Source organism: Pseudomonas sp. CCC3.1 (assembly GCF_034347405.1).
In the GTDB taxonomy this organism is placed as follows: domain Bacteria; phylum Pseudomonadota; class Gammaproteobacteria; order Pseudomonadales; family Pseudomonadaceae; genus Aquipseudomonas.
In genome coordinates this window covers 4532501-4589505 of sequence record NZ_CP133778.1, presented here as the reverse complement: position 1 = coordinate 4589505, position 57005 = coordinate 4532501, and the positions used below count along the sequence as shown (strand labels likewise).

Here is a 57005-nt window from a genome sequence, read left to right as displayed (position 1 = left end):
ACGTGAGCCGCCTCGAAACCCGTGATCTGCAACCCACTGTCGGCTTTGCCAGCCGTGGCAGTGTGCTGCCCAGCCGTTTGGCCGAAGGCTTGCCGGTGATCGCGCTGAATGTCGATAAAGTCGACGTCGAATTCTTTCGGGTCAAACCCGAGTCGCTGCCAGCGTTTCTCAGTCAATGGGGCCGCAACAGCAGCCTGCAAAGTTACGAAGCCAAGGACCTGCTGAGCATGGCGGATCTGGTGTACGGCGGGCGCTTTGACCTGAAGCCTGCGCGCAATACCCGCGAAACCCTGATTCTGCCAACGTCGGGGATCAAGCCCTTGCAGCAGCCGGGCGTGTACCTGGCAGTGATGACCGCGTCGGGCAGTTACAACTATTCAACCCCGGCCACGCTGTTCACCCTCAGTGACATTGGTCTTTCCGTACACCGTTATCAGAAGCGTCTGGACGTGTTCACCCAAGCGCTGGAAGGCGGAAGTGCGCTGGCCAATGTGGACCTGGAGTTGCTTGACGGCAAAGGCAAAATGCTGGCCCAGGGCAAAACCGATAAACAAGGGCATGCCGAACTGGCCTTGCCGCCCAAGGCTGAAGTGCTGGTGGCACGACAGGGCGATCAGACCAGCGTGTTGCGCTTGAATACGGCGGCGCTGGACTTGGCCGAATTCGACATTGGTGGCCCGCAAGCGCACCCGCTGCAATTTTTTGTGTTTGGCCCGCGCGACCTGTATCGACCTGGTGAGGCGGTGCTGCTCAATGCCTTGCTGCGTGATCGTGATGGCAAACCGGTCAAGCCGCAGCCGGTCAGCGTTGAAGTGCGCCGCCCGGACGCGCAAGTCAGCCGCAAGTTTGTCTGGGAGCCGGACGCGTCGGGTTTCTATCAATATTCGCTGCCCTTGGCCGGTGAAGCGCCGACCGGGCGCTGGCAGTTGGTGTTCGATCTGGGCGACGGCAAGCCGCAGTTGTACGAGTTTTTGGTCGAAGACTTCCTGCCGGAGCGTCTGGCGCTGGAGCTTAAAGGCAGCGATAAACCGTTGAGCCCCGAGCAGACCGCTGACATTCACGTCAATGGCCGCTACCTGTACGGCGCCCCGGCTGCCGGCAATCGCTTGAGCGGGCAAGTGTATGTGCGTCCGTTGCGTGAGGCGGTCGGTGCGTTGCCGGGTTACCAGTTTGGCTCGGTGACCGAGCCTGATCTGACGCAAGACCTGGAGCTGGACGAAAGCGTGCTGAACGCTGAAGGCCAAGAAACCCTCAGCATTGAAAGCCAGTGGAGCGAGGTCAAGTCGCCGTTGCAACTGATTGTGCAGGCCAGCTTGCAAGAGTCGGGCGGGCGCCCGATTACTCGGCGTCTGGTGCAGCCTGTGTGGCCTGCGGACCGGTTGCCGGGGCTGCGCGGGTTGTTTGAAGGGACTGAAACCAATGGCGATGGCCCGGCAGAATTTGAGCTGCTGGTGGCCGACAGTCAGGGCAACAAGCTGGCGGCTGAAAACCTTAAGGTACGGCTGGTGCGCGAGCGCCGCGATTACTACTGGAACTACTCGGACAGCGACGGCTGGAGCTATCACTACAACGAGAAATTTCTGAACCTCAACGAAGAAACCGTCAACCTCAACGCCGGAGAAACCGCCAAGGTCAGCTTCCCGGTGGAGTGGGGACCGTACCGGGTTGAGGTTGAAGACCCGAAAACCGGCTTGGTGAGCAGCCTGCGCTTCTGGGCTGGTTATCACACTCAAGACAACGCCGAAGGCGGCGCCGTGCGGCCGGATCAGGTCAAGCTGGCACTCGACAAAGCCGCGTACGGCGATGGCGACACGGCCAACGTCACCGTCACCCCGCCTGCTGCTGGCAAAGGCTATTTGCTGATTGAAGGCAGCGATGGGCCGTTGTGGTGGGAAGAGATCGAAGTCCCGGCTGAAGGCAAAACCTTCGCCATCAAGCTCGACCCAAGCTGGGTGCGGCACGATCTGTATGTCAGCGCGCTGGTGATTCGTCCCGGCGAGCGCAAAACCAACATCACCCCAAAACGTGCGGTCGGCGTGCTGCATCTGCCACTGGATCGCACGCAGCGCAAGTTGGCGCTCACCCTCGACGCGCCGGAAAAAATGCGCCCCAAGCAACCACTGACGGTGAAAATCCAGGCTAAAAACGCTGACGGCAGCATTCCCAAACAAGCCCACGTACTGCTGGCGGCAGTGGACGTCGGGGTGCTGAACATCACCGATTACCCAACCCCTGACCCGTACGCCAGCCTGTTTGGGCGCAAGGCGTATGGCGCCGATCAACTGGATATTTACGGGCAACTGATCGAAGCCGGGCAGGGCCGTTTGGCCAGCCTGGCATTCGGCGGTGATGCGGCGCTGGCCAAGGGCGGTAAACGGCCTGCGACCAGCGTCACTATCGTCGCGCTGCAAAGTGCGCCGGTGACCTTGAATGCGCAGGGCGAAGGTGAAGTCAGCGTCGATATTCCGGACTTTAACGGCGAGCTGCGTGTGATGGCCCAAGCCTGGACCGATGACCGCTACGGCATGGCGCAGGCCAAAACCGTGGTCGCCGCGCCGTTGGTGGCCGAGTTGGCTGCGCCGCGCTTTTTAGCGGGGGGTGACGAGACCCGGCTGGCGCTGGACCTGTCCAACCTCACCGATAAATCGCAAAAGTTGGAGGTGAAACTGAACGCGGACGGCCAGCTCAATCTGCTGGGCGAGGCCACGCAGAACGTCACGCTAAGCCCCGGCCAGCGCAGCACCTTGCAGATTCCGGTCAAGGCGCTGGGCGGTTTTGGCTCGGGCGTGGTCAAGGTGACGGTGAACGGCCTGGACCTGCCGGGCGAAACCTTGGCGCCCTTTAGCCGCGAATGGACCTTGGGCGTGCGCCCGGCGTACCCGGCGATGCTCAAGCACTATCGCACCGTGCTCAAAGATCAGCCGTGGAGCTTGCCCGAAGGCGAGTTGCAGGCGTTTGAGCCATCCGGGCGCGAAGCCTTGTTGAGCTTATCGAGCCGTCCGCCGCTTAACCTGGGCGAGCAGATTCGTGCACTTAAGGCGTATCCGTATGGCTGTTCCGAGCAAACCACCAGCGGCCTGTACCCGGCGTTGTATGCCGATGCGGCATTACTCAAACGCTTGGGCCTTGAGGGGGATTCGGACGCCGAGCGCACACGTAAAATCGAACTCGGTATCGAGCGCCTGCTGGGTATGCAGCGCTACAACGGCAGTTTTGGCCTGTGGGGAGCAGACGGTGAGGAAGAGTATTGGCTGACCGCCTATATCACCGACTTCCTGCTGCGCGCCCGTGATCAAGGCTACGCCGTGCCCGCTGAGGCGCTGAAAAAGGCCAATGAACGGCTGCTGCGTTATGTACAAGAGCGCAACTTGATCGAAGCCGATTACAGCAACAATCTCGATCACACCCGTTTTGCCGTGCAGGCCTATGCAGCCTTGGTGTTGGCCCGCAGTCAGCAAGCGCCGCTGGGTGCGTTGCGCAGTATTTTCGAGCGCCGCAGCGATGCGCGCTCAGGCTTGCCGCTGGTGCAACTGTCGATTGCCTTACAGAAGATGGGCGACCAGCCGCGTGCCGATCAGGCCTTGATCGCGGGGCTGGCGGCCAAGCGCAAAAACGATCAATGGCTGGGCGACTACGGCAGCCCGCTGCGTGATCAGGCGCTGATTCTGGCACTGCTGGAAGAGAACAACCTGATGAACGATCAGCGTGAGCAGCGTCTGTTTGAACTGTCAGATGTGTTGGCAGAGAGCCGTTGGTTGTCGACTCAGGAGCGTAATTCTTTGTTTCTGGCGGGTCGCGATCTGTTGAGCAAACCTGAGCCCAACTGGTCGGCGCAGCTCACCAGCGGCGATCAAACCCGCGAGCTGAATAACAACCAGTCGGGCCTCAAACTCGACGGCCCGATGCTGGCGCCGTCGTTGACCTTGCGCAATGAAGGCAGCGACGCGGTGTATCAACAGCTGACGATTTCGGGTTATCCACAGCAGGCCCCGGTTGCGGGCGGCGAGAACATGAGCATTCGCCGTGATTACCTGGGCATGAATGGCGAACCGCTGAATATCAAAAACCTGAAAAGCGGTGATCTGGTGTTGGTGCATGTGGCGGTGACGGCCAAGCAGCCAGTGCCGGATGCGTTGGTGGTCGATTTACTGCCAGCGGGTCTGGAGCTGGAAAACCAGAACCTTGGGCAAAGTGCCGCCAGCCTTGAAAACGCCAGCACCGAGGTCAAGCAATGGCGCGAGTCGATGCAAAATTCCAGCGTGCAGCATCAGGAGTATCGCGATGACCGTTACGTGGCGGCGCTGAAACTGGAGGGTTATGGCACTGCGCACTTGCTTTACTTGGCCCGCGCCGTAACGCCGGGGACCTACCGCGTCCCGCCGCCGCAAGTGGAATCCATGTACCGCCCGAACTGGCAGGCGGTCGGTGAAACACTGGGAGACATGGTGATCAAGGGAAGGTAGTCGTGTTTTTGTAGCCGCTGCCGCAGGCTGCGATAAGGGCCGCAGGACCTTCGTTTTTAGAGGGCCGCTGCGCAACCCATCGCAGCCAGCGGCAGCGGCTACAACACGCGTGTTTTTAGCTGATAATCCAGCTCAACACCCACAAGCCGAGCAGCAGCCAGATCACGCCGCCGATGATCGAAGCACGCATGAAGGCGCGCACGGCGTTGTAGAGAAACAGCAGGCCGATCACCAGAAGGGCGATGCTGATGATTGAGGTGTCCATGCCCAGCGCGCGACCAAGGCCCTCTATAAAGTTGCCGCCCGCGTGGCTGAGGCCGCTGAAAATGCCACTCAACCCTTCAACGATAAAGCGAATGATGGCCCCGAACATTTGCCCCAGGCTCTCGAAAAATCCTTCAACGTGCATGTGTGTGTCCCGATGAATAAGGCAGCCACTGTGCCAGAGATAAGCCTTGGGCTGCTATGCATGACGCGTAGTTCCGTTAAGGATTGGGCGGTTTGAGGCTTAATTTGAAAAAAACTCTGTGCTGGGCGGCGGGCAGCCTGTTGCTGGTGGTTGCGTTGCTCTGGCTGGCCGACCGCATCTGGCCGCTGCCTTTGCCCAAGGATGATTTGGCCCGCGTGGTGCTGGCCGAAGACGGCACGCCGCTGTGGCGTTTTGCTGATGCCAATGGCGTGTGGCGCTACCCGGTGCAGACGGGGGAGGTGTCGCCGTATTACCTCGACGCGTTACTGACCTACGAAGACCGCTGGTTTTATCAGCATCCTGGGGTCAACCCGCTGGCGCTGGGCCGCGCCGTCTGGCAAAACCTCAGTGGCGGGCGGGTGTTGTCGGGGGGCAGCACGTTGTCGATGCAAGTTGCCCGTTTGCTGGATCCCCATGAGCGTACGTTGCCCGGCAAGTTGCGCCAGTTGTGGCGCACGGCGCAGTTGGAATGGCATTTGTCGAAGGATCAAATCCTCACGCTGTACCTCAATCGCGCCCCGTTTGGCGGCACCTTGCAAGGTGTGGCGGCGGCCAGTTGGGCGTATCTGGGCAAGTCGCCGCAGCAACTCACACGTTCCGAAGCCGCGTTATTGGCGGTATTGCCGCAAGCGCCGAGCCGTCTGCGCCCCGATCGTCACCCCGAACGTGCGCAAGCGGCGCGCGATAAAGTGCTGCGCCGTCTGGCCGAGTATCAGGTGTGGCCGCAGGCCGCGGTCGATGAAGCGCTTGAAGAACCCTTGCTGCTGGCACCGCGGCTGGAGCCGAGTCTGGCCCCCTTGCTGGCGCGGCGTTTGAATCGCCCGCACAGCCCGCCGCTGATTCGCACCACGCTGGATGCCAGCTTGCAGCGTCGCCTTGAAGACCTGCTGCTGGGCTGGCGTGCCCGTCTACCCGAGCACACCTCGGCGGCGATCATTGTGGTCGAGACTGAAACCATGGCCGTGCGCGCCTACCTGGGCTCGGTCGACATCAATGACGCGCGGCGCTTTGGCCATGTCGACATGATCAACGCCTTGCGCTCGCCGGGTTCGACGCTCAAACCGTTCTTGTACGGGATGGCGATGGATGCTGGGCTGATCTACTCCGAATCGCTGCTGCAAGATGTGCCGCGTCGTTATGGCGACTACCGGCCGGGCAACTTCTCGATGGGCTTTAGTGGGCCAGTGTCGGCCAGCTCGGCACTGGCTATGTCACTTAACTTGCCGGCGGTGCAACTGCTTGAAGCCTACGGGCCTAAACGTTTTGCGGCGGACCTGCGCAACGGCGGATTGCCGCTGAGTTTGCCTGCCTTGGCCGAACCCAATCTGGCGCTGATTCTGGGGGGCGCGGGGAGCCGCCTGGAAGACGTGGTCAGCGGCTACAGCGCGCTGGCCCGTGGCGGCAACAGCGCTAACCTGCGTCTGCAGCCGCAAGACGAGTTGGTCGAGCGGCGCATGCTGTCACCGGGTTCGGCGTGGATCATTCGACGCATTCTGAGTGGGCAGGCGCGCCCTGATCGCGACCCGAGTGCCGAGTTGGTACAGCGCCCGTCATTGGCGTGGAAGACCGGCACCAGTTATGGGTTTCGCGATGCATTGGCGATTGGTGTGGGGCCGCGTTACCTGATTGGCGTATGGATTGGCCGCCCGGATGGCACGCCGGTGCCGGGGCAATTTGGCCTGGCCTCGGCTGCGCCGCTGATGCTGCAAGTGCACGATGTACTGAGCAATCGCGACAGCCAGCGGGGCATTGTCGCCCCGATACAGCCGGTGCCGAGCACGGTTGGGGTGGCCGCGATTTGCTGGCCGCTGGGCCAGCCGCTGAGCAAAAGTGACCCAAACTGCCGCCGTCAGCGCTTCGCCTGGACGCTGGACCACACCACGCCGCCGACCTTGTTGGCGGCCGACCAACCGCTGGGTGTGGGTTTGCGCGAAACCCTCTGGGTCGACCCGCAAGGCCTGCGAGTCGGCCCGCAATGCCCCGGCGCGCAACAGCGCGAAATCGCGTTGTGGCCTGCACCGCTTGAACCCTGGCTGCCACGGGTTGAACGACGCGAAGCTCGCTTGCCGCCTGCCTCGACAGACTGCCCGCCACCGGCCTTGAACGCCGTTACCACGTTGACGATCGTCGGCGTGCGAGAAGGCGACCGCCTGCGGCGCCCTGCGGCGAGCCAAGCCTTACTGCGCTTGGCGTTGTCGGCGTTGGGCGGTGACGGTCGCCGCTGGTGGTTCCTCAACGGCGCGCCGCTGGGCGACAGCGGGCACCAGGAAACACTCAACACCACCCTCGATCACCCGGGTCGATACCAACTCAGCGTACTCGACGAAAGCGGGCAAACAGCCCGGGTCGAATTCAGCGTGGTGGAATAGGAACTGGCCCGATCCGCCAAAAAACCAAATCAATTAGCGTTATATCGTTAGTGATTAATCGGTGCGCGTGCACAAATAACAAAAAATCAGCCATTGATTTATAAGTTCTTTTAACGCGTAACCCTCCCAAAGTATTAATCATTAAATGCACTAAGACCCTTGGATATATAAGGGGTTAATACCAAGTTGTGAATTGTTCTGGTCCCCACGCAGCGTAGATATGGTCACACGGACGAACGTATCTCTGACGTTAGAGCAGAGAGCTTTCGAACTCAGGCGAATCAGGTGCAAGGGAACACATCATGAACACTCAACTGTGGTTAAAAACAAGTACAGCCCTACTGTTGGTGATGACTGTCAGCCTCGCGGGCTGCCATAGCGGCGGTGGCGGGTCCAAAAGTCATGTTGAATCGAGCACGCCAGATGGCGGCACGGGTGGCACAGGCGGTGGTGACGGCGGTACCGGTGGGGGTGATGGCGGCACAGGCGGTGGAAATAACGGTGGCGGTAACAACGGTGGCGGTAATAACGGCGGTGGCAACAATGGTGGTGGAAATAACGGCGGCGGTAACAATGGCGGCGGCAACGGCGCCAGCAACACGCCTCTGGTCACCGGCCAGGTGGTTGCTCAGGTCGGCACCGCTGTCGGTGGCGTAGGCACGACGGTCAGTGGTTTGGGCTCCACGTTGACGACGGTGCCTGTCGTGGGTGCGGCCGGTGGTCTGGTCACCAATACCGGCAATGCGGTGACGTCCATCAGCGATGGTTTGAAAGGCCTGGGCACGCTGGGCACAGATAAAGACTCGCTGGGCCTCACTGTCGCTGGCGCAACCAATGCGGTGGCTGATGTCGGTAAAGGTGTGTCCTCGCTGGGCCAAGGTGTCAGCGGCTTGCTCGACAACACGCCGATCAGCCAAATCCCGTTGGCGGGCGACTTGACAGGCAAGGTCACAGGCGTGGCGGGTGGTCTGGTGGACAAAGTTGGCACAACCGTCACCATGCTCGGCAACACGCTGACTACTGATGTCACCAGTGGCCAATTGGGCAAAGTCACCGGAACGGTCAATGACAAAGTACTGGTGCCCGTGATTTCGCTGGTCGAGAAAACCACGGGTCAAGTGGGCACTGCAACAGGGTTGGGAGCCCCCGTGGACGGTGTCTTGAACAAGGTGGGCGGTGTGGTGACCGGCCTCGGCAATAAGGTGACCACTGTCGGCGATCAAAACCCGGTAACCACGTTGGTTGGGGGGGCATTGGTCGGTGTCGGCGGTGTGGCTGACAAGGCCGGTGGTTATGTGAACCCGGCGCCTGGAACAGGCACGGGGACTGGCACCGGACTGGGTGGATTGCTGGGCGGTGTGACAGGTGGCTCGGGTACCGGCACTGGCGCTGGTGGCGTGGGCGGCTTGTTGGGTGGTGTTGCAAGTACAGTCGGTGGTGTTGTGGGTACTGTCACCGGTTCAGGTGCTGGCGCAGGAGGTGTTGGCGGCTTGCTGGGCGGTGTGGGTATTGGAGCAGGTGTGGGTGTAGGGGCGGGTGTCGGTGCAGCAACAACCACCTCGGGCGCAGGTGTTGGCGCTGGAGCGGGGGCTGTTGCAGGCGCGGGTGCCGGTGCTGGTGCAAGTTCGGGTACAGGTTTGGTCGGTGGCTTGGTTGGGGGAGTGATTGGCGGGTTAGGCAACTTGGGCAAGAAGAACTAACGAAATTGCACCTGGCCGGTTCGACGGCCATTCCTACAACGCCTACGCTTGGTTGGGACGAGAGATTCATTTGGATCTCTCGTCTTTTTTCATGTTCAGGTTGTAGGACTCCTATTTGGACAGCGTCACCGCCAGATGACTGACGCCCCAGATCGTTAAGCCGCTGAAGTTGACCATGGAGTGTCATATGCGAACGTACGTCCCTTTTTTACTCTTGGCATTGACCCCTTATGTGAGTGCCGACCCCCTTCCGCGTTACCTCAACAGCAACGACACCCTGCAATCTCTGCCAACGCCCAACTTGCCGGTGGATGCCTATCGCCCGCAAACGCCTGCGCTGGAATTGCCCAAGCCGGGTTCAGCCGAATCTCAACCTTTATTGATGGGCACCCAACTGACCATCCGCAAATTGCAGATTGAGGGCGGCACGGTGTACCCGCTGCAAGAGCTGGGTGCGGCTTATAAACCGTTGCTGGGCCATGAAATCACGCTGGGCGAATTGATTGAAGCCACGCGCAGCATCACCCAGCGTTACCAAACCGATGGCTACTTGTTGTCGTACGCGTTTTTACCCCCGCAGAACTTTGATCAAGGCCTGGTGCGTGTGGTGCTGGTCGAAGGGTATATCCGTGATTACAAGGTCGATGGCGATGTAGGGCGGGTCAAAGGGTTTATTGATGAACTGGTCGACAAGCTCAAGGGCGAGCGCCCGTTGACCCGCAAAACCTTTGATCGATATGCCACGCTGATGAGCCGGATTCCGGGGGTGACCTTGCAGGCGCAAGTGCCGCCGCCGGGTACCACTGATGGTGCGGCAACGCTGCAGGTCACTGCCAGTCGCAAACCGTTCACCACCAGCATGAGCCTCACTGAAGGCAGTCGTGACAGTACCCAGGCCCTGTTTGGCGTGAGCAGCAACTCGCAAACCGCCATGGCCGAGCAACTGACCTTGAGCGGATTGTTCCCGCCCGGCAACGACAAAGAGCACTACTACCGTCTCGATTACAGCCAATACCTCAACGCCGAAGGCACGCAGTTGAGCCTGTATGGCGCGCGCTATCGCAGTGATCCGGGCACCAACATTGCGACCAGTGATGGCTTTGAACTCAAGCCCCATCGCGAGAATGACCGTTTTTCGATTGGCGTCAGCCACCCGCTGATTGTCGCGCCGGATCAATGGCTAAGCGTCGCGGGCCGCTTGTACGGGGTCAATGACAAAACCGACTACGACGTGGTCGGGTATTCGCAGACCATCAGCGAGAAAACCAACGTACGGGCGCTGGCCTTTGAAGGTGACTGGCGCACGTCCACGGCCAGTCAGTTGCGTATTGTCAGTGCCGGTCTGTACCAAGGCATCAATGGAATGGGGGCCAAGACCGAGAGCAACTTGACCGGCAATCACTACGACCTGGACTTCTTTCGTTTGCGATTATCCGGCGTGCAGAGTGATACGTTCTTCGATAATTGGCAGGGTGTGATGTCGGGTGCGTTGTATTGGACAGACGACAGTTTGCCGGACAGCGAGCGGGCTGTTTTTGGTGGGCAAAACTTTGGTCGAGGTTATCCCGATGATCAGGCTTCAGGTGATAAAGGCTGGGGTGTGGCGTATGAACTCAACTACAGCTTTAATCGCGAGGGTGAGTGGGTAAAACTGTTACAGCCTTATGCCGCTCTGGACAGGGCTAAAACTTGGTTCAATGAACTTCCGCTTAAAGGCGCTGATATGTCATCCGCGGCTGTTGGGCTACGATTTGGCGATAAGCGTTATTACAACATTGCATTTGAAGTTGCCAAGCCACTGTCAGATATGGCATTGGACAGTTTTAACCGTCGACCACGCTATACCTTGAGTTTTAGTTATCAGCTGTAAACCGGTTTGAGCGCTATTGGGGTGTGACGGGTATTAAAGGGTGATGCCCGTCAGTTAGCAAACACTGTTGTACCTGTGGGAGCCTGGCTTGCCAGCGATACAGGCGATGCGGTTTTTCTGTCAAACCGCGTCGATACCTTCGCGAGCAAGCCCGCTCCCACAGGGGATTAGATCGTCGAGGGATATTAAACAGCGGGTGTCGGGAAGAGAGTGTCGAGGGTGTTAATCAGACGCACGTGATAGATGGGCTTGCGAAACAGGTCCAGGACCTGCAAACGCAACAGATCACTGACATCGTTCATGTCGGCGTGCCCCGATATGACGATGACCGGCAAATGCTGGCGCGAGGTGTGATTGCGCAGCAGCTGAATCAGCTTAATGCCGCTTTCTTCGGGCATGCGAAGGTCGGTGATGACCAGTGCAATGTCCGGGTGTTGGGTCAACTGCTGAAGGGCGAGTGTGACGGATGTTGCCGTGAAGCAACAAAAGTTCTCGCCCTCCAACAGTTCAGCCAACTCCAGCAGTGCATCTTCTTCGTCATCCACCAAGAGCAACTGTTGGCGTGTTGAGAAAGGAGGCATGCTAATGACTCGTAGGGATGAATTAATTAAGCTGTTTTCAATCCCGCCGTGATCTTGGTAAAAATACTGGTGACCTCTGTTTGCACGGCGGGTGATAGCCCTGCAATAACCACTGCTACCATCGCTGCAATAATGGCGTATTCAATACCCGAAGCACCTTCTGTTCGTTGAACAAACAGTTTGGCCTGGCGCGTCAGGAATACTTTGGTCGGAACATATACGCTAAGAACAGTATTTAAAAACATCTGACATCTCCTTGGTGCACCGGGGAGGGCACTGCGTCACTGTGATACTGCGTGGTTTCCATTTGCCATTACAGAATTGGCAATATTTAATGATTCAGCAACTGTAATAAGTAACTAATCAGAAAGTATTAATCCTAAAGAGTGCCGGGAAAAATGTGTGCTGAATCAAAGTAATCAGAATGTATTAAAGATTTTTAGTTCCACTAATGGCATTTTGATTTACCTGCGCTACTTTCAAATAGCAAAACGGTTGTAACAGCGTTGCCTGTTCATAACTGCCTGGGTGCGAGTGGGTCATTTATCTGCAGTACGCAGTGAAAAAGGGGAGTGTGTTTATGAACAATCGACGTAGTTTAATTCTTGCAGCCATCCTGTTTGTGGGCGCCATCGCCGCCGGCTACTGGGGGCTGGTGTTAAGCCGGCAACAACCGGTTGCCGCTGTGCCGATGACAGAGGTGGTTGAGCAAGGCGTGGCTGCCGTTGAGGACAAAACCCTCAAGCCCGTGGTTGTGCTCACCCGCGATGTGCCGCCCCATGTGGCGCTGACCGCCGATGACCTGACCGTTGAAAAATTGCACACCGCACCGATTGGCAGCTTCGCCTCGCTTGATCAGGCAGTGGGTCGCACGCCATGGCGCAGCCTGAGTGCAGGGACTTGGGTCAATGAGCAAAGTTTTGAAGTGGGTGGCCCATTGGCGCGGATGATTCGTCCTGACGAGCGCGCGCTGGCAGTCGCGATTGATGAAGTGATCGGCGCCGCCGGGCAATTAACGCCAGGCGATTACGTCGATGTTCTGTTGTTTTTGCGCCAGGACACGGCCAACCCGCAACAGTCCGCGCAGGTGGTGCTGCCAGCCGTGCGAGTGCTGAGTGTGGGTGATGAGATGGGCTTGACCAGCGACGGCCAACCGGCCAATCCCCCGCTGAATGCCGAAGAAGCTCTAAAGCAAACACAACGGCGCGTCGTTGCACGCACCGCAGTCCTGGCCGTTCCCGAACCGCTGCTTGATCAACTGATGCTTGCTACTCAGGCCGGTACTTTGCGCCTGGCCGTGCGCAGCGCCGAAGAGCAGCGCCTGAGCAAATACTGGGCAGGCGAAAAGGCGACATCGAACACTATCGATAACGCCAAGCGCAGCCTGTATCAGTTCAACCAGTTGTCCATGGTCAACCCGGTAAAAGCCCCGGTGCCCGGTAATTACGGCGCTCCTCGGCCACGCGGTATTGAAATTATTCGCGGCAATCAAGCGGCTAAGCAGCCTGGTCAATAAACTCCTGATCTACAAGGAAGTCCGCCATGAGCGAACGTCGCGTTGCACTGTACAAACGAGTTGCCTGGACATTGGTCTTGAGCAGTTTGCCCTTTGAAATGGCCTTGGCCGCCTCAAACAATTGCACCGCGCTCGGGCCGTTGCCTGCGGTATTGGAAGTGACCCAAGGCGCCCAGCAAGCACTGAATTCCCCCGTCAGTATTTCGCGCATCGCAGTGGGCGACCCCACCGTTGCCGATGTGCATGCCAACGGCAGCAATGACTTTTTGCTGACCGGTGTGGCGCCGGGCACCACCAGCCTGATGGTCTGGACGGCCTGCTCGAAGTCGCCGCGCCAGAGCATGGTGTTCGTCAAGGGTCGTGCGACTGATGGCTTTACCAGCACCTCATTGCCACCGTCTGCCGATGCGACATTGCCTAGCCAGGTGCAAACCGATATTCGTTTTGTTGAAGTCAGCCGTACCAAGTTGCAAGAAGCCAGCACCTCGATTTTCGGCATGGGCAAAGACTTTCTGTTCGGCTCGCCGGGCTCATTTATCAGCAATGCCGAGAGCGTGATTACCGGCGGCCCGGTGGCTAACGGCAAGTACTTCAACATTGGTTTTGGCGGAGGTCGGGTCAAGGCCATGATCAATGCGCTAGAAGGCAGTGGTTTTGCTTACACCCTGGCGCGTCCAAGTCTGGTTGCCCTGAGCGGGCAGAGTGCAACGTTTCTCGCGGGTGGCGAAGTGCCTATCCCGGTGCCCAGCAGTGGCAGCGATAACGTTTCCATCGAATACAAAGAGTTTGGTATTCGCCTCACGCTGACGCCGACGGTGATAGGGCGTGATCGGATCCTGCTCAAAGTGGCGCCCGAAGTCAGCGAACTGGATTACACCAACGCGGTGACGATTGCCGGTACTGCGGTGCCGGGGCTGAACATTCGACGTACCGATACCAGCATTTCTTTGGGCGATGGTGAGAGCTTCGTCATCAGTGGTTTGATCAGCTCGCGCAACAGTTCGCAGGTGAATAAATTTCCGGGGCTGGGCGACATTCCGGTACTCGGTGCGTTCTTTCGCGATTCGAACATCAGCCGCGAAGACAAAGAGCTGCTGATGATCGTGACCCCGCATCTGGTTCAGCCGCTGGCGGCCAATGCACAGTTGCCTAGTCTACCCGGCGAAAACCTGCGCAATTACGACCCTAACTGGTATCGCCTGTACTTCCTGGAAAACGGCAATTTCAACCGCCGTAGTGGGTTATCCCAATGAGCCAGAGCCTGAGCCAGACGTTTCTCGCGCTAACGCGCAACAACACGGACCTTGAGTGGTTACAAGGTGCGCTGGCGCCGCTGGGGCAAGTCGTGGGCGCCGGAAGCAGTAGCCTGGATGAGCTGCTGGCGTTGATTGACGTGACCTTCGCCGGGCTGGTGTTTGTGGGGCTGGACCGCGAAAAAGTGGTGTCGCAGTGCGCGCTGATTGAAGGTGCGCTGGAAGCCAAGCCGATGCTGGCCATTGTCGCGTTGGGCGACGGCATGGATAACCAGTTGGTATTAAATGCAATGCGTGCCGGGGCGCGAGACTTTGTCGCCTACGGCTCGCGTTCCAGTGAGGTGGCCGGGCTGGTTCGGCGCTTGAGCAAACGCTTGCCGCCTACGGTGCCGAATACCGAGCTGGGAGGCCTGACGGTGCTGTTCAGCGCGCAATGCAACGCCGATGGTGCATTGGTCGCCAGCCACTTGGGCCTGGAAGTGCAAAAGAGCGGGCAGAAAACCCTGTTTCTGGATTTGGGCATTCCGCGGGGTGACGGCCTGGCGTTGCTGGGCCTGGAAAGTTCGTTCTTTTTTGGCGATGCCCTGCGTCATTTGCGGCGTCTGGACAGCACCTTGATCGACAGTGCGTTTACCAGCGCACCTGGCGGCATGCGCGTGTTGGCCAACAGTGCCAACGATGAGCCGGTGGAACAGACCAGCGCCGCCGAGTTGTACATGTTGCTCAGCGCCTTGCGTCAGCACTTTCAACACATTGTGGTGAACCTCACGGGGCAACCGGACGGTGAGGCGTTACGTACCTTTGTCAGCCACTGCGACAAGTTGCTCTGGTACACCGATCAAAGTGTGCTCGATTGCCGACGCAATCTGGACGTGCTCAGCGTGTGGCGTGCCAAGGGCATGAAGCTCGATCACGCTGCTCTGGTGGTCGACCGTTACTTGCGCGGCGTTGCCCCTGATGCGGATGCGCTGGCCAAGAGTTTTGGTTTTCCGGTGGTGGCCACGTTACCGCTGAGCCCCGAGTTGCGGATCAATGCCAAGAATCAGGCAGTGACGCTGTATGAGTTGGCCCCGCGCGAGGCCCTGAGCCAAGGGTTGAAAAAAATCGGTGATCAGTTGGCGAAGCGATCGCAGTTGCCGGGTCAGTCTTCTGACGCATCCGGTAATTGGTTGAACCGCCTGTGGGGGTCGAAATGACCAATGAACAGTTATTCGGTTCTGGCTTGTACAAAGACGGGCACGCCGACCACGACGGCCTGAAACTGGTGCTGCACCGTTACATCATTGATGCCCTTGAGGAGAGCGGAAAAAATCTGCTGGAAGATTCGCGTCACGCTTTGTCGCAATTTGTGACGGATCGTGTGGCTGAATATGTATCGCGCCTGCACCTGGCCATATCGCGTTATGAGATGGAGCGGCTGGCTGAAGAGATCGTCGATGAACTGACCGGTTTCGGACCGCTTGAAGTGCTGCTGCGCGACCCGGCCGTGACCGAGATTCTGGTCAACGGCCCGCACCGGGTGTTTGTGGAACGTGCGGGGATTTTGAGCCAGAGCGATCTGCGTTTTATCGACGATCACCACGTTGAGCGGGTGATGCAACGCATTCTGGCGCCGCTCGGTCGGCGCCTGGATGAGTCGTCACCGATGGTCGATGCGCGCCTGCCGGATGGTAGCCGGGTCAATGCGATCATCCCGCCGATTGCGCTGGACGGCCCCTGTCTGTCGATTCGGAAATTTCGCAAGGATATGCTCAAAAGCAGCGACCTGGTGGCGATGCAAACCATCGATCAGGCGATCTACGAATTTTTCCAGGACGCGGTGGGCAAGCGTTGCAACATCTTGATCAGCGGCGGTACCGGTACCGGTAAAACCACGTTGCTGAACATCCTGAGTCAACTGATCAACCCGCATGAACGTCTGGTCACCATCGAAGACGTGGCTGAATTGCAATTGGCCCACCCGCACGTGGTGCGCCTCGAAACCCGCCCGCCGAATGCCGAAGGGCACGGTGAAGTCAAATCCAGCGACCTGATTCGAAACGCCCTGCGGATGCGTCCGGACCGCATCATCCTCGGCGAGATTCGGGGCGTTGAAGTGCTCGACGTGATGACCGCGATGAACACCGGTCACGATGGTTCGATGAGCACGGTGCACGCCAACACTGCACAAGATGCCTTGCTGCGTCTGGAAACCCTGGTCGGTTTGACCGGGCGGACGGTGGCAGAGAAAACCCTGCGCCAAATGATTTGCGCTGCGTTGGACGTGATCATCCAGCTGACGCGCATGCCGGATGGTCGGCGGTGTGTCAGTGAAGTGCTGGAGGTGGTCGGTGTGCGTGACGATGTGTACGTCACCAACACGCTGTTCCGCCTCGACAAGCGCACCGGCTTTGGCTTTATGCGCGAAGCGCAGAACCCGGCAGGCGACAAGTTACGTCGTGATCCGATTTTGAATGCCAACGGCTGAGGGGCTGAACATGACTCCCTCCTTAGTGCTTTTTACGATCAGTGTGTTGATGTTCGGGATGTCGATGAACCTGGCCTATCGCACGCTGCGTGACCCGGCGACCAATCGGGTGCTGGACCGCTTGAGCGAAGGCTTGCCGCAAACGGTAGAAAAAGCGCCAGGTATCGCATGGCTGGACCGGGCGTTTTTACAGGCCGGGCTGGCCCGTCCTTCGGAGCGCCTGGGGTTGTGGTTGAGCATTTGGCTGGGGGTTGCGCTGCTGGCGGGACTGCTCGGTGGCTGGGTGTTCTTGCTTGCGTTTGTGGTATTGCCGCCCGTGGTACTGAAATTGTTTGTCAGCTGGCGCTACCACCGCCGGGTGCGGCGCATGGTGTCGCAACTGCCACAATTGCTTGATCACTGCGTGCGCAGTTTGAAGGCTGGCCGCACCTTGTCCGATGCCGTGTTGACTGCCATCGACGCGGCCAATGAACCGCTCAAAAGCAGTATCAGCCGCGTGTCGCGCAACGTGCAGCTAGGGGTGAGCTTGCCTGAGGCGGTACAAGATTTTGCTGAGCTGTATGAGCGCGACGAATTTCGCATGTTCGCCCTGGGACTTAAGGTTAACCATCGTTATGGCGGCAATGCCAGTGAGCTGCTGACCAATCTGATGGTCCTGATTCGTGAGCGCGAACAAGGTGCCCGCAAGCTGAAAGCCATGACGGGTGAAACCCGTGTAACGGCGTGGGTGTTGGGCCTGTTGCCGGTGTTGGTGGTGGGCTATTTCATGCTCACCAACCCGGGCTACATGCTCAAAATGTGGCATGACCCGGGCGGTCAGCACATGTTGCTGATAGCACTTGGCATGCAACTATTGGGTAGTTTTGCGCTGTGGCGCATGGTGCGGAGCGTATGACATGGCCTATGTAATTTGCGCAGCGCTGCTGCTCGGCGTGCTGGGATTGCTGATCAACAACATGGTCCAGGACCGTATGCGCCAGCAGCGGGTGATACAACGCCTGGACGGTGACAAAACCGGGCCGAGCAAACTGCGTCTCTGGATGCGAGCGCTGGGTGACAGCAAATTTGGACAGCGCTCCGTTTCGCTGGACACCGAAACCCAGACACTGCTTAACCGTGTGGGTTGGCGTAACGCGAGCCAACGCTCGTTGTTTGCCGCGTTTCAGGTCGGCACGCCGGTCGCGTTCGCCGGGCTGGTGTTTTTAGGGCACGAGTTGTTCTTTCCGCGCTCGGGCAACCTGCTGGTTGTGCTGCTGTGCGCTTTGGCTGTGGGCTATCTGATACCCAAGCGAATGCTGGCTTACGTCGCAAAAAAGCGGCAGGAAGAAGTGGCGATAGAAGTGTCGACCTTCATCCCTTTGCTACGCATTTTGTTTGAGTCAGGCATGGCCGTTGAGCAGGCACTGCGGGTGCTGAGCACGGAGGGGCGGCAGTTGCTGCCGGTGCTCACTGGCGAGTTACGGCTGATTCTGTCCCGGGTCGACTCAGGGTTGGAGTTGAGCCAGGAACTGAGCAAAACCGCGAGCATGCTGGAAGTGGATGAGTTCAATGACACCTGCGTGATTCTTCAGCAATTGATTCAACAGGGGGGTGGCGCGATGAAGTCGTTGCAGACCCTTAAAGAGCTTCTCGATGACCGGCGCATGACCCGTATGGAGGAATACATCTCCAAAATGTCCGCGAAGATGTCGGTAGTGATGATGGCGTTTCTGTTCCCGGCGCTCATGATCGTTTTGGCCGGGCCGAGCTTTGTCGCTATCTCACGCGCGTTTACTTCTTGATCTGGAGTCTGTCTATGAAAGCCATCATCGCCGTCTGTGTGTTGTTGCTGTTGGGCGGGTGCGCGACCGGAGGCCAGAGCAATCCGCCGTGGCTGTCCATGACCGAAGGCAGTTGCGCCAAGTTGAGTGGCGATCAGGAGCTGTCGATGAACCTGGCAGACGACATGGCCAAGGAAGGCAAGTTGCACGCCAGCCTGGCCAACCTGCAAAGCCTGCCGGAGCGTTATGCCCAAGTGCAGTTGCGCAAGGCGCGGATTTATCGCCAGTTAGGGCGCCCGGAAGCCGGACCGTTGTATCGCGGACTGTTGGGGACCTGTTTGAGCGCAGAAGGTGATCATGGTCTGGGCCAACTGGCTGCAGGGCGAGGGGATAACACGTTGGCCGTGACCTACCTTGAGCGGGCGGCGCAGGCCGCACCCACCGATGACAAGATCCGCAATGACCTGGGGGTGGTGTACCTCAATCAACTGCGCCTCGACGAAGCACGTTTTGAGTTCTTGACCGCTTTGGAGCTCAAGCAGACAGACTCGTTGGCAGCGCTGAATCTGGTGACGTTGCTGATTTATCAGGACCAGTGGAAACAGGCCTCAGAACTGGTGACGCGTGCCGGGTTGACGCCTGAGCAGGTAGGTGATGCACAGGCAAGAGCACAAGCCCTTAAAACCCAGGCCCGGCCTGCCAGCAACCAGGTTGCTGCGATCAAATAATGCAGTGGAGGTGTGTCATGAAAGTGTCTATTCACGTGGGCGTGCTGCTGGCGGTATTGCCATTGAGTGCCCTGGCCATTCAGCCGGGGCCGGCGGCTCAGTCGCAGCAGGAAACCGAACGCTGGTTGCAGCTTCAGATCAATGGGCAGGCGAAGTCTGCGGTGACCCAGACGGCGACCCCGGCAGAACGCGAGCGCAGCCTGCAACGCTGGCTGGACAGCTACACGCATCCGATACCTGAGTACTACAAGCAGAGTGAAGGCGGTAAGGCCAAGCAGGAGTAAGGTCGCAGGAGTGGCTTAAGCACATTCGTAGCAGTTGCCGCAGGCTACGTCCGGCGACGTAGTCGTCGTAAAAACGGCTATCGCGATCTTTCAGGAGGATCAGGTATTCAGCATTTACGATCGTTTCGCAATCGCACGCAACCTCGCGAAGCTCGGCAGCTGCTACAGAGGTTTTTGGGCTGCGGCTAGCCACGCTCCAACAGGCTCTCGGAGCGTGGCTCAAGCGCTAGTGCGCGGTTTGCCGATGCTGCTGGCTAGCGGCGCTAGGAGACAACGCCAGGGCCAGTTGGGTGCGGTTATTCATGTGGGTCAGACGCAGCACTTGCGACACGTAGAGCTTGACCGTGTTCTCGGTAATGCCCAGGTCACAGGCGATCTGGTAGTTGGTCTGGCCTTTGCCCACGAGCTTGGCGACATCCAGTTGGCGCGGTGACAGCTGTTTGAATATGGGAGGGACCTGACCTTCGACTTGAGCCTGTTCAGGGGGTGGGGAAGGCACGGTTTGCGCGGGGCGCATCACGGACTCCATGTCGTGATAAAGGCCGTCGATCGATGCGGCTAAAAACTGCATTTTCTGATTCAGGTGGCCCAGATGTTCAGTTTTTTTACGCTCCTGCAAAACCGCGTCCTGACGTTTGATGCCCTCAAGCAACTCGTCCAGGTCGACCGGCTTTTGATAGTAGTCGGCAATACCGATGCGCAAGGCTTTGATCACGTCCTGTTTATCGGCTCGGCCGGTCAGCAGGATGCTTTCAAACAATCGGCGTTTACCGGCAATTTTCTGCAGGTGCTGAGTCAACTCGATACCGTTCATGTCGGGCATGTGCAGGTCACACAACACCAGACTGATCTCGGGATCGGCGACGAAAGCCGCAATTGCTTCACGGCTGGAAACGCAAGGCACACAGCGGTAACCGCTGCTTTCCAGAAATTCGCTGAGTTCTTCGACGATCAAAGGTTGGTCGTCGACCACTAGTACTTTTATTAGAGAGGTGAGCTTGTTCACGCGTTACTCCATGCCTGGCAAGCCAAATATTGGGCGTCCTTGACCATTCTTTTGAATGGGGGGGGGTTTTAAAACATAGACGTAGTTTCCCACGCTGTACATCAAATAAGTCCTACGTTCTGACTAGGGTATACACAAAGTCGTCACAGTGAAGCCAAAGAGTAGAAAAGGTGCAAAAGGCAATTTTTTTGACGTTTGCAGGGTAGGTTCCATGCCGTGAGGGTTAAGCCGTTGATTCAGCAAAGACCGAAATTTTGGCGCCAGCCAGTACCACAGTCCGGCACCAAGACCCGCGCCGATAAAGGTGCCCAGCAGCATCTGACGATCGGTTGCAAGCGCCAGGGCAATCAACAGTTTTACATCGCCCGCGCCCAGTTTGTTCAAGGCATAGCCGGGCAGGGTCAGGACTAATGCGATCAACAGCGCCCAGCCCCCTTCGCCTGCACTGGCGCCGAGCCAGGTGTGGCCGGTCCAGAGCATGTACAGCAGCGCCAGTGCCGCTGCGCCAAAGGTCAGGCTGTTGGCGATCTGGCGCTGGATGAGGTCTTGGGTGGCGCAGGCGATGAACCAAATGAACACAACAAGAAAGTGAATCACGTATTAAGCATCCCTTTTTTACGAATGATTCTATGATGATATTACGGTCGATTGGCAGGGTAGACGCAGTCATGAAAACAGGCCTTCCTCAGAAGCAAAAAGGTGCCGTCGCGATTGAGTTCGCGTTGGTATTTGTGATCTTTTTCGCAGTTCTCTACGGCGTTGTCAGCTACAGCTTGCCGTTGCTGCTGATGCAGTCATTCAACAACTCGACGGCTGAGGCCGTGCGGCGCAGCGTGGCTGTTGATCCGACGTCGCTAACGGACAAGGCTTACAAAGAGGCGGTGGAAAAGGTGGCGACTGACGTGTTGACGGACAAGCTGACCTGGGTGCCGTCTGCGGTGCGAGACTCGATCCAGAAAAAAGCGGAGTATGACCTCAACAACAAAATTCTGAAGGTGACGGTCAAGCTTCCGTCTACGGCATTGAGCAATATCATGCCGGTGCTCAAGCTGCCGGGTATCACGGTGCCCAGTTTGCCGGATGATTTACAGGCCCAGTCGAGTCTGCAACTTTGAATCGCGATGACGGGGTATTTGAGCGGTTACTGGGGCGGTCCAACGAACGCGTGCCTGCGTTTTCTGAGCCGCTGGCCCGTTCCGAAGCGGGTATTCAGTTGGTCCTTGATCATCAAGGGCGCGTATTGGAAACCCACGGCCTGCAACGTTATGGCCTGGCGCGGGGCCAGGGTCATGGAGCGCCACGCCTGTTGCTCGATTACATGGTGCCGGGCAGCACAATGGCGCTTGAAGGGGTACCGGCAGATTGGGTCGGGCAAAGCCTTGATCTCGATTTTCAATGCGTGGGCCTGCGGGTGGTACACACCCGTGGCTGGGTCCAGCCGCAGGCAGACGGCTGGCTCTTGCAACTGCTGGACATCAGCGATTTAAGGCTCGGCAGCCAGCAGGCCCGCAGCCGAGAGCAATGCACGCAATTAACCCTGCGGGTGGGCGAGCAACTGCGCCAATGCGGTTTCACGCGGTTGTCTGAAGTGGCAGATGAAGCGCTGCAAAACGTGGCCCAGCATGGACGCGTGCCTTGCATGGCGCTGGCCCTGCGCGATGAGTCTCAGCCCGGCTGGTACCTGTACAGCGCGTATCACGCGTTTGATGCTCCAAAGCTTTGGACGGCAGGGCAAATGCTGGGCGGTTTGTTCGACCCGCTTACCGGCTCGTCTCCCCAGCGGGTTGAGCGTGACGGCAACCCGCGGCTCAACGACCTGTTTGGCAATGCCGACGGTGTGCTGGTGCCGTATTACGATCAACAAGGGTTGTCGGCCTGGCTGCTGCTGGGGTTTTACCCGGCGTCGTTGCATGGCCCGCAGATGAGTGCGAGCGACTGGCTGCAAGTGTGCGCGGGTTTGGCCGGGCCGCTGCTGGACCGCTTGCGTGAGCAGCAACACCAGCAGCAACAAGTGCGCACGCACGCCCTGCAAGAACTACTGGGGACCGGCTGGTGGGAATGGTCCACGAGCCTTCAGCAGGTGCAGTTGGCTCCGCAGCTGGGTGCGAGCTTGCTGTCGACACAGGAGCCGCTGACACGTGATGCCTGGCTGGCGCTGTTTCATCCTGTTGATCGTGACGAACTGAACTACCGTTTCAATGAGTTGCTGGAACACGGCACCACGTTATTGTTCTGTGCGCGACTGCATCAGCCGCAGAGTGCCCAGACAGCGCCGTGGTACCGGGTTCAGGGCCAAGTGCTGGGTACCGGCCCGGAGCGGCGCATTGTGGGTTTCATGCTGGATGTCAGCGACATCAAACATCAGCAGCTACAGGCCGACGCCGCACACGCCCGGCTGAACAATTTAATCGCCAGCTCACCAGCGGTGATCTATGTGCAGCGGTATGAAGAAGGCGCGTTGCTGCCTGAGTTCTTCAGCGACAGCTTGCAGCCATTGCTCGGCTGGACGTTGGCCGAGAGCACGGGGGCCGAGCTGATCGAGTGGATTCACCCCGACGACCGCGAACAGTATTTTGAGCGCACCCGCCAACTGCTGCGAAATGGCAGCGCCCGCAGTCGCTATCGCCTGCGTGATCGAGGCGGCAATTATCACTGGCTGCTGGATGAAGCCAAATTATTGCGCGATGACGTGGGATTGCCGGTTGAAGCCGTCGGGCTGTGGCTGGACGTCACCGAAGCCACCGAGACGGCTGAACGGGTCAAGCGCAGTGAAGAGCGCTACCGGATTCTGGTCGAAGATTCCCCGGCAATGATTTGTCGTTACCAGCCGGATTTGACCCTGACCTTCGGTAACCAGCCGCTGGCCCACTACCTGGAATGCACCACCGAACAACTGGCGGGGATCAACCTGGGCAGTTGGCTCTCGGCCGAGCAGCGCGAAGCGTTTGTGCAGCGCATCTCAAAGTTAAGCCCGGAAAACCCGGTCAGTACGGCCGAAATCAGCTTGCAACTGCCGGGGCGTGAATACGCCTGGTGGGTGTGGTCGGATCGCGGCGTATTTGACGCCGAGGGCACGCTGTTGGAAATCCAGGCCGTGGGCCGAGACAACACCGAGGTGCGTCGCTCGCAACAGCAACTGACCCACAGCGCCAAAATGGCCACCCTGGGTGAAATGGCCACCGGCCTTGCCCATGAGATCAATCAGCCGCTGAACGTGATGCGCATGGCCATCGTCAATGTGCTCAAGCGCCTGAGCAACGGCGATGTACAGGTTGATTACCTGCAAGACAAACTCGCCCGCATAGACGCGCAAATCCAGCGTGCGGCGCGGGTGGTCGACCATATGCGGGTGTTCGGCCGCCGTTCTGAGGTCGAGCAGCAAGTGTTCAACCCGGTGCAAGCGCTGGAAGGGACGCTGGCCTTGCTCGGCGAAGGCTTGCGGGGCAAAGGTGTGGAGTTGCGCAGTGAAAGTCTGGAGAGCACCTTGCTGGTTCGCGGCCACGCCGACCAGTTGGAACAAGTGCTGATCAACTTGCTGGTCAACGCCCGTGATGCCCTGATGAGCAAGCGTGAAACCGACCGTGAGTTCCAGCCCTGGATTACCTTGAGCGCGCAAGCGTGCGGCAACTGCGTGCGCCTGTGGGTCGAAGACAACGCGGGGGGTATTGATCCGCGATTGCTGGAGCGGATCTTTGAACCATTCTTTACCACCAAGCCGATTGGGTTGGGCACCGGGCTGGGGTTGTCCGTGAGCTACGGCATTATCGACAACATGGGCGGGCGGTTAAGCGTCAGCAATACCGGGCACGGGGCCCGGTTTTGCGTGGAGTTGCCAGTGGTTGATCAGTCGGAGTTGTCAAAGGATTAGTTGAGGGCGTCCGCCTTGGTTGCAGGAGAGGTTGGCGCCCACATCTGCTACGGCAATGTTGACACCGAGCGCGGTCAGTAATGTGTTGAGGATTGGATTGACCAGCGAACCCAGAATGCCGTTCAAGACCGTTATGAGGCTCGACGTGAGCGTGTTGATCAATCCTGAGACGGCTTCAAGGAGGGAGCCTGTGACCGTTTTACCCGCGGGCGGGGTGTAAGACGTTGTGATGACGCTGCCAGACGCATTGGAGATTTGCAGCACATTGGCATTGGAGCCAAAGCTTTGATAAGTAGTGGCTTGTTTGACGCCAAGAAGATCAGGTGATGCGTAAAGTAAAGTCTTTTTGGAAGGTGCCACATCAGTATGAACTTTGAGGTTAAAACTGCCACCATCGCCATTGCCTGTTGAACAAAGAATTGCCAGTGCGCAGGTTTTCATGTTGATGTTGATGAGGTTGACAGGGGCAATGATGAGGCTGTTGGTAGTCACGTCTATCGGCGGAAAAGTACCTGTTTTCGGAGGTGCACCAATGCTGACTTTGGCTAATGCGGTATTGGCTTGGGCGGTCAGGGTTTTCGAGGTGTCACTGATGCAGCTGTAATCCGTGACGTAGCTATTGGCACTGGCGGCCTCAATATAAATGTCGATCTCGGATAAGAGGCTGAGTGAGGCGACTGACTTGCAATTGAGTAAGCACTCAACAGCGGCTATCAGATTAAGTTGTAAAACCTTGCCTACAATTTCTGCAACGGTGGATACCAAGCTGGTTAATAAATTGGTCAGCGGCTGCAGTGCATTGAGCAAGGGCAAACCGATTTGTATTCTGGTCTGTACTTGCGCGGTGCGAACCGATATTTGATTAGGGCCTGTGTAGTCCTTTTTGATTAATGCCGGGTTGCCGATCGCCGACAGTTGAGGGGGTTGAATGACCTTGGTGTAAACATCAATGTTAACGAGGTTAAGGGGGTTGATCGTCAGATGAGCCGATACGGCGCTCTTGCCGTTAGAGAGCTGAACAAGACCTTGTAAGAGATCAAATACTTTCAGATTTGCATCCAAGCCTGCACTTGGGGTTCCGTTTTTGATGTTGATTAAGTCGCCCAGTTTTAACACTTGTGTGCCATTGGTGAGTGCCACTAGATCTATGACGGCACCCAGTGCATTCACTGCGATATCAGCACCTGGTCCGTTTTTCTTTAATACGGTAACAGCCGCTTCCAGAAGTTGAGTGAGTTTGATATTGGTTTTGAGTAACTCGTCGTAGCTGCCAATACTGGGATTCAAGGAGATGAGTTGGTTGAGGTAACCGAGCAAATTAATATCGGTTGTTGCCAGCCCTTGCCATGACACGGCGCTGAGGTTTAATGAACCGCCCAAAAGCCCTCCGATCAAAGCATTAAGAATCGGAGATTTAGTGCTGTCGATATTGGCCAGTGTGCTGCGAATAGTCAGCATGGCCAATGGCGCCCCGCCAATAGTCCCCACTGCACTCGCTGTCAGATTGGTAGTGAGATCAATCCCTTTTTTTGTCAGCAAGTTCCACAGGCCCCCGGCCACGCTGGTGGGAACGGTGGTGGTCGCGATGACCCGGATGGCGCTGGATTGTGTGGCGTCGAGCTTGAAGGTGCGCAGGTTGTCACTGCCGGTCACCAGGGTGCCGCAGGTGGGGCTTATTTTTTGAGCACCGCCTGGCGCGAAGTTGTTGCGAGTGGCGCTGGCGTTGACGTAGGTCGTGGCGGTGCCATTGGCGCAACTGCCCCCTCGCGTGACCGCTTCGAGCGCAGCCATATCCGCCACCCGTTGCAGCTTGCGCTGCTCAAAGTACAGGCGACCGCTGTCGACCACCAATAACATAAAGAGCAGCACCATCCCGAGGGTGAGTGCCGCCATTAAACCAATTGCGCCGCGTTGTTGTTGCGGGGCCTTGAAATGCATGCCACGTAGTTGGGGAGACATCGAGCACTCCTGATGCTGGAACATTGCCCAGCGCTAACGCTCCAAAGTTTCAGCGAGTGTAGCCAAGAAGTGATCAGTGCGCTGGCAAGTTGCCAGTTTTAGAGGGGTTGTGTGAGCAACTAATCAAAAGTAGTCGATAAATGGTAGAGGGCGCTGTCTAAAAGACAACTGACTCACGAAAGTATTAATACATCCTGTTTATATACTTCGTGAGTAAGTTGCTACTCTAAAGTTGTATGGCTTACTTGGGTGGATAGTTGTTCAAGATTTTAGTCACCGCTTCGCGGATGGCCGCGCTGCGTTCTTGCGGTGTCGGGCTGTCGTTGAGGACTTTTTCAGCGCTGCCACGCCACACCAGCCTGCCGTCTTTGGCATCGGTCAGGTCGATCTGCAGGGTGCCGACCTGATAGATCACATTGCGGGTTTCGTTGTATGCCGCAGGGCCCCAATAACCTCCCCATGGGCCGCCCCCGTAAACGCCCCAAGGCCCGCCCCATGGACCGCCATAGCCGTAGTTAGTCACAACTTGTTCCTGGCGGTTGGCAACGATCAGGTAGGTTTGCACCAACAGGTCAGGCTTGCCGCCAGCAGCCACCGGGCGCAGGCCGCGTTGGTCCAGTTGGCTGCTCACAGCCTGAATAATCCGTTGCTCGGTCAGGTCACTTTTGAGCATCGGGTTATTCGGCTGGTATTGCACGGCAGGGTCTTTCCAGGCCCAGGTTCGGAACTGGGCGAAATCCACAGCAGGGTTGAAGTCGTGGCTAACCTGCATGCTTTCACAAGCACTGAGCAGCAGGGCCAATCCCAATAATGCAATGCGCCGTAACATGATGATTTCTCCGCTTGAACAATCAGTCTTAATGGGGAGGATAAGCCTGCACTGCCTTGTTCAGTGATTCGCGCAGGGCGTCACCGCGTTCGCTCAGGCTGCCTTTACTGCTGGTCTCTGCACTTGAACTCCAGACCGGTTGACCGGTTTTTCCGTCATACAAGTTGATGCGCACCACCATCACTTCAACTTCGTAGGTGCGCACCACCGGTACGTTGTTGTACATGCCGTACTGGTTGCCATAGCGGCCATAACGGTCGCCGTACATACCGCCATAACCATAGTCGTCCTGAACCTGGCGCAGACGTTTTTCTGTGTGCAAATCTGCGCTCACCAACAGGTCTGCCGGGCGGTTGGGCTGTACAGGCCGCAACCCGCGCTGGTCCAGGGCGTTGCTCACGGCTTCTGCGATTTGTGCCGAGTCAGCCCATGCCGAGCCTGCGGGCAGGCGGCCATTGAGCCAGGCCCAGCTTTGATAGCGGCCGTAGTCCCGTGGCGCTGCCGGGTAGGCGCTCAAGTCCAGGGTGTTGGCCGCCTGCGCCGGGGCGGGCTGCATCGGCAAGGAACTGGCGGTGTAAGGGTTGGGGCTTTGGCAGGCCCCCAATCCGAGGCTTAAAACGAGCAAGGCAACGCGGCGATACATCATGTACTCCTCGAACGGGTTGTTTAAACCGGGCGGCAAACCCAATGCAGATAACGTCCCAGCCCGGCAAACGCAGGATGGCGGCGATGGGCCAGTTCCATTTCAACCAGTGCTTGCAACTCGGCACGGGCTTGAAACTCCACCGGCATGTAGTCGTGAAACACCCGTACGCCGCTTTGCGTTTCAACGTGCCAGAGGCCTTCAAGCGCGGTCGCCAGCTCTCGCGGGTCGAGCGGTTGTTGCGGGGTGAGGCTCTGTTTTTCGCCCGCCATGTCGTTCTTGCGCATTTTGCGGAAGTGACCTTTGAGCAGGTTGCGATAGATCAGCGCGTCGCGGTTATAAAACGCCAGCGACAGCCAGCCGTCTTTGGCTGTCAGTTGGTGCAGCACGGGCAGAATCGCGTGAGGCTCGGCCAACCACTCCAGCACGGCATGGCACAGCACCAGGTCGTAGGGTTCGGTCAGTTGCCCCAGCAGTTCTTGCCACGGTGCCTGAATAAAAGTGCCGGTCTGGCCTGCCTCGGCAAAACGCTGACGCGCGCCTTCGAGCATCGGCGCCGCAGGTTCTGCCAGGGTGACGTCGTGACCTTGCTGAGCCAGCCACAGCGACATATGGCCAAGACCTGCGCCGATGTCCAGCACGCGCAACGGGCGCTGCGGCAATGACTCTTGAAGGTCGGCCTGAAGCACGGCCAGGCGAATGGCACCCTTGGCGCCGCCATAGATTTTCTCGGCGAAGCGGGTGGCCAGTTGATCGAAGTGACGGTCACTCATTGGTTGAAACGCCTTTCACTGTCGGCCAATTTGCTGCGCACCACTTCATTCATGTCCAGCCCCAATTCACTGCATAACAGCAGCAGATACAGCACGATGTCACCGACTTCTTGTCCGGCGTGGGCCAGTTTATCGGCGGGCAGTTGGCGTGATTGGTCTTCGCTGAGCCACTGAAAAATTTCCACCAGCTCGGCCATTTCGACACTGGCCGCCATGGCCAGGTTTTTCGGGCTGTGAAATTGTTTCCAGTCGTTGTTATCGCGAATGCGGTGCAGGCGTTGAGTGAGTTCGTCGAGGTTCATCGGGGGTGGGTTCTCCAGAAGGAGCAAAGCTTGCGGCTGAATAAGAATTGGTGCAAGTGAAAGGCATTGGGTACAGGCACATATCCCCTATGGGAGATTCTGGGGTGCGCTGCAAGCCGATTTCGTAGCAGTTGCCGAGCTTGCGAGGCTACGTCCGATTGCGAAGCGATCGTAAACCCTAAGTGCAGGATTTAACTGATACATCGCAGTGCTTGATTTTACGACTGCTGCGCAGCCGGACGCAGCCTCGCAAGCTCGGCAGCTGCTACGAATTTTCGCGCTCCCACAGATGATCCATTAACCAACGGGTCCCCACTGCCCGACCACATGCACCAAGTCCCCATGCCCGTTGAGCTGGAAGTCGCCACTGGAGCCCGCATCACTGCTCAGCAAAATGACTTCACTGGGCAGGCGTACCGGCTTTTTAAACGTCACATTGATCTCGATATTGGCCGCCGGTAAATGCGCGGTCAGCGCTGCCAACGCACGCGCCTTGAGCCAAAGCCCGTGGGCGATGGCGCTGGGCAGGCCAAAGAGCTTGGCGCTGGCGGCGCTTAGGTGGATGGGGTTGTAGTCGCCCGATACCTTGGCGTACTGGCGGCCAATATCGGCGGGGGCGTACCAGCGAGTCAGTTCGGTCAACGCCATCGGGGCTGGCGTCGCGCTCTGCGGCACGTCACCCGGCAGCTCGACGCCTTTGCACAGTAACGTACTGTCGGCTTCCCACAGTGGCCCAAGCAGGTCATCGACCTGAGTCACGACCTCGAACGTCGCGCCCTTGGGGTGTTTTTGCAAGTTGTGCACAAACACCCCGATGCGCAGTTGCGTCACGCCGCCCATGGGGCGCAAGACCCGAATCCGGTTGCTCAGATGAATCAGCCCGAGTAGCGGGAAGGGAAAGTCCTTGTCGGTCAGTAGCTGCATTTGCAGGCCAAAGGCTAAAACATGGGGATATGTCGGCGGCAACAGCGGGCTTGGCGCTAACCCGCAGACATCCCGAAAAGCCGCCAGCGACTCGGCTTGAACCTCGATCTGGCAGCGTAAACCCTGGTCCGGGAGGGTGTTGCCGGTGATTTTGCGCTTGGCCGCTGCGTGGGCGTACAGCGCAGGCAGAGACGGTGGGCTGTCGAGGTCGAGCCAATACACGGTCATGGCTTAGGCCCCCAGTACACTTTGGCCGCACACCCGCAGTGCTTGCCCGCTGATGGCGCCCGAACCCGGCTGGCTTAGCCAGGCCACGGCTTCGGCCACGTCTTGTGGCAAACCGCCCTGGCCCAGCGAACTCATGCGCCGCCCGGCTTCGCGCAGGGCAAACGGGATATGCGCGGTCATCTGGGTTTCGATAAATCCAGGTGCCACGGCGTTGATGCTGATGCCACGCTCGCCCAGCAGCGGCGCCCAGGCTTGAGCCAGACCGATCAGCCCGGCTTTGCTGGCCGCGTAGTTGGTTTGGCCACGATTGCCAGCGATACCGCTGATGGAGGCGAGCACAATCACCCGGCCGTTATCGCGCAGCGTGCCGTTGTCCAGCAGGGCTTTGGTCAGCACTTGGGGCGCGTTCAGATTGACCGCGAGCACCGCATCCCAGAACTCGGGTGTCATGTTGGCCAAGGTTTTGTCGCGGGTGATGCCCGCGTTGTGCACCACAATGTCGACGCCATCGGGCAGGTGTTCGATCAACTGAGCAGGCGCATCGGCGGCGCAAATATCCAGTGCAATGCTGCGCCCGCCCAAGCGTGCGGCGAGTGCATCGAGATCACTTTTGGCGGGTGGCACGTCGAGCAGGATGACCTCGGCGCCGTCGCGGGCCAGGGTCTCGGCAATCGAGGCGCCGATGCCGCGCGCCGCGCCCGTGACCAAGGCTTTGCGCCCGGCCAGTGGGCGTGTCCAGTCCGCCACCTGCGTCGCGCAAGGGCTCAGGCGCAACACTTGGCCACTGATGAGCGCGCTTTTCGGTGAGAGGAAAAACCGCAGCGCACCTTCGAGCTGATCGTCGGCACCTTCACCGACATACAACAGCTGCAACGTGCTGCCGCTGCGCAACTCTTTGGCCAGTGAGCGGCTAAACCCTTCAAGGGCGCGTTGGGCGCTGGCGGCAAAGGGATCGCGCTGGGTTTCGGGCGCTCGGCCCAAGATCACGATGTGCGCGCTGGGCCCAAGGCTGCGCAGCAGCGGCTGGAAGAACTCGCGCAATTGTTTGAGTTGATCGGTGTGCAGCAACTCGCTGGCATCAAACACCACGGCTTTGAGCTTGGGCCCCTGGCCAGGAATCCACGGGTTGGCCTCCCAGGGACCTGGGCCGTAGCCGAAAACGGCGTCGGTGAGTTTGCTGGCAAATCCGCCGACCTTGGCCGCCAGTGCGCCGCCGCCCAGCAACAGTGCGCCTTCTACCGGGCGCAGTCGGCCTGCTTGCCAGCGCTCCAGTCGTACCGGTGACGGCAGACCCAATGCACCCACCAGTCGATGGCCGATGGATGAGTTGGCAAAGTCGATATAACGGTCTGACATGGAACACTCTCCGACAGATGGGGTTCAAAGGGTTGACCACAAATACCTCATGGTCGTTCGTTATCAGCGATAAGGCCTACGCTTGTAACGATCAAAGACCTTGAAAGAATAGGGAACATCTTATGAGTTTGCGTCGTGTAGCCATTATTGGCGGTAACCGGATTCCCTTTGCCCGCTCCAACGGGCCGTACGCGACCGCCAGTAATCAGGCGATGTTGACGGCGGCGCTGGAAGGCCTGATCGAGCGTTACAACCTGCACGGGCTGCGCATGGGCGAAGTGGTGGCCGGTGCGGTGCTCAAGGACTCCAGAGACTTTAGCCTCACCCGCGAGTGCGTGCTGGGGTCGCGTTTGTCGCCGCAAACCCCAGCTTATGACCTGCAACAAGCCTGTGGCACCGGGCTTGAAGCGGCACTGCTGGTGGCCAATAAAATTGCCTTGGGGCAGATCGAATGCGCGATTGCCGGAGGCGTCGACAGCGCTTCGGACGTGCCGATTGGCCTGAATGACGGGCTGCGCCGGTGGTTGTTGCAGTTGAATCGGACCAAGGCGCCGCTGGACAAGATCAAAACCTTGCTTCAGTTGCGTCCCGGCTTTTTAAAGCCTGAGTTTCCACGCAATGGCGAGCCCCGTACCGGGCTGTCGATGGGCCAGCACTGCGAGTTGATGGCGCAGACCTGGAACATCCCTCGCACCGAGCAAGATGCCTTGGCCCTGCACAGCCACCAAGCATTGAGCGCGGCGTATCACGCTGGCTGGGAAGATGACTTGATCACCCCGTTTCTGGGGTTGAGCCGCGACAACAACCTGCGCCCAGACCTGACACTGGAAAAACTCGCCGCCCTTAAGCCCGTGTTCGAACGCAGTGCCAAAGGCACGTTGACGGCAGGTAACTCCACCCCACTGACCGATGGCGCGTCAGTGGTATTGCTCGGCAGTGAGGAATGGGCCAACGCGCGCGGGTTGCCGATTTTGGCTTACTGGCGAGATGGCGAAACGGCTGCGGTGGATTTCGTACATGGCGCTGAAGGTTTACTGATGGCCCCGGTGTATGCGGTCCCACGGCTTTTGGCACGCAATGGCCTGACCTTGCAAGACTTTGACTACTACGAGATTCACGAGGCGTTTGCTGCGCAGGTGTTGTGCACCTTGAAGGCCTGGGAAGACGCCGATTACTGCCAGAAAAGACTGGGGCTGGATGCGCCGCTGGGTGCCATCGATCGCAGCAAACTGAACGTCAAAGGCAGCTCATTGGCGATTGGGCATCCCTTTGCCGCGACGGGTGGGCGGATCGTGACCAACCTGTCCAAATTGCTCGCCACGGCCGGGCAGGGACGAGGGTTGATCTCGATCTGCGCGGCGGGCGGTCAGGGCGTTACAGCGATTATTGAGCGTTAATTGGCCGCCACAACGGCTTGGCTTTGGGCGGCTTTCTCTTGGCGGTTGCGGCTGGCGTAGCTTTCCGCCATCACCGAACACACGATGAGCTGCAACGGGTGGTAGATCATGATCGGCAGCAGAATCAGCCCTATCCCAGGGTTGGCGCCGAAGATCAGTGCGGCCATCGGTGCACCCGCGGCGAGTGACTTTTTGCTGGCGCAGAACACGGCTGCGATCTCGTCTGCGGTGCTGAACTTGAGGGCGCGGGCGGTGCGGGTGGTCAGGTACAAAATGATAGCGAGCAATATCGCGCTACCGGCCAAGGCACTGAAAATGACCGATGTGCCTTGCTGTTGCCACATGCCCGAGACCATCGAGTTGCAGAACGCGGCGTACACCAGCAGCAAGATCACCACTTTGTCGCAGATGTTGGTGTATTTCTTGTGGCGGGCGAAAAAGCGTCCGAACAACGGGCGCATCAATTGCCCGAGCACCAGCGGCAACAACAGCATGGCGCACAGGTCGAGCAGGGTTGAGCCCAGATCGATACCTCCCGAGCCGCTGCCCACCACAAAACTCACCAGCAAGGGCGTCAAAAATATCCCCAGGACGCTGGACAGGCTGGCGTTGAGAATCGCCGCTGGCACGTTGCCGCCTGCGCTGCCAGTGAGGGCCACCGATGAGGAAATGGTTGAGGGCAGGGCGCACAGGTAGAAAAAGCCGAGCATCAGCAGGGGCGGAATGTGCGCACCCAGTAGCGTGTTGGCGAGCACCCAAGTCAGCGGAAACACGATAAAGGTGAAGCCTTGAACCATCAGGTGCAGGCGTATGTTTTTCAGGCCGTGGCGGATTTGCTCGCTGGACAGGTTGACCCCGTGCAGGAAAAACACCAGAAACACGCCGACATTGATCACCACTTCTGCGTGCATCGCGCCGCCCGTGCTGCCGAAGGTCGGAAACACATAAGAGAGAAATGTCGCCACCAACATGCCGCACAGAAACCAGTCTGTGAACAATCGTTTGAGGTGTTTGAACATAGGCATCGCAGGCACCAGAACATTGTAAGAATTGATGACTTAGCCTAACGTCGGACCTATCTCACGTCTTGCGACATAAGGTCAATCAATGCCGCCAAACGGACAACGTGGTACACAACGCGCGATTCCTGCGCTCAATACCTTGCCTCGGCCGCTGTATGCCCGCGCCGAAAGCTTGGGAGCCGGATCGTGGACGCCGCGTCATCGACATGATTGGGTGCAGTTTTCTTACGCCATCAGCGGTGTGCTCGGTGTGCACACCGACGAAGGCAGTTTTTTCGCGCCGCCGCAGTGGGGCATCTGGATCCCGGCTGGGCTGGAGCATGAAGTCGTGACCTCGATGCGCGCCGAAATGCGCAGCTTGTACGTGCGCCGTGAAGACTGTCTGTGGGCGCCCGGGCACTGCCGTGTGCTGGAAGTCACACCGCTGGCACGTGAGTTGATTAAATCTTTTTGTGCCTTGCCGGTGGATTACCCGGAGGGCGGGAGCCCGGAGCAGCGTTTGGTGCAGGTGCTGCTCGATCAACTGGCGGGTCTGAACCAGGTCGGTTTTTCGCTTCCATTGCCACGGCATGCGCGGTTGTTGATGCTGTGCAATGAATTGATCGAAAGCCCTGATGCTGACGCGAGCCTGAGCCTGTGGGCCGAACGTTTGGGCACATCAGAAAAAACCCTGATGCGTTTATTTGATCGAGAAACCGGTTTGAGCTTTCGCAGTTGGCGTCAGCGCATGCGCCTGCTTTCGTCTTTGCGTGTACTTGAAGAGGGCGGCAGTGTGACGCTGGCTGCGTTGTCGTGCGGGTATGAATCAACGTCGGCGTTTATTGCGGCGTTTAAAAAAATGTTTGGTTTCACACCTGGAGAGTTATTCAGGCATTAACAAGCTGATTTTCAGAAATGGCCTGCATATTTTTAGCCCCGTTCTAGTAGGGTGCGCGTTTATTCAAAGGGATTAGTCGGTGCTCTACGATCAGCGCTCGACTATCATCCATGGCATTCGGAATTTTTTGGCACATGACGTGCCTACAAGCGACTCATACACGGTCGCCCCCTCCCCGTAGTGAGTGGATTGCCGTATAACGAGTGACATTCGCGTGTTTGGTAACAAAGGACCCACAATAAAAGCTGATGAAGACTCCAAAACGCTTAGAACCCCTGATCGAAGACGGTCTGATCGACGAGGTGCTGCGCCCACTCATGAGTGGCAAAGAAGCAGCTGTTTACGTGGTCCGCTGCGGCAATGAGCTGCGATGCGCCAAGGTTTATAAGGAGGCTAACAAACGAAGTTTTCGCCAGGCCGCCGAATATCAGGAGGGTCGCAAGGTTCGCAACAGCCGTCAGGCCCGAGCGATGGCCAAGGGCTCGAAGTTTGGTCGTAAAGAAACCGAAGATGCCTGGCAGAACGCCGAAGTGGCCGCACTGTTTCGCTTGGCGGGTGCCGGTGTTCGGGTTCCCAAGCCGTTCGACTTCCTTGAAGGCGTGCTGTTGATGGAGTTGGTGGCCGATGAATACGGCGATGCGGCGCCGCGTCTGAATGACGTGGTGCTGGAGCCGGATCAGGCGCGCGAGTACCACGCGTACCTGATTTCGCAGATCGTGCTGATGTTGTGCACAGGTCTGGTTCACGGTGACTTGTCCGAGTTCAACGTGCTGCTGACGCCGACAGGGCCGGTGATTATCGACCTGCCGCAGGCTGTCGACGCGGCGGGCAACAACCACGCGTTCAGCATGCTGGAGCGGGACGTGGGCAACATGGCTTCCTACTTCGGACGTTTTGCGCCGGAGTTGAAGAAAACCAAGTACGCCAAGGAAATGTGGGCGCTTTACGAAGCGGGCACCCTGAGCCCTTCCAGTGTGTTGACGGGCGAGTTTGAAGAGCCTGAAGAGTTGGCGGATGTCGGCGGAGTGATTCGCGAGATTGAAGCGGCTCGTCTGGACGAAGAACGTCGTCAGGCGGTGCGTGCGGCAGATGATGCACCACCGAGCAAAGCCGAAGAGCCGCCTCCACCCTGGATGCAGTGATTCGATGAATAAAAAATCCGGCTCAGGCCGGATTTTTTATGCCTGGAGAATATTGAAGGTGCGGGCGCTGCTTGGCAGTCTTTAAAACCGGTTCAGCGGGATTTTCAGGCTGCACAGTCCGCTTTCATCGGCTGGCGGCAGGTTGCCGGCGCGGATGTTGATCTGGATCGCCGGGATCAAGAGTGCTGGCACTCCCAGAGTGGCGTCGCGGGCGGTGCGCATATCGACAAAGTCCGTCAGCGGGATGCTGTCGTTGACATGGATATTTCGAGCGCGCTGTTCGCCAACGGTGGTCGACCAACTGGCCTCGCGACCGGCTGGCGGGTAGTCGTGGCACATGAACAGTCGCGTGTCGTTCGGCAAGGCCAGCAGGCGTTTGATCGATTGATACAACTGCTGTGCATCGCCCCCCGGAAAATCGCAACGTGCGGTGCCGACATCCGGCATGAACAGGGTGTCGCCGACGAAAATGCTGTGGTTCTCGATCTGATAGGCCATGTCCGCTGGCGTGTGGCCCGGCACGTGGAGCGCCTGCACCTGGAGACGGCCAATGTGGAACACTTCATCGGGTTCAAACAAATGGTCGAATTGCGAGCCGTCGAGCTTGAACCCAGGCTCAAGGTTGTAGAGGTCGCGAAACACGCCTTGTACTTGGGTGATCGCCGAGCCGATGCCAATCTGACCGCCGAGTTTTCGCTTGAGGTAGGCGCTGGCTGACAGGTGATCGGCGTGGGCGTGGGTCTCCAGTAGCCACTGCACCTGCAAACCATGGGCTTCTACAAAATCGATGATGCTGTCTGCGCTGTCGGTGCTGATGCGCCCGGCCGCGGCGTTGTAATCGAGTACCGGGTCAATGATTGCGCACTCGCCCCCGCTGGCTTCGTAAACCACGTAGCTCACGGTCGAGGTGGCAGGGTCGTAGAAGCCTTGAATTTCGGCGTGCATGGAAAGCCTCGTGTGTATCAAAAAGGTTTCAATATATTGAAACATATATTATCGAGTCGTAGACTGTCGATCATTACATCTCGGAGCCTTCCATGTCTGCTCAGCTCACCAGTCAAGAGATCGGCCTTCTGCGCGATTCTGCGTCCAAAGCCTGCACCCTGCTCAAAGCCTTGGCCAATGAAGATCGGCTGTTATTGCTGTGCCAGCTGACGCAAGGCGAACGTAATGTCGGCGAGCTTGAAGCGCTGACGGGGATCCGCCAGCCCACCCTGTCGCAACAACTTGGCGTGTTGCGCGATGAGGGCATGGTCAATACCCGCAGGATGGGTAAATTCATTTTCTACTCGCTCGCCAGCTTCGAAGTGGTTTCGGTGATGCAAACCTTGTCGGGTCTGTATTGCGGTCAAGCGCTCAAGAAGTAACGGGCCAGCTATTCCATTCATTTTTGTTGTGCCTGGAGTGCCCAATGGAGCCAAACATCAAGCGAATCGACGACACGTTTTCCGTATCAGGGCAGCTCGCGCTGTCAGACCTCCAAACGTTGGCCGCGCTGGGTTTTCGCAGCGTGATCTGCAATCGCCCAGACCATGAAGGCGGGCCGGAGCAACCCGAACACACGTCAATGCAGCAGGCCGCCGAGGCGTTGGGATTGAGCTTTGCTTACCTGCCCGTGCAAACCACCGGGGCGACCTCCGAGCAAGCGCAGCAGTTGCATCAATTGTTGAGCCAGATGCCCACGCCGGTGTTGGCGTATTGCCGCACCGGGAATCGCTCTTCAAAGCTGTATGAAGCCGCGACGCAGGGTGTGCGTGAAGTCCGCCAATTTGACGTTGTCGTGATTGGCGGCGGCTCGGCCGGTATCTCGGTAACGGCCAGCTTGCTCAAGCGCGACGCATCCTTGCGCATCGCGGTGATCGAACCCAGCATCGAACACTACTATCAGCCCGCGTGGACGTTGGTGGGCGGCGGTGCCTACGACGTCAAAGACACGGTGCGGCCCACTGGCGAGGTGATGCCCAAAGGGGCGCAGTGGATCAAAGCATCGCTCTGCGCCTTTGCCCCGCAACGCAAGGTGGTGTTGATCAGCGATGGCACTGAGTTGGGCTATCAGCAATTGATCGTTTGCCCTGGGCTGCAATTGGCCTGGGAGACCATCGAAGGCCTGGAAGAAACTTTGGGCAAGCATGGCGTCACGTCCAACTACCGACATGACCTGGCGCCCTATACCTGGGAACTGGTGCGTTCGCTGCGCGGTGGCAAAGCGCTGTTTACGCAGCCGGGCATGCCGATCAAATGTGCCGGTGCGCCGCAAAAAGCCATGTACCTGTCGTGTGATCACTGGCGCAAACAGGGGGTTCTGGATTCGATTTCGGTGGAGTTCAATCTGGCGGGGGCGGCGCTGTTTGGTGTCCCGACCTTCGTCCCGCCTTTGATGAAATACGTTGAGGCTTACAAGGCTCAACTGGCTTTTCAGTCCAATCTGGTCAAGGTCGATGGCCCGGGCAAGACGGCCTGGTTTGATGTGACGGGCGCTGATGGCCAGGTCACGCGCCATGAAAAACGTTTCGACATGCTGCATGTGGTGCCGCCACAACAGGCGCCGGATGTGATCCGCCGCAGTGAACTGGCAGACAAGGCTGGCTGGTTTGAAACCGACCCGGCAACGTTGCAACACCCGCGTTACCCCGAGATTTTCGCGGTTGGCGACGTGTGCGGCACATCGAATGCCAAGACGGCAGCGGCGGCCCGCAAGCAAGTCGTGGTGGTAGCCGACAACCTGATTGCCCTGCGCAAAGGGGCGGCGTTGCCCAAGCGCTACGACGGTTATGGTTCTTGCCCGCTGACGGTGGAAAAAGGAAAAGTGATTCTGGCCGAGTTCGGCTATGGCGCAAAATTGCTGCCGACGTTCCCGCTGGACCCGGTTGTACCGCGCAAGTCGGCGTGGTTCCTGAAGGCCACGCTGCTGCCATGGTTTTATTGGCAAGGCATGCTCAAAGGGCGCGAGTGGTTCACTGACTGTAAGCCGGACTGAGTTCAAGCATGCTGATTATCATCTTGGGCGCGCTGGTGGGATTGCTGTTGGGGCTGACCGGGGCGGGCGGCGGTATTTTGGCCATCCCGGCGCTGACGCTGGGCTTGGGTTGGACGTTGCTCGACGCGACCCCGGTGGCGTTGTTGGCCGTCGGTGTTGCAGCGGGCGTAGGTGCAGTCGACGGATTACGCAAAGGGCTGGTGCGTTACAAGGCTGCCGGGCTGATGGCGGGGGCGGGTTGGCTGGCTTCGCCGGTGGGGTTGTACCTGGCCAAGTTGTTGCCGGGTGCGGCATTGATGGCGCTGTTTGGCTGCGTGATGGTGTTTGTCTCGGGGCGTATGTTTATGCAGGCAAGAGCGGGTTGCCCTGGAGACGAGGGCGATCACCCTAAAAACTGCCAGCTTAATCCTTCAACCGGGCACCTGAAGTGGGATGCCCGATGCGCCGCGACGCTGGCTTCAATCGGCGCGGCGTCGGGGTTGCTGACGGGGCTGCTGGGGGTTGGCGGCGGCTTTTTGATCGTGCCGGCCTTTCGAAAGTTTAGCGACGTGCCGATGCACGGGATTGTCGCCACCTCATTGATGGTGGTGGCGCTGGTGTCACTGGGCACCTTGGGGCATCTGGTTTATCAGGGCTTTAACCTGTCTGAGGAAGCTGTGTTGTTTATCAGCGCGACTTTGGCCGGGATGATCATCGGACGTGTTGTGGCGCCGAAAGTCTCGGGCAAACGGATGCAGCAAGGCTTTGCAGTGCTGTGTGCGGTGGTCAGCGTGTTGATGATCGGCAAAGTGCTGCTGATGATGCTGTGATCCCATACCTGTGACCCTTCAACTCCTTGTAGTCGCTGCCGAGGCACGTAGGCTGCGATAAGGTCGGCCGGGCCTTCGCACAAGGTTGCTTCAAATCCCATCGCAGCCTTCGTGCCTCGGCAGCGACTACGGGGTTACGGGTTTACGGGGTTACAACAGGTTCCTGACTCCAGGTCCTTGAGGATTGGGCAGTCGGGGCGATGGTCGCCTTGGCAGCTTTCTACCAATACTTGCAAGGTGTCGCGCAGGCTGCTCAGTTCAAGAATCTTTTGATTCAGTGCGTCGATGTGCTGGCGCGCCAGGGCTTTCACATCGCCGCTGGCGCGTTGGCGGTCTTGCCATAAGGTCAGCAACTTGCCGACCTCTTCCAATGAAAACCCCAGGTCCCGCGAGCGTTTGATAAACGCCAGCGTGTGCAGGTCGTCGTCGCTGTACAGGCGGTAGCCGCTGTCGCTGCGGTGGGCGGGTTTGAGCAGGCCAATGGACTCGTAGTAACGAATCATTTTGGCGCTCAGGCCACTGTGTTTGGCGGCCTGGCCGATATTCATGACAGTTGCCTCCTACTCAAGGTCTTTGGGTTTCCAGAACTTCAGTAACAATGCGTTGCTGACCACGCTGACGCTGGAGAATGCCATGGCCGCGCCTGCCAGCACCGGGTTCAAAAAGCCAAAGGCCGCCAACGGAATCCCGATCACGTTGTAGACAAAGGCCCAGAACAGGTTTTGGCGGATTTTAGCGTAGGTTTTACGGCTGATTTCCAAGGCCGCGGGCACCAGTCGCGGGTCACCGCGCATCAGGGTGATGCCGGCGGCGTGCATGGCCACGTCAGTGCCGCCGCCCATGGCGATGCCAATGTCGGCCGCTGCCAGGGCCGGGGCGTCGTTGATGCCGTCTCCGACCATGGCCACCACGCCGGTTTTTTTCAGTTCGGCCACAGTGGCCGCCTTGTCGGCGGGCAGCACTTCGGCGTGCACATCGGCAATGCCCAGCGCCTCGGCCACCACGCGTGCGCTGCCGCGGTTATCGCCGGTCAGCAGGTGAGTGCTGATATGGCGCGCAGTGAGTTGCTGAATCGCCGACTGCGCCCCTGTTTTGAGCGTGTCACCAAAGGCAAACAGCCCTAGCACGCGAGTCTGCGGGCTTTGCTCGATCAACCACGACAAAGTGCGGCCTTCGTTTTCCCAGGCGGCTGCGGACTCAGCCAATGAACCAGGGTTGAGCCCCGTTTCATCCAGCAAGCGGCGATTGCCCAAGGCCAGGCGACGGCCCTCCAGCGTCCCTGCAATACCCCGGCCTGTGAGTGATTGGCTGTCCGTGACATCCGGCACATTCAGGTGACGGGCGGCGCAGGCGTCAAGTACGGCTTTGGCCAGCGGGTGTTCGCTGCCACGTTGCAAGGCTGCGGCGGTTTGCAGCAGGCTGGCTTCGTCGCCATCCAGCGCACTGAAGTGGGCAATTTGCGGGCTGCCCGAAGTTAAGGTGCCGGTTTTATCGAAGACCACAGCGCTGACTTCGTGAGCCCGTTCGAGGGCTTCGGCGTCTTTGATCAGAATGCCGTAGCGTGCGGCCACGCCGGTCCCGGCCATGATTGCAGTGGGTGTTGCCAACCCCAGCGCACACGGGCAAGCGATGACCAATACGGCCACGGCGTTGATCAGTGCGGTCTCGATCGGCGCGCCATAGAACCACCAGCCGAGCAGGGTGGCGAGAGCGATCAAGAGCACGACCGGGACGAAGACCTGACTGACTTTATCCACCAGTTTCTGGATCGGTGCTTTCCCGGCCTGAGCGTCTTCGACCAAGCGAATGATGCGCGCTAATACGGTTTCTGTGCCCAGAGCCAGGGTTCTGATCACCAGGCGGCCTTCGCCGTTAATGGCGCCGCCGGTGACTTTATCCCCAGGCTGTTTGGGCACGGGCAGACTTTCGCCGCTGATCAGGGCTTCGTCGGCGTGGCTTTGGCCGTCGATCACTTCGCCATCCACAGGGAAACGCTCGCCGGGTTTGACCAGCACCCAATCATTGAGGCGCAAGTCGCTGATGGCGACGTCTTGTTCCTGACCGTCGATCACCCGCAATGCGCGTTCAGGGCGCAAGGCTTCAAGGGCTCGAATGGCGCTGGCGGTCTGACGTTTGGCGCGGCTTTCGAGGTATTTGCCCAGCAGTACCAAGGCGATGACGACGGCCGATGCTTCGAAATACAGATGCGGTGTGCTGCCCGGCGCGGCGATGGCCCACTCGTACAGACTCAGGCCGTAGCCAGCGCTGGTGCCGAGGGCGACCAGCAGGTCCATGTTGCCAGCGCCGGCCTTGACGGCTTTCCATGCGGCTATATAGAAGCGTGCACCCAAAATGAACTGCACCGGCGTGGCGAGTACAAACTGTGCCCACGCGGGCAGCATCCAGTGAATACCCAACGGCATGAGCAGCATTGGCAGAACCAGCGGCAACGCCAGCACGATGGCCAGAATCAGCGACCAACGCTCGCGACGCAGGCGCTTTTTCTGATCGTCTTGCAGTGCTTGCGGGTTTTGCGCCTGGTGCAGGCTGGCGCTATAGCCCGCCTGACTGACGGCGTCGATCAGCAGGTTCGGATCGATCTGGCCGAGCAGTTCGACATGGGCGCGCTCGCTGGCCAGGTTGACGCTGGCACGTTCGACGCCTGCGACGTTGGCCAAGGCTTTTTCGACACGCCCGGCGCAAGAGGCGCAGGTCATGCCGCTGATATCGAGTTCCAGACTCTGTGCCGGGACGCTGTAGCCTGCTTGCTGCACGGCTTGGACCAGTGCGGGCAAACTCTGCGCAGGGGCTTGGACACGCGCCTGTTCGGTTGCCAGATTGACGCTGACCGAGCTGACCCCCGGGACGTTGGCCAGGGCTTTTTCGACGCGCCCAGCACAGCTGGCGCACGTCATGCCGTCAATCGGCAGGTCGAATTGGGTGAGCACGAGCAGTCCTCCTCAAGAAGTTATCTGTCCATAGAATCGACCTTGACCCCATGGCAAGGTCAAGGCTTCTTGCTGTGCTTTATTGGTGCGCTCGGCGTGAGTTCAATATTCCAGTGTGGCGGGTTTGAGGTACATGCCGTCTTTGCCGAGGGCGATCCGGTATTTGCGCACATCACCGGCTTTTAGCGTGAATGCCTGTGCGGGCGGCACCAGCATGCCGGGCAAGCAGCCGGGCGCTTGTCCGGGCAGTAGCTTGAGGCGGATGTCGACAGTGGAGGGTGGCAAATTGAAGGACTGCGCCTGTTCTTGAAACAATCGGCCGGCCAGTTGGTCATCGATGTACACCCCGATCTCGCAGTGAGTGGGGACTTCCAGTCGCTCGCGCGAAATGATCAGCACGCCATAGTCCTGATCGGCATGTGCCCATAACGGCAAGCTGGCGAGACTTAGAAGACTGACTAGGCTCAAAACGGACCTGCGCATGGCTCGGTACCCTGTTTTCAAATCACAAGGCATTCAGCTTGGCCGAGCAAGGTTCAGATTGCCAGCGTGTTGACGCAACAAGGGGCTTGACCTTGCCACGATGGCAAGGTGAATGCTGCAGCCATCTCAAACAAAGGAGGCTTCATCATGCAGACTTTTAAAGTGGATGGAATGACCTGTGGCGGTTGTGTACGGGGTGTGACTAACGCGATTAAGCGCATTGATCCTGACTCGACTGTAGACGTCGATCTCGCGACCAAGACCGTTAAGGTTGAAAGCGCGCTGGCTGCAAAAGACATCGTCGGTGCGATTGAAGGTGCCGGTTTTGAAGTGCTCGCCAAGGCTTGACGCAAAATACTGTAGCTTGTCTCGCGATCTTTTTAGAGATCAAAAGATCGCGAGGCAAGCTCGCTCCTACAGAGGTTTTATTAGCTAGCTCGCTATCTTTATGTTCAACGTCTGCAACCACGGCTAGACTATCGGGCTGCGCTAATCGCACTTCGATTTGGATACCTGATGAACGTTAGAACAATCCTGATTCTGGGCGCTCTCAGCGCTTTTGGTCCCCTGGCGATCGACTTCTACTTGCCAGGCTTTCCGGCGATGGCTCAAGCCTTTGCCACTGATGAGAAGCACATTCAACTCACGCTCGCGGTCTACTTTCTGGGCTTGTCCATCGGCCAACTGGTGTATGGCCCGATTGCTGACCGTTTTGGTCGACGGGTGCCACTGCTGGTTGGCGTGGGTCTGTTTACGCTGGGTTCCTTTGCCTGTGCCTTTGCTCCCACCCTTGAGTGGCTGATCGGTGCGCGCTTTGTCCAGGCGCTGGGCGGTTGCGCCGGAATGGTGCTATCGCGGGCGATTGTCAGTGACAAGTGCGACGCGGTGGGGTCGGCCAAGGTGTTTTCACAGCTGATGCTGGTGATGGGGCTGGCACCGATCTTGGCGCCAATGCTGGGCGGCCTGTTGGTAAATGTGTACGGCTGGCAGTCGATTTTTATCGTGCTGACCGGCTTCAGCGCGCTGGCGGCCTTGGCCGTGGCGCTGGGTTTGCCGGAAAGCTTACCGGCCAACGTTCCGCGCCAACCGTTGTCGGGTGCGCTGCGCCAATATGGCCGTTTGCTCAAGGATCGCGAATTTCTGGGACATGCACTGACCGGGGGGATCGCAATGGCCGGGATGTTTGCCTACATCGCCGGTTCACCTTTCGTATTTATCAAACTCTACGGCGTGCCCGCTGAACACTATGGCTGGCTGTTTGGCAGCAACGCGGCAGGCTTTATTTTGGTCGCTCAGTTGAACGCTCGTTTGCTGGCCAAGCGCGAACCAGGCTTTTTGCTGGCGCGCACCGTGTGGGTGTATCTGGCGGCGGGCCTTGCGTTGCTGGGCATTAGCGCCTTGCACACCGAGCAGTTGTGGCCGTTGCTGATTCCGTTGTTTGTGTGTATCGCCAGTTTGGGGTGCATTATCCCTAACGCCTCGGCGTGTGCCATGAACGGGCAGGGCGCGCGAGCGGGGAGTGCTTCAGCGATGTTGGGCTTTTTGCAATTCAGCGTCGCTGCCGGGGCGGCCTCATTGGTGGGCGTGTTGCACGATGGCAGTGCGATGCCCATGGCGATGGTCATCACCTTGTGCGGGATTCTGGCAGTGGCAATCGGAATGGCGACCCGCCGTTTATACACCGCGCGGATCGCCGCTCAAGACGCTGTCTGAGTTACCCCACCAAGCGTTCGGGCAATGTGTGCGGGGCTTGCAAGCGTGATTGCAGTTTATCCACAAAGGCTTTGGCCTCGGCTTCGCTGCGAAAATTCACGGCTTGCTGGTCGATTTGAACCTGCCATTGGCAGTCACGGGATCTTGCTAACGCTTTTATCAGGATTTTCATTTCTGGCCTCCTTTGGTTGGCAAAGGTGGCCAGTGTATGCCCGAAAACGTTGAGGAAGATGACGGACATCAAGTCTCTGACTGACGGTTATAAATTGGCCGTTTCAGTCCCCGCCGCATGACTCAGAACCCTTCAAGGACGATTTTGCCCTTGGACTTGCCACTTTCGAGCAGCGCATGTGCGCGGCGCAGGTTAGCGGCATTGATGGTGCCAAAGTGCTCACCCACGGTGGTGCGCAATGTGCCTGCATCAATCAGTTCGGCCACCCGGTTCAACAGGGTGTGTTGCTCGATCATGTCCGGGGTTTCGAACAGTGAGCGGGTGTACATGAACTCCCAGTGCAGCGACAGGCTTTTGCGCTTGAGCTTGGTGATGTCGAGGGCTTTAGGGTCGTCGATCAATGCTAGCTTGCCTTGTGGCGCAAGGGCTTCGACCAGTTGGTCCAGGTGCTGATCGGTTTGGGTCAGGCTGGCGACGTGAGTGACTGCACTCATGCCTTGGCGCTTGAGTTCTTCGCTCAAGGGTTGCGCATGATCGACGACGACATCGGCCCCCAGCTCGCGTACCCAGTCTTGAGTTTCGGGGCGTGAGGCACTGCCAATCACCTTGAGCGCGGTCAACTGGCTGGCCAGTTGGGTCAGGATGGAGCCGACGCCGCCTGCCGCGCCGACAATCAGCAGGCTTTGTTGCTCATCGTTTCTACCTTCTTTGATACCCAGGCGTTCAAACAGCAGTTCCCAGGCGGTGATGGCGGTCAGGGGCAGCGCCGCGGCTTCGGCGAAACCCAGGCTCTTGGGCATGTGCCCGACAATGCGCTCATCCACCACGTGAAGCTCGCTGTTGCCACCCGCGCGGGCGATGGAGCCCGCGTAAAAAACCTTGTCGCCCACCTTGAACAGGCTGACCTCACTGCCGACGGCCTTGACCACACCCGCCACATCCCAGCCCAGCACTTTGGCGGCACCGGCTTCGGGCTGCACGTTTTGCCGGACTTTGGTGTCCACCGGGTTCACAGAAATAGCTTTGACCTCCACCAGCAGGTCACGTGGGCCAGCCACGGGCTCGGGCAGCTCGATGTCTTGCAGGGCATTAGGGTCTTGAATCGGCAGCGACTGGTAGTAGGCGATAGCTTTCATGGGGCAAGTCCTAAATGTGAGTACGAAAGTGAGGCGATGATTAACCATTTCACAGGGCGATAAAACCGGCTAAAACAGCAGTCTCTTTCAATAATATTTTGATAATGGCGAGGATGAGCTCTGGATGCTGCGTTTCGATGACCTGCAATTGTTTGTTCGCGCCGCTGATTTGGGCAGCTTGTCGGCGGCCGCGCGGGTGATGGACATGTCGCCCGCTGTGGCGAGTGCCGCGCTCAAACGGATAGAGGCGCAGTTGGGGGCCCGATTGTTGGCGCGTTCCACTCGCAGCTTGCGCCTGACGGCAGAGGGGCAGGGGTTTCTCGACTATGCGCGTACGGCCTTGAGCAGCCTTGATGAAGGACGACGCCTTTTAGCCCGTGGACAAGATCAGGTGAGCGGTGTGTTGCAGCTTTCGGCCCCGTCGGACTTTGGACGCAATCTGTTACTGCCATGGCTGGATGAGTTCCAGCGCGCGCATCCGCAGTTGACCGTGCGGCTGTTATTGGGCGACCGGATTGCCGATTTGTTTCGCCAGCCGGTGGACATTGCCCTGCGCTATGGCGAACCGGAAGATTCCAGTCTGGTTGCGCTACCGGTGGCCGCCGATAATCGGCGAGTGCTGTGTGCGTCGCCTGATTACTTGGCCCGCAGGGGCGAGCCTCGTCAGTTGGAACACTTGCTGCAACATAATTGCCTGTTGTACATGCTGGGTACGCGGGTTCACGACTATTGGCAGTTTGATGACGGCAAACGTGAGTTAGGGCTGACGGTCAGCGGTGATCGTTTTAGTGATGATGCTGATGTGGTACGTCTGTGGGCGATTGCCGGGGCTGGAATTGCTTACAAGTCCTGGCTGGACGTGGCGGGGGATGTGACGGCGGGGAGGCTGAAGGTGCTATTGCCCGAACTGAGGTGCGAGCGGGCGCCCTTGAATATGCTGTGCAGCCATCGAGCGCAGTTGAGCAAGCCGGTAAAGCTGCTGCGCGACATGTTGAGTGAACGGTGTGCAGGGTTGAGCCATTTGTACCCGTTGAAACGTTGACCCTGTGTAGGAGCGAGCTTGTCTCGCGATCTTTTGATCTTTTAAAAGATCGCGAGACAAGCCCGCTCCCACAGAAGGCAGGTGGGGTTTACGGTTTGACCAGCCGTGCGTCCAGGCTGTTTTGCGCCAGGCGCTTGGCTTGATCCTGGGTCATGCCCAGATCGGTGTACAGCGCGTGGAAGTTCTCGGTCACGTAGCCGCCGAAGTAGGCCGGGTCGTCGGAGTTGACGGTGACTTTCACGCCGCGCTCAAGCATGTCGAGAATGTTGTGTTGCGACATGTGATCAAACACGCACAGTTTGGTGTTGGACAGCGGGCAGACGGTCAGCGGGATTTGCTCGTCGATGATGCGCTGCATCAAACGCTCGTCTTCAATCGCGCGCACACCGTGGTCGATGCGCTGGATTTTCAGCAGATCGATGGCTTCCCAGATGTACTCCGGCGGGCCTTCTTCGCCAGCGTGGGCCACGGTCAGAAAACCTTCGTGACGGGCGCGGTCAAACACTCGCTGGAACTTGCTCGGCGGGTGGCCCATTTCTGAGCTGTCCAGCCCAACGGCGACAAAGGCATCGCGAAATGGCAGTGCCTGGTCGAGGGTTTTTTGTGCTTCATCTTCGCTCAAGTGGCGCAGGAAGCTCAGGATCAAGCCGCTGGTGATACCCAGTTGCTGTTCGCCGTCTTTGAGTGCAGCGGCGATGCCATTCAGTACCACTTCAAAAGGCACACCGCGGTCGGTGTGGGTTTGCGGATCGAAGAAGGGTTCGGTGTGAATGACGTTCTGTGCCTTGCAACGCAACAGGTAAGCCCAGGTCAGGTCGTAGAAGTCCTGAGACGTGCGCAGGACGTCCGCGCCCTTGTAATAGAGGTCGAGGAACTCTTGCAGGTTGTTGAAGGCATACGCTTTGCGCAAGGTTTCAACATCATTCCAAGGCAAGGCGATTTTGTTGCGCTCGGCCAGTGAGAACAGCAGTTCGGGCTCCAGGGAGCCTTCAAGGTGCAGGTGCAGTTCTGCTTTTGGCAGGGCGTTCAGCCAGTCATACATATACTTTTTTCTCATCAAATCAGGTGCAGATGGCGGCATTCTACAGGCGCTGGGCGACACAGCTTGTAAAAAAGCCCCCGCCATTTGTCGCACCGTTCTTGGCCAAGGGGGGTGAGAGCGTCTTCGAGTCGCGTGCCTGTGAACTAACATGTAACGAAACGTTAGCAAGTTGCGGCAGTCTGTAACCTCACAACGTGTATTCGATTCCCGGTAAAAAGGCCCGCGATGCTGACTTTATTGAAAGACGAAAAACTTCTGCTGCTGGCGATAGTCATGGCCGGTGTGGCGTTCCCGCTCGAGCATTGGCTGCTGAACAGTGGCCAGGTTTTTGCCTTGGTGGGAGGCTTTGTGCTGATCGCCGCGATTGTCTGTGCGTCGATGCGCGTGGCGCATCATGCCGAGGTGCTGGCTGAAAAGGTTGGCGACCCCTATGGGACGATGATCCTGACCTTGTCAGCTGTGTTGGTGGAAGTGGTCATCCTAGCCATCATGATGAGCAACGAAGCGTCACCGACGTTGGTGCGAGACACGATTTATTCGGCGGTGATGCTCGATATCAACGGCATTCTCGGTTTGGCTGCATTGATGGGTGGGATCAAACACGGCGAGCAGTCCTACAACGATGATTCGGCCCGCACCTATAGCGTGATGATTCTGACGGCCATGGGTGTGTCGATGGTGGTGCCGGAATTTATCCCCGAGGCGGACTGGAAGATTTACTCCGCTTTCACCATTGGCGCGATGGTGCTGCTTTACACCTTGTTTTTACGGATGCAGGTGGGGCCGCACAGCTACTTTTTCAGTTACAGCTACCCGGAGAAAAAAGGCCGCAAGCGTGAGCCAGAAGGGACGCCTGCTAACGTGAAATGGTCGGTCGCTGTTTTGGGGCTGGGTGTGATTGTGATCGGAGCGCTGGCGGAGGTGATGTCCAAAGCGCTGGACCTTGGCCTTGAGGGCACGGGAGCCCCGCCGGTGATTACCGCTATTTTGGTGGCCGCCATTTCGGCCGCTCCTGAAATTTTGACTGCTTTACGGGCCGCGCTGGCCAACCGCATGCAGTCGGTGGTGAATGTGGCCTTGGGTGCTTCGCTGTCGACGGTGATTTTGACGGTGCCGGTGATGGAGGCCATGGCGTTGTATACCGGGCAGCCCTTTCAGATGGCCATGACCCCGGTGCAGACGGTGATGGTGCTGATTACCCTGGTGGTCTGTGCGATCAATTTGAATGATGGTGAAACCAATGCCATTGAAGGCATGACGCACTTCGTGTTGTTTGCAACGTTCATCATGCTGTCGTTGCTGGGCCTGTAATTCAGAAGGGCGGCCTGTGCAGGCTGCCCATCTCACGGTTACCAAGGAATGGTCTGACCCTTGTAGTCGATAAAGTGATGGCCGCCTTTGCCAGCGTATGCCTTTAGTTGCTCTACGATGCCACGGATGCTGGTGTCGACATCTATGTCTCCCTCTCCACCGCTCAGCTCGGTTTTGACCACGCCAGGGTGCATGGATAGCACGGTAGGCCGCTCATCTCCCAGTTGGGTAATGAACGTATTGGTCAACGAGTTGAGCGCTGCCTTGCTGGCTTTGTAGAGTGCCAATTGCGGTGCGTTGGGGATGGTGACACTGCCCAGCCGTGAACTCATAAATGCCAGGATGCCATCGCCTTTTCGGATGTTGGCGACGAAGGCCTGTGCCACGTTAATCGGTGCAACGCTGTTGGTCATGAAGAGCTGACCGATGTCAGCCAGGCTGGCGCTGCCCGGTGTCTGGTCATCCGGGCCTTTGATGCCAGCGTTAATGAAAACCAAGTCGAAGACCTCTGCGTTTAAGCGTTGGTGCAGTGCTTTGATGGCATGCAGGTTATCGATATCGAGTTGTTCAACCTGCACGTTATCCAGCGTTCTCAACGCATCGGCTCGTTGAGGGTCACGGACGGTCGCCGTCACGTGCCAGCCTTCGTTCGATAACGCAGTGACCAAGCCGAGGCCAAGTCCTCGTGAGGCACCGACGATGAGTGCTTTTTTTGCTGTCATGAGTTTCACCCTCTGAAAAGTAAAAGGAAGTCAGCGTTGAAGGTTTTACTCCTTCGTTCTGTAGGTTCCCAGCTTCTATGCGTGTGCTTATGGAATCGCTTGGGTAGGGCGTTAAGAAAAATTGGCTGCGGCGATGGTTTTAAGTGACTTGAATTGGTTAAAAAACGTACAGGATTAAGTAAGCGTTATGGGGGCTGAATCCGCGAGGAATTTACACGGGTTATCCACAGGTTGTTCCACAGGAACTGTGCGCAACTCGATCGGTGGGATATAAGCACTGGGCTGCTTTGTTCTAACCGCGATAACCCGGTCTAACTGTTTGTTTTTACGACAAATTACGAAATCATCCAGCAGCTTGGTTAAAAAGTGTACAAAATGCCGGAAAGCCCGCTGCATAAGGGCTGCCGCGGTGTGTGCTCAGGTTATCCACAGCCGGGTGCACAGTGATTGTGGGCAACTGTAGTGCAGGTTAATCACAGGTTTTTATGGGGCGCTGTCAAACGTGTCCCGGTGCAGCAAGATTCTGCCGCGACTGATGTCTGCGAGCTGCTGTTGCAGGGATGTTATGTGCTCTTCGCCTAGCGCCAGTTGCAGATCAACACCGTTGGCGGTAAAGGTTTCGTCAATGAGCAGGCCATTGAGTTCGGCCAAGCGTAATTTCACCAAAGCCAGTTCACTGAAGCTGCATGAGCAGTGGAGCGCTACGCGGTTGATGAGCGGGCGTTTTTCTGCATTTTGCAGGCATTTGTTTGCGCCGCCGCCATAAGCCCGTGCGAGCCCGCCGGTGCCCAGTTGAATACCCCCGTACCAGCGAATAACCAGCACCACGACTTGATCGCAGTCTTGCGCTTCAATGGCTGACAAGATCGGGCGACCCGCCGTACCGCCGGGTTCTCCATCATCACTGCTGCGATATTGATCGCCGAACTTCCAGGCCCAGCAATTGTGCGTGGCGTTAAGGTCACTGTGTTGCTCGATGAAGTCCTGGGCCTGCTGGGGGCTGGTGATTGGCGCGGCGAGGGTGATGAAGCGGCTTTTGCGGATTTCTTCGCGGTACTCGCAAAGGCCGGTGAGGGTAGAAGGCATGTCAGTTCCGGGCTTCGGCGGTGGGTGTGAGGCCGCAGCCTTTGAGGATGATTCGAATCAGGTTGTCGCTGGCGTCTTGCATGTCTTGTTTAGTCAAGCGGGTGCGGCCAGTGACGCGGCAGATCTGGGTGGCAAAGTCAGCGTAGTGCTGGGTGCTGCCCCACAGCAGAAAGATCAAGTGCACGGGGTCGACGGGATCCATTTTTCCGGCATCGATCCAGGCTTGGAACACGGCGGCGCGGCTTTGGAACCAGGCGCGGTAGTCTTGCGTGAAGTACTCGGTCAGACATATCCCGCCACTGATGATTTCCATCGCAAATACCCGCGAGGCCTGGGGGTGGCGACGTGAGAATTCCATCTTGGTGCGAATGTAGTGACTGAGTGCTTGAGCTGGGTCGTCTTCAACCTTCAGGGTGTTGAAGGTGCTGTCCCACAATTCGAGGATATTGCTCAACACCGCAATGTAGAGCCCAAGCTTGTTGGTGAAGTAGTAATGCAAATTGGCTTTGGGCAGGCCTGCCTTGAGTGCAATGGCATTCATGCTGGTGCCTTTGAAGCCGTGGCGGGCAAACTCATCCTCAGCGGCTTTGAGAATGGTTTCTTCGTTCTTTTGACGAATTCGGCCAGCGGGCTTTCCATCGTGGGATGGGACTTCAAAGGTCATAGGTTTTCCAAGGCAATCTATGTGGGCGCATTCTGTGTTGTCGCGCTTATTTCACGTTAACGCGTCGCTTCCAGGCTCTCAAGAAAACTTTCCAGCACCAGGTGCGGGCGACGTCCTTTGCGGGTAACAGACGCCAGGCTTAAGTCATAAAAGCGCGTTTTGGCTTTCAAGGCGCGAAGGCGACCCTGTTGAACCCAAAAGCTGGCGTAGTGATCGGGTAGATAACCGATGTAACGCCCGGTCAAAATCAAGAAGGCCATGCCTTCCCGGTCGGAAGCACTGGCGGTGCAATTGAGCGCCTGATAGTGCGCCTGAATGTCGGCGGGCAGGCGAAAGGTCGGAGCAATCGCATCCTGTTCATTGAGGCGCTGATCTTCCAGTTGGCGGTCGTCGACATAAAACAGTGGGTGGCCGACGGCGCAGTAGAGCAACGAGCGCTCGCTGTATAACGGTTGATACTCCAGTCCTGAGAGTGCGCTGGCCTGGGGGACTACGCCGACATGCAGGCGGCCGTCGAGTACGCCTTGTTCAACTTCGTTGGGGGCGATCATGCGAATGTGAATTTGCACGTCAGGCCCGCGTTCCTTGAGTTGGGCCAGGGCATGGGTGATGCGCATGTGCGGCAGGGTGACGAGATTGTCTGTCAGACCGATCGTCAACTCGCCGCGCAGATGGTGATGCAGGCCGTTGACCTCTGTACGAAAGCTTTCGAGTGCACCCAACAATTGCAGTGATGACTGATAGACCTCACGGCCTTCTTCTGTCAGCGAAAAACCTGCGCGACCACGCTGGCAAAGGCGCAAACCCAGGCGTTGTTCGAGGTCGCTCATTTGTTGGCTGATGGCCGAGCGTCCAATCCCGAGCACGGTTTCTGCTGCCGAAAATCCACCGCACTCTACGACGCTGCGAAAGATGCGCAGCAGTCGAATATCAAAGTCGCTGACTTGGGCCAGTGCATCGGGACGACGGCTGCTCATAGTTTAGTAATCGCCTAACTAAAGGTTAGAAGAGTTGAATTTCATCGACTTTATAGGCGTGGCAATTTAGCTGCAACCACGCTTTCAATCCCACGCCGCTTTCTGCTTTGCGAGGTTTTGCCGATGAACATGCCTGAAAACGCCGACATTACAGTGACTAGCCAGCTCAAGCTGGATGCTCATTGGATGCCTTACACCGCCAACCGTAACTTCCATCGTGACCCGCGTTTTATCGTTGGGGCCAAGGGGAGCTATCTGACGGACGAGAAGGGTCGGCAAATTTACGATTCATTGTCAGGTCTGTGGACTTGTGGCGCAGGGCATACCCGCACAGAAATTCAGGAAGCTGTGGCCAAGCAACTGGGCACACTCGATTATTCGCCAGCGTTCCAGTACGGGCATCCGCTGTCATTCCAGTTGGCTGAGAAGATTACTGACCTGACCCCGGGCAACCTTAACCATGTGTTTTTCACTGACTCGGGTTCGGAGTGTGCGGATACCGCAGTGAAGATGGTGCGTGCCTATTGGCGTTTGAAAGGCCAGTCGACCAAAACCAAGATGATTGGTCGTGCCCGCGGTTATCACGGGGTGAATATTGCCGGCACAAGTCTGGGCGGAGTGAACGGCAACCGTAAGCTGTTCGGTCAGGCGATGATGGATGTCGATCACTTGCCGCACACGCTGCTGGCGAGCAATGCGTTTTCTCGTGGCATGCCGGAGCTGGGCGGTATCGCACTGGCTGATGAGTTGCTCAAGCTGATTGAGTTGCACGATGCTTCGAACATCGCGGCAGTGTTTGTTGAGCCAATGGCCGGTTCCGCCGGTGTACTGGTTCCGCCGCAGGGTTATCTGAAACGTCTGCGTGAAATCTGCGATCAGCACAACATCCTGTTGGTGTTCGATGAAGTGATTACCGGGTTTGGTCGTACAGGCTCGATGTTTGGCGCTGACAGCTTCGGCGTAACGCCTGACCTGATGTGTATTGCGAAGCAAGTCACTAACGGAGCAATTCCAATGGGCGCAGTGATTGCGACCAGCGAGATTTATCAGACATTCATGAATCAGCCGACGCCTGAGTACGCAGTTGAATTCCCACACGGCTATACCTATTCGGCTCACCCGGTGGCGTGTGCTGCGGGACTGGCTGCTCTGGAGTTGCTGCAAAAGGAAAACCTGGTGCAGAGCGTGGCTGAAGTCGCGCCGCATTTTGAGAATGCCATTCATGGTTTGAAGGGCGTGAAGAACGTCATCGATATTCGTAACTACGGCTTGGCCGGTGCGATCCAAATCGCCCCACGTGATGGCGATGCGATTGTGCGTCCATTCGATGCGGCGATGAAGTTGTGGAAGGCTGGCTTCTACGTGCGCTTTGGTGGTGACACGCTGCAGTTCGGGCCAACCTTTAACAGCAAGCCGCAAGACTTGGATCGTCTGTTCGATGCGGTCGGCGAAGCGCTGAATCAGATCGACTGATCCTTCTTTATATAGAAGCGATTTTTTTGCAATTCATACAGGCGCGCAGCGTTCGCGCCTGTGGGCAACTTTTTGGAGCACCCATGAGCACCATTCAACATTTGATTAATGGCGAGTTGCTGAGCGATTCCGGTCGTACCGCCGATGTGTATAACCCGTCGACCGGTAAAGTGATTCATCAAGTGCCACTGGCCAGCCGCGAAACCATTCAAAAGGCTATCGATGCAGCCAAGGCAGCATTCCCGGCATGGCGCAACACGCCTGCGGCCAAGCGTGCTCAGGTGATGTTCCGTTTCAAGCAACTGCTGGAGCAGAACGAAGCGCGGATCTCGCAGTTGATCAGCGAAGAGCATGGCAAGACGTTGGAAGATGCTGCGGGTGAGCTGAAGCGCGGGATTGAGAACGTTGAGTACGCGTGTTCTGCGCCTGAAATCCTGAAGGGCGAGTACAGCCGTAATGTAGGACCGAATATTGATGCATGGTCGGATTTCCAGCCGTTAGGTGTGGTTGCGGGTATTACGCCTTTCAACTTCCCGGCTATGGTTCCGCTGTGGATGTACCCGTTGGCGATTGTGTGCGGTAACTGTTTCATCCTTAAACCTTCCGAGCGTGATCCAAGCTCGACGTTGTTAATCGCACAGTTGTTGCAGGAAGCCGGTTTGCCCAAAGGTGTGATGAACGTGGTGCATGGCGACAAGGGTGCAGTTGATGCGCTGATTGAGGCGCCAGAAGTCAAAGCGTTGAGCTTTGTGGGGTCGACGCCGATTGCTGAGTACATCTATGCCGAAGGGACCAAGCGCGGCAAGCGTGTTCAAGCGCTGGGTGGTGCGAAGAACCATGCGGTACTGATGCCGGATGCGGACCTGGATAACGCGGTCAGTGCTCTGATGGGGGCTGCCTACGGTTCGTGCGGTGAGCGTTGCATGGCGATTTCGGTTGCAGTGTGCGTGGGTGATCAGGTTGCCGATGCGTTGGTGGCCAAGCTGGTCCCACAAATCAAGGCGCTGAAAATCGGTGCAGGCACGTCGTGTGGTCTGGATATGGGGCCTTTGGTGTCGGGCCAGGCGCGTGACAAAGTCAGCGGTTATGTCGAGGACGGCGTGGCAGCCGGTGCTCAGTTGGTCGTTGATGGTCGTGGCTTGAGCGTCAAGGATCATGAAGACGGCTTCTTCCTGGGTGGCTGCCTGTTTGACCGTGTGACACCTGAGATGCGTATCTATAAAGAAGAGATTTTTGGTCCGGTACTGTGCATCGTGCGCGTTAACAGCCTGGAAGCGGCCATGCAGCTTATTAATGATCACGAATACGGCAACGGAACGTGCATCTTTACGCGTGACGGTGAAGCGGCTCGCCTGTTCTGTGACGAGATTGAAGTGGGCATGGTGGGGGTTAACGTTCCGCTACCTGTGCCCGTTGCTTACCACAGCTTTGGTGGTTGGAAGCGTTCGCTGTTTGGTGATCTGCATGCTTATGGGCCGGATGGGGTGCGCTTCTATACGCGTCGTAAGGCGATCACTCAGCGTTGGCCGCAGCGTGCCAGTCATGAGGCGTCGCAGTTTGCTTTCCCGAGTTTGTAAGGTTCGCAGAGGCTCCATATAGAAGAAGAGAGGCCAGCCGTCAGGCTGGCCTCTGCTTTTGAGGCTTTTAAGGCGATATGACAGAAATATGAAATAAAGGCTTGACCCAGATTTTCAACGGCCTATAATTCGCCCCACTTCCGGCGCAGTCGAAACGGAAAACTCCTTGAGTATCAATGAGTTGGATTGGTTTTCGGCAGTGCCAGCTTCAAGTCATCGAAGCAGGAAATGAGGTGTTGACAGCAGCGTGTAACGCTGTAGAATTCGCCTCCCGCTAACGAGAGATCGAAAGCGCAAGTGGTTGAAGTTGTTAAAGATTTCCAAGCGAAACTTTGAAAACTTCTTAAATAACCGCTTGACAGCAACAGAGGCTGCTGTAGAATGCGCGCCTCGGTTGAGCGAAAGCTTAACCAACCGCTCTTTAACAACTGAATCAAGCAATTCGTGTGGGTGCTTGTGGAGTCAGACTGATAGTCAAAAAGATTATCAGCATCACAAGTTACTCCGCGAGAAATCAAAGATGTAACCAACGATTGCTGAGCCAAGTTTAGGGTTTTCTCAAAACCCAAAGATGTTTGAACTGAAGAGTTTGATCATGGCTCAGATTGAACGCTGGCGGCAGGCCTAACACATGCAAGTCGAGCGGTAGAGAGGTGCTTGCACCTCTTGAGAGCGGCGGACGGGTGAGTAATACCTAGGAATCTGCCTGATAGTGGGGGATAACGTTCGGAAACGGACGCTAATACCGCATACGTCCTACGGGAGAAAGCAGGGGACCTTCGGGCCTTGCGCTATCAGATGAGCCTAGGTCGGATTAGCTAGTTGGTGAGGTAATGGCTCACCAAGGCTACGATCCGTAACTGGTCTGAGAGGATGATCAGTCACACTGGAACTGAGACACGGTCCAGACTCCTACGGGAGGCAGCAGTGGGGAATATTGGACAATGGGCGAAAGCCTGATCCAGCCATGCCGCGTGTGTGAAGAAGGTCTTCGGATTGTAAAGCACTTTAAGTTGGGAGGAAGAGCATTAACCTAATACGTTAGTGCTTTGACGTTACCGACAGAATAAGCACCGGCTAACTCTGT

At 57.9% G+C, this 57005-nt stretch carries 50 protein-coding genes and 1 rRNA gene (2 of these 51 running past the window's edge); 27 read left to right on the top strand and 24 right to left on the bottom strand.

Translation table 11 applies throughout. The features are described from left to right. A protein-coding gene (locus RHM56_RS20120; RefSeq protein WP_322235360.1) for an alpha-2-macroglobulin crosses the window boundary here: on the top strand, positions 1-4463 show its 3' portion. 430 nt of this gene lie to the left of the window's left edge; 4463 of the gene's 4893 nt are visible here — the last part of the coding sequence; its start codon lies beyond the left edge, outside the window; its stop codon occupies positions 4461-4463. A 115-nt stretch (positions 4464-4578) separates the two neighbouring features. Here RHM56_RS20120 and RHM56_RS20115 read toward each other — a convergent pair whose 3' ends face one another. Beyond that, positions 4579-4872, bottom strand: a complete 294-nt coding sequence (locus RHM56_RS20115; protein ID WP_322235356.1) for a hypothetical protein — start codon at positions 4870-4872, stop codon at positions 4579-4581. Positions 4873-4988: 116 nt separating this feature from the next. On the opposite strand from RHM56_RS20115, the gene pbpC reads away from it, so the two are divergent. The 3 genes from pbpC (at position 4989) to RHM56_RS20100 (ending at position 10871) form a co-directional block, all read left to right on the top strand. Continuing rightward, positions 4989-7301 (top strand): peptidoglycan glycosyltransferase PbpC, encoded by a 2313-nt coding sequence (pbpC, locus tag RHM56_RS20110; protein WP_322241822.1) that lies wholly within the window; start codon positions 4989-4991, stop codon positions 7299-7301. A 302-nt stretch (positions 7302-7603) separates the two neighbouring features. After that, positions 7604-9001 (top strand): collagen-like triple helix repeat-containing protein, encoded by a 1398-nt coding sequence (locus RHM56_RS20105; RefSeq protein ID WP_322235354.1) that lies wholly within the window; start codon positions 7604-7606, stop codon positions 8999-9001. A 187-nt stretch (positions 9002-9188) separates the two neighbouring features. Next, complete coding sequence (locus RHM56_RS20100; RefSeq protein ID WP_322235352.1) at positions 9189-10871, top strand: ShlB/FhaC/HecB family hemolysin secretion/activation protein; 1683 nt, start codon at positions 9189-9191, stop codon at positions 10869-10871. 185 nt (positions 10872-11056) lie between these two features. On the opposite strand, the gene RHM56_RS20095 is transcribed toward RHM56_RS20100, so the two are convergent. Together RHM56_RS20095 and RHM56_RS20090 are read right to left on the bottom strand one after the other, a co-directional pair. Then, entirely contained in the window at positions 11057-11452 is a 396-nt protein-coding gene (locus tag RHM56_RS20095) for a response regulator (RefSeq protein WP_322235349.1), read from the bottom strand. 26 nt (positions 11453-11478) lie between these two features. Beyond that, a complete protein-coding gene (locus RHM56_RS20090; RefSeq protein WP_322235347.1) occupies positions 11479-11697 on the bottom strand; it encodes a Flp family type IVb pilin in 219 nt (72 codons plus the stop codon). Between the two features lie 335 nt (positions 11698-12032). Between RHM56_RS20090 and cpaB the strand changes: the two genes are divergently transcribed. The 8 genes from cpaB to RHM56_RS20050 are packed head-to-tail and all read left to right on the top strand — an operon-like array spanning position 12033 to position 19460. Then, complete coding sequence (cpaB, locus tag RHM56_RS20085; RefSeq protein WP_322235344.1) at positions 12033-12968, top strand: Flp pilus assembly protein CpaB; 936 nt, start codon at positions 12033-12035, stop codon at positions 12966-12968. A gap of 26 nt (positions 12969-12994) precedes the next feature. After that, positions 12995-14221, top strand: a complete 1227-nt coding sequence (locus RHM56_RS20080; protein WP_322235342.1) for a type II and III secretion system protein family protein — start codon at positions 12995-12997, stop codon at positions 14219-14221. Further along, positions 14218-15417: a pilus assembly protein gene (locus tag RHM56_RS20075; protein ID WP_322235339.1), complete on the top strand. Its 1200-nt coding sequence runs from the start codon at positions 14218-14220 to the stop codon at positions 15415-15417. Before RHM56_RS20080 ends, RHM56_RS20075 begins: the two co-directional genes overlap by 4 nt. After that, positions 15414-16688 (top strand): CpaF family protein, encoded by a 1275-nt coding sequence (locus tag RHM56_RS20070; protein ID WP_322235336.1) that lies wholly within the window; start codon positions 15414-15416, stop codon positions 16686-16688. The genes RHM56_RS20075 and RHM56_RS20070 overlap by 4 nt, the downstream gene beginning before the upstream one ends. Before the next feature lie 10 nt (positions 16689-16698). Next, positions 16699-17583 (top strand): type II secretion system F family protein, encoded by an 885-nt coding sequence (locus RHM56_RS20065; RefSeq protein WP_322235334.1) that lies wholly within the window; start codon positions 16699-16701, stop codon positions 17581-17583. 1 nt (position 17584) lies between these two features. Then, positions 17585-18469 carry a type II secretion system F family protein gene (locus RHM56_RS20060; RefSeq protein ID WP_322235332.1) on the top strand — a complete coding sequence of 295 codons (885 nt, stop codon included), beginning with the start codon at positions 17585-17587 and terminating at the stop codon, positions 18467-18469. 14 nt (positions 18470-18483) lie between these two features. After that, positions 18484-19176 (top strand): tetratricopeptide repeat protein, encoded by a 693-nt coding sequence (locus RHM56_RS20055; RefSeq protein WP_322235329.1) that lies wholly within the window; start codon positions 18484-18486, stop codon positions 19174-19176. A gap of 17 nt (positions 19177-19193) precedes the next feature. Then, entirely contained in the window at positions 19194-19460 is a 267-nt protein-coding gene (locus RHM56_RS20050; RefSeq protein WP_322235327.1) for a DUF3613 domain-containing protein, read from the top strand. A gap of 226 nt (positions 19461-19686) precedes the next feature. On the opposite strand, the gene RHM56_RS20045 is transcribed toward RHM56_RS20050, so the two are convergent. Beyond that, positions 19687-20466 (bottom strand): response regulator transcription factor, encoded by a 780-nt coding sequence (locus RHM56_RS20045; protein WP_322235324.1) that lies wholly within the window; start codon positions 20464-20466, stop codon positions 19687-19689. A gap of 123 nt (positions 20467-20589) precedes the next feature. Next, entirely contained in the window at positions 20590-21063 is a 474-nt protein-coding gene (locus RHM56_RS20040) for a prepilin peptidase (RefSeq protein ID WP_322235321.1), read from the bottom strand. Positions 21064-21134: 71 nt separating this feature from the next. Between RHM56_RS20040 and RHM56_RS20035 the strand changes: the two genes are divergently transcribed. Then, positions 21135-21581, top strand: coding sequence for a TadE/TadG family type IV pilus assembly protein (locus RHM56_RS20035; RefSeq protein WP_322235318.1), 447 nt, complete (start codon positions 21135-21137; stop codon positions 21579-21581). Continuing rightward, positions 21578-24334, top strand: coding sequence for a PAS domain-containing sensor histidine kinase (locus RHM56_RS20030; RefSeq protein ID WP_322235315.1), 2757 nt, complete (start codon positions 21578-21580; stop codon positions 24332-24334). The genes RHM56_RS20035 and RHM56_RS20030 overlap by 4 nt, the downstream gene beginning before the upstream one ends. Here the strand turns inward: RHM56_RS20030 and RHM56_RS20025 are convergent. The 7 genes from RHM56_RS20025 to RHM56_RS19995 all read right to left on the bottom strand — a co-directional run bounded on the left by RHM56_RS20025 (position 24323) and on the right by RHM56_RS19995 (position 31348). After that, positions 24323-26293 (bottom strand): pilus assembly protein TadG-related protein, encoded by a 1971-nt coding sequence (locus tag RHM56_RS20025; protein ID WP_322235312.1) that lies wholly within the window; start codon positions 26291-26293, stop codon positions 24323-24325. The genes RHM56_RS20030 and RHM56_RS20025 overlap by 12 nt on opposite strands. Before the next feature lie 241 nt (positions 26294-26534). Continuing rightward, the gene (locus RHM56_RS20020; RefSeq protein WP_322235310.1) at positions 26535-27122 is read right to left on the bottom strand and encodes a DUF4136 domain-containing protein; all 588 of its coding nucleotides are present in this window, start codon (positions 27120-27122) and stop codon (positions 26535-26537) included. Between the two features lie 28 nt (positions 27123-27150). Beyond that, a complete protein-coding gene (locus RHM56_RS20015; RefSeq protein ID WP_322241820.1) occupies positions 27151-27765 on the bottom strand; it encodes a DUF4136 domain-containing protein in 615 nt (204 codons plus the stop codon). Positions 27766-27788: 23 nt separating this feature from the next. Continuing rightward, positions 27789-28538 carry a methyltransferase domain-containing protein gene (locus RHM56_RS20010; protein WP_322235307.1) on the bottom strand — a complete coding sequence of 250 codons (750 nt, stop codon included), beginning with the start codon at positions 28536-28538 and terminating at the stop codon, positions 27789-27791. After that, a complete protein-coding gene (locus RHM56_RS20005; protein ID WP_322235305.1) occupies positions 28535-28840 on the bottom strand; it encodes a MazG-like family protein in 306 nt (101 codons plus the stop codon). The genes RHM56_RS20010 and RHM56_RS20005 overlap by 4 nt, the downstream gene beginning before the upstream one ends. A gap of 297 nt (positions 28841-29137) precedes the next feature. After that, complete coding sequence (locus RHM56_RS20000; RefSeq protein ID WP_322235303.1) at positions 29138-29992, bottom strand: MaoC family dehydratase; 855 nt, start codon at positions 29990-29992, stop codon at positions 29138-29140. A 3-nt stretch (positions 29993-29995) separates the two neighbouring features. Then, a complete protein-coding gene (locus RHM56_RS19995; protein ID WP_322235300.1) occupies positions 29996-31348 on the bottom strand; it encodes a 3-oxoacyl-ACP reductase in 1353 nt (450 codons plus the stop codon). A 122-nt stretch (positions 31349-31470) separates the two neighbouring features. Between RHM56_RS19995 and RHM56_RS19990 the strand changes: the two genes are divergently transcribed. Continuing rightward, positions 31471-32745 (top strand): acetyl-CoA C-acetyltransferase, encoded by a 1275-nt coding sequence (locus RHM56_RS19990; RefSeq protein WP_322235298.1) that lies wholly within the window; start codon positions 31471-31473, stop codon positions 32743-32745. On the opposite strand, the gene RHM56_RS19985 is transcribed toward RHM56_RS19990, so the two are convergent. Further along, positions 32742-33770: a bile acid:sodium symporter family protein gene (locus tag RHM56_RS19985; protein ID WP_322235296.1), complete on the bottom strand. Its 1029-nt coding sequence runs from the start codon at positions 33768-33770 to the stop codon at positions 32742-32744. The genes RHM56_RS19990 and RHM56_RS19985 overlap by 4 nt on opposite strands. A gap of 82 nt (positions 33771-33852) precedes the next feature. On the opposite strand from RHM56_RS19985, the gene RHM56_RS19980 reads away from it, so the two are divergent. Together RHM56_RS19980 and RHM56_RS19975 are read left to right on the top strand one after the other, a co-directional pair. Then, the gene (locus RHM56_RS19980) at positions 33853-34644 is read left to right on the top strand and encodes a helix-turn-helix transcriptional regulator (RefSeq protein ID WP_322235293.1); all 792 of its coding nucleotides are present in this window, start codon (positions 33853-33855) and stop codon (positions 34642-34644) included. A gap of 248 nt (positions 34645-34892) precedes the next feature. Continuing rightward, entirely contained in the window at positions 34893-35786 is an 894-nt protein-coding gene (locus RHM56_RS19975; protein ID WP_019408749.1) for a PA4780 family RIO1-like protein kinase, read from the top strand. Between the two features lie 81 nt (positions 35787-35867). Here RHM56_RS19975 and RHM56_RS19970 read toward each other — a convergent pair whose 3' ends face one another. Further along, complete coding sequence (locus tag RHM56_RS19970; protein WP_322235290.1) at positions 35868-36731, bottom strand: MBL fold metallo-hydrolase; 864 nt, start codon at positions 36729-36731, stop codon at positions 35868-35870. 92 nt (positions 36732-36823) lie between these two features. Here RHM56_RS19970 and RHM56_RS19965 point away from each other — a divergent pair, with 92 nt between their 5' ends. From RHM56_RS19965 to RHM56_RS19955, 3 genes are read left to right on the top strand one after another with little or no spacing between them, the layout of a single operon-like run. Next, positions 36824-37153, top strand: a complete 330-nt coding sequence (locus tag RHM56_RS19965; protein WP_322235287.1) for a metalloregulator ArsR/SmtB family transcription factor — start codon at positions 36824-36826, stop codon at positions 37151-37153. Positions 37154-37197: 44 nt separating this feature from the next. Beyond that, complete coding sequence (locus RHM56_RS19960; protein ID WP_322235284.1) at positions 37198-38763, top strand: TIGR01244 family sulfur transferase; 1566 nt, start codon at positions 37198-37200, stop codon at positions 38761-38763. A gap of 8 nt (positions 38764-38771) precedes the next feature. Next, entirely contained in the window at positions 38772-39572 is an 801-nt protein-coding gene (locus RHM56_RS19955; RefSeq protein WP_322235281.1) for a sulfite exporter TauE/SafE family protein, read from the top strand. 134 nt (positions 39573-39706) lie between these two features. Here RHM56_RS19955 and cueR read toward each other — a convergent pair whose 3' ends face one another. The 3 genes from cueR to RHM56_RS19940 form a co-directional block, all read right to left on the bottom strand. Beyond that, positions 39707-40120, bottom strand: coding sequence for a Cu(I)-responsive transcriptional regulator (gene cueR, locus RHM56_RS19950; RefSeq protein ID WP_322235278.1), 414 nt, complete (start codon positions 40118-40120; stop codon positions 39707-39709). Positions 40121-40132: 12 nt separating this feature from the next. Next, positions 40133-42526, bottom strand: coding sequence for a heavy metal translocating P-type ATPase (locus tag RHM56_RS19945; RefSeq protein WP_322241819.1), 2394 nt, complete (start codon positions 42524-42526; stop codon positions 40133-40135). A gap of 96 nt (positions 42527-42622) precedes the next feature. Further along, complete coding sequence (locus RHM56_RS19940; protein ID WP_322235273.1) at positions 42623-43003, bottom strand: hypothetical protein; 381 nt, start codon at positions 43001-43003, stop codon at positions 42623-42625. 147 nt (positions 43004-43150) lie between these two features. On the opposite strand from RHM56_RS19940, the gene RHM56_RS19935 reads away from it, so the two are divergent. Next, entirely contained in the window at positions 43151-43351 is a 201-nt protein-coding gene (locus RHM56_RS19935) for a heavy-metal-associated domain-containing protein (protein ID WP_322235270.1), read from the top strand. 168 nt (positions 43352-43519) lie between these two features. Beyond that, the gene (locus tag RHM56_RS19930; protein WP_322235267.1) at positions 43520-44716 is read left to right on the top strand and encodes a multidrug effflux MFS transporter; all 1197 of its coding nucleotides are present in this window, start codon (positions 43520-43522) and stop codon (positions 44714-44716) included. A gap of 1 nt (position 44717) precedes the next feature. On the opposite strand, the gene RHM56_RS19925 is transcribed toward RHM56_RS19930, so the two are convergent. Both RHM56_RS19925 and RHM56_RS19920 read right to left on the bottom strand, forming a co-directional pair. Next, the gene (locus RHM56_RS19925) at positions 44718-44888 is read right to left on the bottom strand and encodes a hypothetical protein (RefSeq protein WP_322235265.1); all 171 of its coding nucleotides are present in this window, start codon (positions 44886-44888) and stop codon (positions 44718-44720) included. 122 nt (positions 44889-45010) lie between these two features. Continuing rightward, the gene (locus RHM56_RS19920; RefSeq protein WP_322235263.1) at positions 45011-46024 is read right to left on the bottom strand and encodes a zinc-binding alcohol dehydrogenase family protein; all 1014 of its coding nucleotides are present in this window, start codon (positions 46022-46024) and stop codon (positions 45011-45013) included. A 124-nt stretch (positions 46025-46148) separates the two neighbouring features. Here RHM56_RS19920 and RHM56_RS19915 point away from each other — a divergent pair, with 124 nt between their 5' ends. Then, on the top strand, positions 46149-47066 hold the full coding sequence (locus RHM56_RS19915; RefSeq protein ID WP_322235260.1) for a LysR family transcriptional regulator: 918 nt from the start codon (positions 46149-46151) through the stop codon (positions 47064-47066). Positions 47067-47154: 88 nt separating this feature from the next. On the opposite strand, the gene RHM56_RS19910 is transcribed toward RHM56_RS19915, so the two are convergent. After that, entirely contained in the window at positions 47155-48108 is a 954-nt protein-coding gene (locus RHM56_RS19910; RefSeq protein WP_322235258.1) for an adenosine deaminase, read from the bottom strand. A 225-nt stretch (positions 48109-48333) separates the two neighbouring features. On the opposite strand from RHM56_RS19910, the gene RHM56_RS19905 reads away from it, so the two are divergent. After that, positions 48334-49419: a calcium:proton antiporter gene (locus RHM56_RS19905; protein ID WP_322235255.1), complete on the top strand. Its 1086-nt coding sequence runs from the start codon at positions 48334-48336 to the stop codon at positions 49417-49419. Between the two features lie 38 nt (positions 49420-49457). Here RHM56_RS19905 and RHM56_RS19900 read toward each other — a convergent pair whose 3' ends face one another. From RHM56_RS19900 to RHM56_RS19885, 4 genes are all read right to left on the bottom strand, one after another. Beyond that, entirely contained in the window at positions 49458-50141 is a 684-nt protein-coding gene (locus tag RHM56_RS19900) for an SDR family oxidoreductase (RefSeq protein ID WP_322235252.1), read from the bottom strand. A gap of 483 nt (positions 50142-50624) precedes the next feature. Further along, positions 50625-51227 (bottom strand): YigZ family protein, encoded by a 603-nt coding sequence (locus tag RHM56_RS19895; RefSeq protein ID WP_322235249.1) that lies wholly within the window; start codon positions 51225-51227, stop codon positions 50625-50627. A 1-nt stretch (position 51228) separates the two neighbouring features. After that, positions 51229-51891, bottom strand: coding sequence for a TetR/AcrR family transcriptional regulator (locus tag RHM56_RS19890; protein WP_322235246.1), 663 nt, complete (start codon positions 51889-51891; stop codon positions 51229-51231). A gap of 56 nt (positions 51892-51947) precedes the next feature. After that, positions 51948-52868 (bottom strand): LysR family transcriptional regulator, encoded by a 921-nt coding sequence (locus RHM56_RS19885; protein ID WP_322235244.1) that lies wholly within the window; start codon positions 52866-52868, stop codon positions 51948-51950. Between the two features lie 123 nt (positions 52869-52991). Here RHM56_RS19885 and RHM56_RS19880 point away from each other — a divergent pair, with 123 nt between their 5' ends. From RHM56_RS19880 to RHM56_RS19870, 3 genes are all read left to right on the top strand, one after another. Continuing rightward, positions 52992-54341: an aspartate aminotransferase family protein gene (locus RHM56_RS19880; protein WP_322235242.1), complete on the top strand. Its 1350-nt coding sequence runs from the start codon at positions 52992-52994 to the stop codon at positions 54339-54341. Positions 54342-54424: 83 nt separating this feature from the next. Further along, complete coding sequence (locus tag RHM56_RS19875; protein WP_322235240.1) at positions 54425-55918, top strand: CoA-acylating methylmalonate-semialdehyde dehydrogenase; 1494 nt, start codon at positions 54425-54427, stop codon at positions 55916-55918. A 577-nt stretch (positions 55919-56495) separates the two neighbouring features. After that, positions 56496-57005, top strand: a 16S ribosomal RNA gene (locus tag RHM56_RS19870) (it continues 1027 nt past the right edge of the window).

Bases quoted from the DNA above. Each gene is read 5' to 3' on its own strand.
- RHM56_RS19915 (WP_322235260.1), top strand. From the start codon at position 46,149: ATGCTGCGTTTCGATGACCTGCAATTGTTTGTTCGCGCCGCTGATTTG.
- RHM56_RS20010 (WP_322235307.1), bottom strand. From the start codon at position 28,538: ATGAGTGACCGTCACTTCGATCAACTGGCCACCCGCTTCGCCGAGAAA.
- RHM56_RS20015 (WP_322241820.1), bottom strand. From the start codon at position 27,765: ATGTATCGCCGCGTTGCCTTGCTCGTTTTAAGCCTCGGATTGGGGGCC.
- RHM56_RS19955 (WP_322235281.1), top strand. From the start codon at position 38,772: ATGCTGATTATCATCTTGGGCGCGCTGGTGGGATTGCTGTTGGGGCTG.
- cpaB (WP_322235344.1), top strand. From the start codon at position 12,033: ATGAACAATCGACGTAGTTTAATTCTTGCAGCCATCCTGTTTGTGGGC.
- RHM56_RS20080 (WP_322235342.1), top strand. From the start codon at position 12,995: ATGAGCGAACGTCGCGTTGCACTGTACAAACGAGTTGCCTGGACATTG.
- RHM56_RS19895 (WP_322235249.1), bottom strand. From the start codon at position 51,227: ATGCCTTCTACCCTCACCGGCCTTTGCGAGTACCGCGAAGAAATCCGC.
- RHM56_RS20095 (WP_322235349.1), bottom strand. From the start codon at position 11,452: ATGCCTCCTTTCTCAACACGCCAACAGTTGCTCTTGGTGGATGACGAA.
- RHM56_RS19935 (WP_322235270.1), top strand. From the start codon at position 43,151: ATGCAGACTTTTAAAGTGGATGGAATGACCTGTGGCGGTTGTGTACGG.
- RHM56_RS19885 (WP_322235244.1), bottom strand. From the start codon at position 52,868: ATGAGCAGCCGTCGTCCCGATGCACTGGCCCAAGTCAGCGACTTTGAT.
- RHM56_RS20090 (WP_322235347.1), bottom strand. From the start codon at position 11,697: ATGTTTTTAAATACTGTTCTTAGCGTATATGTTCCGACCAAAGTATTC.
- RHM56_RS20075 (WP_322235339.1), top strand. From the start codon at position 14,218: ATGAGCCAGAGCCTGAGCCAGACGTTTCTCGCGCTAACGCGCAACAAC.
- RHM56_RS19965 (WP_322235287.1), top strand. From the start codon at position 36,824: ATGTCTGCTCAGCTCACCAGTCAAGAGATCGGCCTTCTGCGCGATTCT.
- RHM56_RS19875 (WP_322235240.1), top strand. From the start codon at position 54,425: ATGAGCACCATTCAACATTTGATTAATGGCGAGTTGCTGAGCGATTCC.
- RHM56_RS20005 (WP_322235305.1), bottom strand. From the start codon at position 28,840: ATGAACCTCGACGAACTCACTCAACGCCTGCACCGCATTCGCGATAAC.
- RHM56_RS20000 (WP_322235303.1), bottom strand. From the start codon at position 29,992: ATGACCGTGTATTGGCTCGACCTCGACAGCCCACCGTCTCTGCCTGCG.
- RHM56_RS19940 (WP_322235273.1), bottom strand. From the start codon at position 43,003: ATGCGCAGGTCCGTTTTGAGCCTAGTCAGTCTTCTAAGTCTCGCCAGC.
- RHM56_RS19995 (WP_322235300.1), bottom strand. From the start codon at position 31,348: ATGTCAGACCGTTATATCGACTTTGCCAACTCATCCATCGGCCATCGA.
- RHM56_RS19920 (WP_322235263.1), bottom strand. From the start codon at position 46,024: ATGAAAGCTATCGCCTACTACCAGTCGCTGCCGATTCAAGACCCTAAT.
- RHM56_RS20070 (WP_322235336.1), top strand. From the start codon at position 15,414: ATGACCAATGAACAGTTATTCGGTTCTGGCTTGTACAAAGACGGGCAC.
- RHM56_RS19930 (WP_322235267.1), top strand. From the start codon at position 43,520: ATGAACGTTAGAACAATCCTGATTCTGGGCGCTCTCAGCGCTTTTGGT.
- RHM56_RS19985 (WP_322235296.1), bottom strand. From the start codon at position 33,770: ATGCCTATGTTCAAACACCTCAAACGATTGTTCACAGACTGGTTTCTG.
- RHM56_RS19900 (WP_322235252.1), bottom strand. From the start codon at position 50,141: ATGACAGCAAAAAAAGCACTCATCGTCGGTGCCTCACGAGGACTTGGC.
- RHM56_RS20050 (WP_322235327.1), top strand. From the start codon at position 19,194: ATGAAAGTGTCTATTCACGTGGGCGTGCTGCTGGCGGTATTGCCATTG.
- cueR (WP_322235278.1), bottom strand. From the start codon at position 40,120: ATGAATATCGGCCAGGCCGCCAAACACAGTGGCCTGAGCGCCAAAATG.
- RHM56_RS19925 (WP_322235265.1), bottom strand. From the start codon at position 44,888: ATGAAAATCCTGATAAAAGCGTTAGCAAGATCCCGTGACTGCCAATGG.
- RHM56_RS20055 (WP_322235329.1), top strand. From the start codon at position 18,484: ATGAAAGCCATCATCGCCGTCTGTGTGTTGTTGCTGTTGGGCGGGTGC.
- RHM56_RS20060 (WP_322235332.1), top strand. From the start codon at position 17,585: ATGGCCTATGTAATTTGCGCAGCGCTGCTGCTCGGCGTGCTGGGATTG.
- RHM56_RS20115 (WP_322235356.1), bottom strand. From the start codon at position 4,872: ATGCACGTTGAAGGATTTTTCGAGAGCCTGGGGCAAATGTTCGGGGCC.
- RHM56_RS19890 (WP_322235246.1), bottom strand. From the start codon at position 51,891: ATGACCTTTGAAGTCCCATCCCACGATGGAAAGCCCGCTGGCCGAATT.
- RHM56_RS19970 (WP_322235290.1), bottom strand. From the start codon at position 36,731: ATGCACGCCGAAATTCAAGGCTTCTACGACCCTGCCACCTCGACCGTG.
- RHM56_RS19905 (WP_322235255.1), top strand. From the start codon at position 48,334: ATGCTGACTTTATTGAAAGACGAAAAACTTCTGCTGCTGGCGATAGTC.
- RHM56_RS19910 (WP_322235258.1), bottom strand. From the start codon at position 48,108: ATGTATGACTGGCTGAACGCCCTGCCAAAAGCAGAACTGCACCTGCAC.
- RHM56_RS20020 (WP_322235310.1), bottom strand. From the start codon at position 27,122: ATGTTACGGCGCATTGCATTATTGGGATTGGCCCTGCTGCTCAGTGCT.
- RHM56_RS19990 (WP_322235298.1), top strand. From the start codon at position 31,471: ATGAGTTTGCGTCGTGTAGCCATTATTGGCGGTAACCGGATTCCCTTT.
- RHM56_RS20100 (WP_322235352.1), top strand. From the start codon at position 9,189: ATGCGAACGTACGTCCCTTTTTTACTCTTGGCATTGACCCCTTATGTG.
- RHM56_RS19975 (WP_019408749.1), top strand. From the start codon at position 34,893: ATGAAGACTCCAAAACGCTTAGAACCCCTGATCGAAGACGGTCTGATC.
- RHM56_RS20065 (WP_322235334.1), top strand. From the start codon at position 16,699: ATGACTCCCTCCTTAGTGCTTTTTACGATCAGTGTGTTGATGTTCGGG.
- RHM56_RS19960 (WP_322235284.1), top strand. From the start codon at position 37,198: ATGGAGCCAAACATCAAGCGAATCGACGACACGTTTTCCGTATCAGGG.
- RHM56_RS19980 (WP_322235293.1), top strand. From the start codon at position 33,853: ATGCCGCCAAACGGACAACGTGGTACACAACGCGCGATTCCTGCGCTC.
- RHM56_RS20105 (WP_322235354.1), top strand. From the start codon at position 7,604: ATGAACACTCAACTGTGGTTAAAAACAAGTACAGCCCTACTGTTGGTG.
- RHM56_RS19880 (WP_322235242.1), top strand. From the start codon at position 52,992: ATGAACATGCCTGAAAACGCCGACATTACAGTGACTAGCCAGCTCAAG.
- RHM56_RS20025 (WP_322235312.1), bottom strand. From the start codon at position 26,293: ATGTCTCCCCAACTACGTGGCATGCATTTCAAGGCCCCGCAACAACAA.
- RHM56_RS20035 (WP_322235318.1), top strand. From the start codon at position 21,135: ATGAAAACAGGCCTTCCTCAGAAGCAAAAAGGTGCCGTCGCGATTGAG.